Annotated in this window: 54 protein-coding genes and 1 pseudogene (2 of these 55 cut by a window edge); 31 read left to right on the forward strand and 24 right to left on the reverse strand. The window is 54.8% G+C overall.

Annotation, left to right across the window (positions count from 1 at the left end; translation table 11 throughout):
- On the reverse strand, positions 1 to 28 hold the 5' portion of the coding sequence (gene slyB / locus AC6I8T_RS09085) for an outer membrane lipoprotein SlyB (RefSeq protein ID WP_013508888.1). It extends 440 nt beyond the left edge of the window; only the first 28 of its 468 coding nucleotides appear in the window; it begins with the start codon at positions 26 to 28; its stop codon lies off the left edge, out of view.
- Positions 29 to 312: 284 nt separating this feature from the next.
- Between slyB and anmK the strand changes: the two genes are divergently transcribed.
- From anmK to pdxY, 5 genes are all read left to right on the forward strand, one after another.
- Positions 313 to 1,434, forward strand: coding sequence for an anhydro-N-acetylmuramic acid kinase (anmK, locus tag AC6I8T_RS09090; RefSeq protein ID WP_208725359.1), 1,122 nt, complete (start codon positions 313 to 315; stop codon positions 1,432 to 1,434).
- Between the two features lie 9 nt (positions 1,435 to 1,443).
- Positions 1,444 to 1,770, forward strand: coding sequence for an MliC family protein (locus tag AC6I8T_RS09095; protein ID WP_021185210.1), 327 nt, complete (start codon positions 1,444 to 1,446; stop codon positions 1,768 to 1,770).
- A 23-nt stretch (positions 1,771 to 1,793) separates the two neighbouring features.
- Positions 1,794 to 2,450: a pyridoxamine 5'-phosphate oxidase gene (gene pdxH, locus AC6I8T_RS09100; RefSeq protein WP_497833726.1), complete on the forward strand. Its 657-nt coding sequence runs from the start codon at positions 1,794 to 1,796 to the stop codon at positions 2,448 to 2,450.
- A 139-nt stretch (positions 2,451 to 2,589) separates the two neighbouring features.
- Positions 2,590 to 3,864 carry a tyrosine--tRNA ligase gene (gene tyrS / locus AC6I8T_RS09105; RefSeq protein ID WP_208725361.1) on the forward strand — a complete coding sequence of 425 codons (1,275 nt, stop codon included), beginning with the start codon at positions 2,590 to 2,592 and terminating at the stop codon, positions 3,862 to 3,864.
- Between the two features lie 53 nt (positions 3,865 to 3,917).
- Positions 3,918 to 4,781, forward strand: a complete 864-nt coding sequence (gene pdxY, locus AC6I8T_RS09110) for a pyridoxal kinase PdxY (RefSeq protein ID WP_200864673.1) — start codon at positions 3,918 to 3,920, stop codon at positions 4,779 to 4,781.
- A 37-nt stretch (positions 4,782 to 4,818) separates the two neighbouring features.
- Here the strand turns inward: pdxY and gstA are convergent, their stop codons facing one another.
- Both gstA and AC6I8T_RS09120 read right to left on the reverse strand, forming a co-directional pair.
- Complete coding sequence (gstA, locus tag AC6I8T_RS09115; RefSeq protein ID WP_208725530.1) at positions 4,819 to 5,424, reverse strand: glutathione transferase GstA; 606 nt, start codon at positions 5,422 to 5,424, stop codon at positions 4,819 to 4,821.
- Between the two features lie 71 nt (positions 5,425 to 5,495).
- A complete protein-coding gene (locus tag AC6I8T_RS09120; protein WP_208725531.1) occupies positions 5,496 to 6,404 on the reverse strand; it encodes a LysR family transcriptional regulator in 909 nt (302 codons plus the stop codon).
- A 91-nt stretch (positions 6,405 to 6,495) separates the two neighbouring features.
- On the opposite strand from AC6I8T_RS09120, the gene AC6I8T_RS09125 reads away from it, so the two are divergent.
- Together AC6I8T_RS09125 and AC6I8T_RS09130 are read left to right on the forward strand one after the other, a co-directional pair.
- A complete protein-coding gene (locus AC6I8T_RS09125) occupies positions 6,496 to 7,122 on the forward strand; it encodes a glutathione S-transferase family protein (protein ID WP_497833727.1) in 627 nt (208 codons plus the stop codon).
- A complete protein-coding gene (locus tag AC6I8T_RS09130) occupies positions 7,106 to 7,954 on the forward strand; it encodes a pyridoxamine 5'-phosphate oxidase family protein (RefSeq protein WP_497833728.1) in 849 nt (282 codons plus the stop codon). Before AC6I8T_RS09125 ends, AC6I8T_RS09130 begins: the two co-directional genes overlap by 17 nt.
- Before the next feature lie 58 nt (positions 7,955 to 8,012).
- On the opposite strand, the gene dtpA is transcribed toward AC6I8T_RS09130, so the two are convergent.
- The gene (gene dtpA / locus AC6I8T_RS09135; RefSeq protein WP_497833729.1) at positions 8,013 to 9,518 is read right to left on the reverse strand and encodes a dipeptide/tripeptide permease DtpA; all 1,506 of its coding nucleotides are present in this window, start codon (positions 9,516 to 9,518) and stop codon (positions 8,013 to 8,015) included.
- A gap of 673 nt (positions 9,519 to 10,191) precedes the next feature.
- On the opposite strand from dtpA, the gene betI reads away from it, so the two are divergent.
- The 4 genes from betI to AC6I8T_RS09155 all read left to right on the forward strand — a co-directional run bounded on the left by betI (position 10,192) and on the right by AC6I8T_RS09155 (position 14,785).
- Positions 10,192 to 10,797, forward strand: coding sequence for a transcriptional regulator BetI (betI, locus tag AC6I8T_RS09140; RefSeq protein ID WP_036626912.1), 606 nt, complete (start codon positions 10,192 to 10,194; stop codon positions 10,795 to 10,797).
- Between the two features lie 9 nt (positions 10,798 to 10,806).
- The gene (gene betB, locus AC6I8T_RS09145) at positions 10,807 to 12,273 is read left to right on the forward strand and encodes a betaine-aldehyde dehydrogenase (protein WP_208725365.1); all 1,467 of its coding nucleotides are present in this window, start codon (positions 10,807 to 10,809) and stop codon (positions 12,271 to 12,273) included.
- Positions 12,274 to 12,318: 45 nt separating this feature from the next.
- Entirely contained in the window at positions 12,319 to 13,962 is a 1,644-nt protein-coding gene (gene betA / locus AC6I8T_RS09150) for a choline dehydrogenase (protein ID WP_497833730.1), read from the forward strand.
- Between the two features lie 133 nt (positions 13,963 to 14,095).
- Positions 14,096 to 14,785, forward strand: coding sequence for a CTP synthase C-terminal region-related (seleno)protein (locus tag AC6I8T_RS09155; protein ID WP_497833731.1), 690 nt, complete (start codon positions 14,096 to 14,098; stop codon positions 14,783 to 14,785).
- A gap of 47 nt (positions 14,786 to 14,832) precedes the next feature.
- Here AC6I8T_RS09155 and AC6I8T_RS09160 read toward each other — a convergent pair whose 3' ends face one another.
- From AC6I8T_RS09160 to ydgT, 10 genes are all read right to left on the reverse strand, one after another.
- Positions 14,833 to 15,786: a zinc-dependent alcohol dehydrogenase family protein gene (locus AC6I8T_RS09160; RefSeq protein ID WP_208725367.1), complete on the reverse strand. Its 954-nt coding sequence runs from the start codon at positions 15,784 to 15,786 to the stop codon at positions 14,833 to 14,835.
- Between the two features lie 11 nt (positions 15,787 to 15,797).
- Positions 15,798 to 16,430 (reverse strand): endonuclease III, encoded by a 633-nt coding sequence (nth, locus tag AC6I8T_RS09165; RefSeq protein WP_021185196.1) that lies wholly within the window; start codon positions 16,428 to 16,430, stop codon positions 15,798 to 15,800.
- On the reverse strand, positions 16,427 to 17,128 hold the full coding sequence (locus tag AC6I8T_RS09170) for an electron transport complex subunit E (RefSeq protein WP_208725368.1): 702 nt from the start codon (positions 17,126 to 17,128) through the stop codon (positions 16,427 to 16,429). The genes nth and AC6I8T_RS09170 overlap by 4 nt, the downstream gene beginning before the upstream one ends.
- Entirely contained in the window at positions 17,125 to 17,754 is a 630-nt protein-coding gene (gene rsxG, locus AC6I8T_RS09175; RefSeq protein WP_021185194.1) for an electron transport complex subunit RsxG, read from the reverse strand. The genes AC6I8T_RS09170 and rsxG overlap by 4 nt, the downstream gene beginning before the upstream one ends.
- A 3-nt stretch (positions 17,755 to 17,757) precedes the next feature.
- Positions 17,758 to 18,816, reverse strand: a complete 1,059-nt coding sequence (rsxD, locus tag AC6I8T_RS09180) for an electron transport complex subunit RsxD (RefSeq protein WP_021185193.1) — start codon at positions 18,814 to 18,816, stop codon at positions 17,758 to 17,760.
- The gene (gene rsxC / locus AC6I8T_RS09185; protein ID WP_497833732.1) at positions 18,817 to 21,051 is read right to left on the reverse strand and encodes an electron transport complex subunit RsxC; all 2,235 of its coding nucleotides are present in this window, start codon (positions 21,049 to 21,051) and stop codon (positions 18,817 to 18,819) included. It abuts the gene before it with no gap.
- On the reverse strand, positions 21,044 to 21,622 hold the full coding sequence (gene rsxB, locus AC6I8T_RS09190) for an electron transport complex subunit RsxB (RefSeq protein ID WP_013508911.1): 579 nt from the start codon (positions 21,620 to 21,622) through the stop codon (positions 21,044 to 21,046). Before rsxB ends, rsxC begins: the two co-directional genes overlap by 8 nt.
- Positions 21,622 to 22,203, reverse strand: coding sequence for an electron transport complex subunit RsxA (gene rsxA, locus AC6I8T_RS09195; RefSeq protein ID WP_021185190.1), 582 nt, complete (start codon positions 22,201 to 22,203; stop codon positions 21,622 to 21,624). The genes rsxB and rsxA overlap by 1 nt, the downstream gene beginning before the upstream one ends.
- 123 nt (positions 22,204 to 22,326) lie before the next feature.
- Positions 22,327 to 22,770, reverse strand: coding sequence for a DUF2569 domain-containing protein (locus tag AC6I8T_RS09200; protein ID WP_021185189.1), 444 nt, complete (start codon positions 22,768 to 22,770; stop codon positions 22,327 to 22,329).
- A gap of 110 nt (positions 22,771 to 22,880) precedes the next feature.
- Positions 22,881 to 23,096, reverse strand: coding sequence for a transcription modulator YdgT (gene ydgT / locus AC6I8T_RS09205; protein ID WP_021185188.1), 216 nt, complete (start codon positions 23,094 to 23,096; stop codon positions 22,881 to 22,883).
- A 673-nt stretch (positions 23,097 to 23,769) separates the two neighbouring features.
- On the opposite strand from ydgT, the gene ytfQ reads away from it, so the two are divergent.
- The 5 genes from ytfQ (at position 23,770) to AC6I8T_RS09230 (ending at position 29,443) form a co-directional block, all read left to right on the forward strand.
- Positions 23,770 to 24,726 (forward strand): galactofuranose ABC transporter, galactofuranose-binding protein YtfQ, encoded by a 957-nt coding sequence (gene ytfQ / locus AC6I8T_RS09210; RefSeq protein ID WP_208725370.1) that lies wholly within the window; start codon positions 23,770 to 23,772, stop codon positions 24,724 to 24,726.
- A gap of 55 nt (positions 24,727 to 24,781) precedes the next feature.
- Positions 24,782 to 26,302 carry a sugar ABC transporter ATP-binding protein gene (locus AC6I8T_RS09215; protein WP_021185185.1) on the forward strand — a complete coding sequence of 507 codons (1,521 nt, stop codon included), beginning with the start codon at positions 24,782 to 24,784 and terminating at the stop codon, positions 26,300 to 26,302.
- Entirely contained in the window at positions 26,295 to 27,311 is a 1,017-nt protein-coding gene (gene ytfT, locus AC6I8T_RS09220) for a galactofuranose ABC transporter, ATP-binding protein YtfT (protein WP_021185184.1), read from the forward strand. The genes AC6I8T_RS09215 and ytfT overlap by 8 nt, the downstream gene beginning before the upstream one ends.
- Positions 27,308 to 28,294, forward strand: a complete 987-nt coding sequence (gene yjfF / locus AC6I8T_RS09225) for a galactofuranose ABC transporter, permease protein YjfF (RefSeq protein WP_021185183.1) — start codon at positions 27,308 to 27,310, stop codon at positions 28,292 to 28,294. Before ytfT ends, yjfF begins: the two co-directional genes overlap by 4 nt.
- Positions 28,295 to 28,513: 219 nt before the next feature.
- Positions 28,514 to 29,443 carry an Rpn family recombination-promoting nuclease/putative transposase gene (locus AC6I8T_RS09230; protein ID WP_208725371.1) on the forward strand — a complete coding sequence of 310 codons (930 nt, stop codon included), beginning with the start codon at positions 28,514 to 28,516 and terminating at the stop codon, positions 29,441 to 29,443.
- An 88-nt stretch (positions 29,444 to 29,531) separates the two neighbouring features.
- On the opposite strand, the gene araA is transcribed toward AC6I8T_RS09230, so the two are convergent.
- On the reverse strand, positions 29,532 to 31,034 hold the full coding sequence (araA, locus tag AC6I8T_RS09235; protein WP_497833733.1) for an L-arabinose isomerase: 1,503 nt from the start codon (positions 31,032 to 31,034) through the stop codon (positions 29,532 to 29,534).
- A gap of 12 nt (positions 31,035 to 31,046) precedes the next feature.
- Positions 31,047 to 32,732, reverse strand: coding sequence for a ribulokinase (locus AC6I8T_RS09240; protein ID WP_036626906.1), 1,686 nt, complete (start codon positions 32,730 to 32,732; stop codon positions 31,047 to 31,049).
- Between the two features lie 367 nt (positions 32,733 to 33,099).
- Between AC6I8T_RS09240 and AC6I8T_RS09245 the strand changes: the two genes are divergently transcribed.
- The 5 genes from AC6I8T_RS09245 to AC6I8T_RS09265 all read left to right on the forward strand — a co-directional run bounded on the left by AC6I8T_RS09245 (position 33,100) and on the right by AC6I8T_RS09265 (position 38,857).
- Positions 33,100 to 34,083: an arabinose ABC transporter substrate-binding protein gene (locus tag AC6I8T_RS09245; protein ID WP_013508922.1), complete on the forward strand. Its 984-nt coding sequence runs from the start codon at positions 33,100 to 33,102 to the stop codon at positions 34,081 to 34,083.
- 113 nt (positions 34,084 to 34,196) lie between these two features.
- Complete coding sequence (araG, locus tag AC6I8T_RS09250) at positions 34,197 to 35,717, forward strand: L-arabinose ABC transporter ATP-binding protein AraG (RefSeq protein WP_021185180.1); 1,521 nt, start codon at positions 34,197 to 34,199, stop codon at positions 35,715 to 35,717.
- 17 nt (positions 35,718 to 35,734) lie between these two features.
- Positions 35,735 to 36,721: an L-arabinose ABC transporter permease AraH gene (gene araH, locus AC6I8T_RS09255; RefSeq protein ID WP_021185179.1), complete on the forward strand. Its 987-nt coding sequence runs from the start codon at positions 35,735 to 35,737 to the stop codon at positions 36,719 to 36,721.
- A 100-nt stretch (positions 36,722 to 36,821) separates the two neighbouring features.
- Positions 36,822 to 37,739: an arabinose operon transcriptional regulator AraC gene (araC, locus tag AC6I8T_RS09260; RefSeq protein WP_013508925.1), complete on the forward strand. Its 918-nt coding sequence runs from the start codon at positions 36,822 to 36,824 to the stop codon at positions 37,737 to 37,739.
- Between the two features lie 77 nt (positions 37,740 to 37,816).
- Positions 37,817 to 38,857 carry an oxidoreductase gene (locus AC6I8T_RS09265; protein ID WP_021185178.1) on the forward strand — a complete coding sequence of 347 codons (1,041 nt, stop codon included), beginning with the start codon at positions 37,817 to 37,819 and terminating at the stop codon, positions 38,855 to 38,857.
- A 54-nt stretch (positions 38,858 to 38,911) separates the two neighbouring features.
- Here AC6I8T_RS09265 and add read toward each other — a convergent pair whose 3' ends face one another.
- The 3 genes from add to AC6I8T_RS09280 form a co-directional block, all read right to left on the reverse strand.
- Complete coding sequence (gene add / locus AC6I8T_RS09270) at positions 38,912 to 39,910, reverse strand: adenosine deaminase (RefSeq protein ID WP_208725372.1); 999 nt, start codon at positions 39,908 to 39,910, stop codon at positions 38,912 to 38,914.
- Between the two features lie 189 nt (positions 39,911 to 40,099).
- Positions 40,100 to 41,605 (reverse strand): hypothetical protein, encoded by a 1,506-nt coding sequence (locus AC6I8T_RS09275; protein ID WP_497833734.1) that lies wholly within the window; start codon positions 41,603 to 41,605, stop codon positions 40,100 to 40,102.
- A 51-nt stretch (positions 41,606 to 41,656) separates the two neighbouring features.
- Positions 41,657 to 42,037: a hypothetical protein gene (locus AC6I8T_RS09280; RefSeq protein WP_208725374.1), complete on the reverse strand. Its 381-nt coding sequence runs from the start codon at positions 42,035 to 42,037 to the stop codon at positions 41,657 to 41,659.
- Positions 42,038 to 42,617: 580 nt separating this feature from the next.
- Between AC6I8T_RS09280 and AC6I8T_RS09285 the strand changes: the two are divergent.
- From AC6I8T_RS09285 to AC6I8T_RS09295, 3 genes and pseudogenes are all read left to right on the forward strand, one after another.
- Positions 42,618 to 43,075 (forward strand): annotated as a pseudogene (locus AC6I8T_RS09285) (transposase); the annotation flags it as partial.
- A gap of 50 nt (positions 43,076 to 43,125) precedes the next feature.
- Entirely contained in the window at positions 43,126 to 43,266 is a 141-nt protein-coding gene (locus AC6I8T_RS09290) for a hypothetical protein (protein ID WP_244634033.1), read from the forward strand.
- Entirely contained in the window at positions 43,248 to 43,397 is a 150-nt protein-coding gene (locus AC6I8T_RS09295; RefSeq protein WP_497833735.1) for a hypothetical protein, read from the forward strand. Before AC6I8T_RS09290 ends, AC6I8T_RS09295 begins: the two co-directional genes overlap by 19 nt.
- Before the next feature lie 45 nt (positions 43,398 to 43,442).
- Here the strand turns inward: AC6I8T_RS09295 and AC6I8T_RS09300 are convergent, their stop codons facing one another.
- Positions 43,443 to 44,942, reverse strand: a complete 1,500-nt coding sequence (locus AC6I8T_RS09300) for a YdgA family protein (protein WP_021185173.1) — start codon at positions 44,940 to 44,942, stop codon at positions 43,443 to 43,445.
- Positions 44,943 to 45,070: 128 nt separating this feature from the next.
- Positions 45,071 to 46,246, reverse strand: a complete 1,176-nt coding sequence (manA, locus tag AC6I8T_RS09305; RefSeq protein WP_497834288.1) for a mannose-6-phosphate isomerase — start codon at positions 46,244 to 46,246, stop codon at positions 45,071 to 45,073.
- 198 nt (positions 46,247 to 46,444) lie between these two features.
- Here manA and fumC point away from each other — a divergent pair, with 198 nt between their 5' ends.
- Positions 46,445 to 47,842: a class II fumarate hydratase gene (fumC, locus tag AC6I8T_RS09310; protein WP_021185171.1), complete on the forward strand. Its 1,398-nt coding sequence runs from the start codon at positions 46,445 to 46,447 to the stop codon at positions 47,840 to 47,842.
- A gap of 57 nt (positions 47,843 to 47,899) precedes the next feature.
- On the opposite strand, the gene tus is transcribed toward fumC, so the two are convergent.
- Positions 47,900 to 48,829 carry a DNA replication terminus site-binding protein gene (gene tus, locus AC6I8T_RS09315; protein WP_208725376.1) on the reverse strand — a complete coding sequence of 310 codons (930 nt, stop codon included), beginning with the start codon at positions 48,827 to 48,829 and terminating at the stop codon, positions 47,900 to 47,902.
- A 212-nt stretch (positions 48,830 to 49,041) separates the two neighbouring features.
- Between tus and AC6I8T_RS09320 the strand changes: the two genes are divergently transcribed.
- From AC6I8T_RS09320 to AC6I8T_RS09330, 3 genes are all read left to right on the forward strand, one after another.
- Complete coding sequence (locus AC6I8T_RS09320) at positions 49,042 to 50,241, forward strand: MFS transporter (RefSeq protein WP_208725377.1); 1,200 nt, start codon at positions 49,042 to 49,044, stop codon at positions 50,239 to 50,241.
- 160 nt (positions 50,242 to 50,401) lie between these two features.
- A complete protein-coding gene (locus tag AC6I8T_RS09325; protein WP_021185167.1) occupies positions 50,402 to 50,887 on the forward strand; it encodes an RrF2 family transcriptional regulator in 486 nt (161 codons plus the stop codon).
- Positions 50,888 to 51,132: 245 nt separating this feature from the next.
- Positions 51,133 to 51,738, forward strand: a complete 606-nt coding sequence (locus AC6I8T_RS09330; protein WP_208725533.1) for a hypothetical protein — start codon at positions 51,133 to 51,135, stop codon at positions 51,736 to 51,738.
- Between the two features lie 79 nt (positions 51,739 to 51,817).
- On the opposite strand, the gene oqxB is transcribed toward AC6I8T_RS09330, so the two are convergent.
- Positions 51,818 to 54,970, reverse strand: a complete 3,153-nt coding sequence (gene oqxB / locus AC6I8T_RS09335) for a multidrug efflux RND transporter permease subunit OqxB (protein ID WP_497830589.1) — start codon at positions 54,968 to 54,970, stop codon at positions 51,818 to 51,820.
- 18 nt (positions 54,971 to 54,988) lie between these two features.
- Positions 54,989 to 56,143, reverse strand: a complete 1,155-nt coding sequence (locus AC6I8T_RS09340) for an efflux RND transporter periplasmic adaptor subunit (RefSeq protein WP_021185165.1) — start codon at positions 56,141 to 56,143, stop codon at positions 54,989 to 54,991.
- 297 nt (positions 56,144 to 56,440) lie between these two features.
- On the opposite strand from AC6I8T_RS09340, the gene AC6I8T_RS09345 reads away from it, so the two are divergent.
- The 3 genes from AC6I8T_RS09345 to AC6I8T_RS09355 all read left to right on the forward strand — a co-directional run.
- Positions 56,441 to 56,788 carry a helix-turn-helix domain-containing protein gene (locus tag AC6I8T_RS09345; protein ID WP_013508941.1) on the forward strand — a complete coding sequence of 116 codons (348 nt, stop codon included), beginning with the start codon at positions 56,441 to 56,443 and terminating at the stop codon, positions 56,786 to 56,788.
- Between the two features lie 86 nt (positions 56,789 to 56,874).
- A complete protein-coding gene (locus tag AC6I8T_RS09350; RefSeq protein ID WP_021185164.1) occupies positions 56,875 to 57,300 on the forward strand; it encodes a ribonuclease domain-containing protein in 426 nt (141 codons plus the stop codon).
- 2 nt (positions 57,301 to 57,302) lie between these two features.
- On the forward strand, positions 57,303 to 57,376 hold the beginning of the coding sequence (locus AC6I8T_RS09355) for a barstar family protein (RefSeq protein ID WP_036626964.1). 190 nt of this gene lie beyond the right edge of the window; the window shows 74 of its 264 coding nt (coding positions 1-74); it begins with the start codon at positions 57,303 to 57,305; the stop codon falls past the right edge of the window.

A 57,376-nucleotide genomic window follows, 5' to 3' on the forward strand; every position in this document is an offset into this window, starting at 1 on the left:
GGGAGACGACCAGAAAACGCTTAATCATCAGAAAGCTCCTTCATGCAAAAATGTGCCGTGTTCTCATCCTGTTCTGCACAGAGTATAAGACACAAAACTGGCAATTGACTCTTCGTCCGGATAATACGCGGTTGGAGGCGAAGCATAGACCATTGCATCTCAACAAAAATTCAATTGAACACGAAATATTTTAACCTGGAATGCGCTACGCAATGTGCTTAAAAAGCGGAATTTAATCATAGAATTAGCCTGCGTAATTTGCCAGGCTACTCAAAGATGAATCATTTGCTCGTAGGCGAGTAAGGAAAAGTTATGAAATCAGGACGCTATATCGGGGTGATGTCCGGTACCAGTCTTGACGGTGTCGATGTGGTGCTGGCGGCGATCGATGAACATATGGTGGCGCAGCAGGCGAGCTACTGTCATCCGATACCACAAGATTTGCGGCAGCAGGTGCTGGCGATCTGTCAGGGACAATCTCTGACCTTGTCGCAATTGGGGCAGCTCGATAACCGTCTGGGTAAGCTGTTCGCAGAAGCGGTATTAACCCTGATGCGCCAGCAGTCGCTGGAGGCCAGCGATATCATGGCAATAGGTTGCCACGGACAAACGGTGTGGCATGAGCCGTTAAGTGATGCGCCTAACACCTTACAGATTGGTGATAATAACCAAATTGTTGCTGCCACCGGCGTGACCGTGGTCGGGGATTTTCGCCGCCGCGATATGGCGTTGGGCGGGCAGGGTGCTCCGTTAGTACCGGCGTTTCACCAGGCTTTATTAATGGACAGCGTTGAGCGGCGCATGGTGTTGAACATCGGCGGGATTGCCAACCTCTCGTTGTTACTGCCAGGCCATGCGGTGCGCGGCTTTGATACCGGGCCGGGTAATATGTTGATTGATGCGTGGATTTGGCGTCACAAAGGCCAGCCCTACGACAAAGATGCCGCCTGGGCGCGCAGTGGGCAGGTGGTCCCGGCGCTACTTGATCAGATGCTGGCCGATCCCTGGTTCGCCTTACCGCCGCCAAAAAGCACCGGACGCGAATATTTCAACCTCGGATGGGTCGAGCAACAATTACAACGCTTCCCGGCACTGGCTGCGCAGGATGTACAGGCGACACTGACCGAACTCACCGCGCTGACCATTACGCAGCAGGTACAACTGAATGATGGCTGCGATCGCCTGTTAGTATGCGGTGGCGGCAGCCGTAACCCGCTGTTGATGGCCCGTCTGGCGGCAATGCTGCCCGGTACGGAGGTCAACACCACTGACCAGGCCGGTATCAGCGGCGATGATATGGAAGCGCTGGCCTTTGCCTGGCTGGCGTTCCGCACCTTGTCCGGCTTACCGGGCAATTTACCGGCGGTGACTGGCGCGCGCGAAATGAGCGTGCTGGGTGCCATCTATCCGGCCAATTCCCGGCAGACACGTTAAGGAGTCAGGATGAAAAAGGCGATTTTAGTGGGCGGCGTACTGCTGCTGAGCGGTTGTGGTTTAATGCATAAACCCGCCGAAGCACCGCAAAAGTTACATTACCGTTGCGGTACGTTGCCGCTAACCGTAACCCTGGATAACCCGCGTCAGCAGGTCAGTTTTATTCTTGATGGCAAAGCACTGACCTTGACCCAGACCGTTGCCGCTTCCGGTACGCGCTACAGTGACGGCACTTACGTCTTCTGGTCGAAAGGGAATGGCGCTTTTATCGAGCGTAACGATAAAATTGTGATTAATGACTGCGAATTGCAGAATGCGGATGGTTCCGCCCAGTAATCGTTAAAGAAAGAGTAAACAGCATGAGCGACAGTGACAGTTTGCAAAATATTGCCCACCTGCGTCGTGAATACACCCGTGGTGGTTTGCGGCGTAAAGACCTGCCAGAGGAACCTCTGGCGCTGTTTGAACAGTGGCTACAACAGGCGTGTGCCGCGCAACTGCCCGATCCCACCGCCATGACGGTGGCGACGGTAGACAGCAGCGGCCAGCCTTATCAGCGCATCGTGTTGCTTAAGCACTACGATGACAAAGGAATGGTGTTTTACACCAATCTCGGTAGCCGTAAGGCGTTACAGTTGGCGGACAATCCGCGCATCTCGCTGCACTTCCCGTGGCACTATCTTGAACGTCAGGTGATGGTGCTGGGCGAAGTCGAGAAACTGTCGGCACTGGAGGTGTTAAAGTATTTCCATAGCCGTCCGCGTGACAGCCAGATTGGTGCCTGGGTTTCGAAGCAGTCGAGCCGCATTTCCGCTCGTGGCGTGCTGGAAGGCAAGTTCCTTGAATTGAAGCAGAAGTTCCAGCAAGGTGAAGTGCCCCTGCCGAGTTTCTGGGGCGGATTCCGGGTAAAATTCCACACGATGGAGTTCTGGCAAGGGGGAGAACATCGGCTGCACGATCGCTTCCTCTATCAACGTCAGGACAATGGCTGGTCAATCGACCGTCTCGCCCCGTAAAACTGCGTTTTAACCCCTTTCAACGCTGGCGCAGTTGGCGTCAGCGCTTTATGCTATAGCCCTCATTTTTTTCACTTCCGCAAATCAGCGGAAAGCTGTGTACCAGCATAGGTGCAGTCTGATCAATTTGGAGTCAGTGATGACCAGCAGTAACCTGATACAACAATTGCAAGAGAGGGGCTTGATTGCCCAGGTAACGGACGAGGAAGCGTTAGCAGAGCGACTGGCGCAAGGGCCAATTGCACTCTATTGCGGCTTTGATCCCACCGCTGATAGCTTGCACTTGGGCCATCTGGTGCCGCTGCTCTGCCTGAAACGTTTTCAGGATGCCGGACATAAACCGGTCGCGCTGGTGGGTGGTGCCACCGGTCTGATTGGCGATCCCAGCTTTAAAGCAGCAGAACGTAAACTGAATACCACTGAAACCGTGGGCGAGTGGGTGGAGAAAATCCGCCATCAGGTCGCGCCATTCCTCAGTTTCGATTGTGGCGACAACAGCGCCATCGCCGCCAATAACTATGACTGGTTTGGTGGCATGAATGTGCTGACCTTCCTGCGTGATATCGGTAAACACTTCTCTGTGAACCAGATGATCAACAAAGAAGCGGTCAAACAGCGTCTTAACCGTGAAGATCAGGGTATCTCCTACACCGAATTCTCCTACAACCTGTTGCAGGGTTATGACTTTGCCGAGTTGAACAAGCGTTATGGCGTGGTGCTGCAAATTGGCGGTTCCGACCAGTGGGGCAACATCACCTCCGGTATCGATTTAACCCGTCGCCTGCACCAGCAGCAGACCTGGGGTCTGACCGTGCCGTTGATCACCAAGTCTGACGGTACCAAGTTCGGTAAAACCGAAGGTGGCGCGGTGTGGCTCGATGCGAAGAAAACCAGTCCGTATAAGTTCTACCAGTTCTGGATCAACACCGCAGATGCGGATGTGTATCGCTTCCTGAAATTCTTCACCTTCATGAGCATTGAAGAGATCAATGCGCTGGAAGAAGCCGACAAAAACAGCGGTACCGCACCTCGCGCGCAGTACGTGTTGGCAGAGCAGGTAACACGACTGGTGCATGGCGATGCGGGCCTGACTGCGGCCAAACGCATTACCGAGAGCCTGTTCTCTGGCAGCCTGAGCGATATGACCGAAGCGGATTTCGAGCAGCTGGCACAGGACGGTATGCCGACCATCAACCTGACCGCCGAAGATGACCTGCAACAGGCGCTGGTCAAAGCGGAGCTGGTGCCTTCACGCGGCCAGGCACGTACCATGATCGGTTCGAACGCGGTTTCTCTGAACGGTGAAAAACAATCTGACGCCGAATACCGTTTCAGCGACAGCGACAAACTGTTTGGGCGCTTCACGCTGCTGCGTCGCGGCAAAAAACACTACTGCCTGATTAACTGGCAGTAAGCAATTCAGGGCCGGTTTCCGGCCCTTTTTTTATGGCAAGGCAGTACAGGGCAATAATGAAAAATATTCTCGCAATCCAGTCTCATGTTGTTTACGGCCACGCTGGCAACAGCGCGGCAGAGTTTCCCATGCGTCGTATGGGTGCCAACGTCTGGCCGCTGAATACCGTGCAGTTCTCCAACCACACGCAGTATGGCCACTGGACCGGCACCGTGATGCCAGCCACCCATCTGACCGATATTGTGCAGGGCATCGCCGCTATCGATCGATTGAAGACCTGTGATGCGGTGCTGAGTGGCTATCTGGGTTCCGCCGAGCAGGGTGAGCAGATTCTGGAGATTGTGCGCCAGGTAAAAGCCGCTAACCCGAATGCCTGGTACTTCTGTGATCCGGTCATGGGGCACCCGGAAAAAGGCTGCATTGTTGCGCCGGGTGTGGCGGAGTTTCATTGCAAAATGGCGCTCCCGGCCAGCGATATTATTGCACCGAACCTGCTGGAGCTGGAGATGCTGAGCGGGCACAGCATTGCCAATGTTGAACAGGCGGTGGTTGCGGCTCGTGAGCTGATTGCTCAGGGACCAAAAGTGGTGCTGGTGAAACATCTGGCGCGTGCCGGACGTCGCAGCGACCGTTTTGAGATGTTGCTGGTCACTGCCGATGAATGCTGGCATATCGACCGCCCACTGGTCGATTTTGGCGTACGTCAGCCGGTCGGCGTCGGTGATCTCACCAGCGGGCTGCTGCTGGTCGATCTGCTGCACGGCAAGTCGCTGCGTGATGCGCTGGAGCACGTCACGGCAGCGGTGTATGAAGTTATGCTGAAAACCCATGAAATGGGCGAGTACGAACTGCAACTGGTGGCGGCACAGGATGCCATTGCGCAACCGACGCAGCATTTCGCGGCGGAAAAACTGTAACAGCCCGTCGCGGCGCGATAAATCGCGCCGCGACGCATCAGACCAGACCTTCCGCTTTCAGCGCCGCCTGTACCGCCGGGCGTTCTGCCACCCGATCAAACCAGCTATTCAGCGCCGTAAACCCACTCAAATCCAGTTGTAACGCATGCGCCCAGCGCGTCACCACAAACAGGTAGGCATCCGCCACGGTAAAACGCAGCCCCATCAGCCACTGTTTATCCTGTAACGCCTGATTTGCGATGGCGAATTTTTTGATTAGCTGTTCACGCACCAGCTCTTTGTATTCTGCGGGGGTGTCCTTTCGGAACAAGGGGCTGAAGCCTTTGTGCAATTCAGTACCGATAAAACTGAGCCACTCCAGTGTGTGATAACGGGTGAGACTCCCGGTCGGCGCCAACAGGTGGCGATCGGGTTTTTGATCGGCCAGATACTGCACAATCGCCGTACCCTCCGTCAGTAACGTGCCATCATCAAACTGTAAAGCCGGTACCTGTCCTTTCGGGTTTATCTGCCAGTAATCCTCTCCTCGCTCGGTACGTTTCAGTTGCAGGTCGACATTAACCTGTGTGAAGTCCAGCCCGCATTCGCGCATCACGATGTGTGGCGATAGCGAGCAGGCACCGGGCTTACAATAGAGTTTCATCATGGCCTCTCCTCGGTTTGTTGTGATCAAACCAGCATAATTCGGCGAAAAAGATTTGCCAGTGATACCGATCAGGAATCGTGGCTGATAGCGTAATTTTCTTCATGAAAGCAGGCGAGTGCGGGCAAACGCGTCAGTGCAAAATCCCAGAACTGACGGACTTTCGGCGTCATGTTCCTTACTCGTTGCGTCACCAACTGTACCGGCAAGGCGGCAGGTTCCCACTCCGGCAATAAACGGATCAATGTTCCCGCGTGCAGATCGTCCAGCACCTGATAGGAGAGTAGACGCCCAATCCCCTGGTGGCTGCGCAATGCCAGCAGCTGACTCTCCACTTCATTCACGCGCAGTCGAGGGGTAATACGCACCCGCACATCACGCGCAAATCGCCATTCTCGTGTCTGCCGTATCCCGGCAATCAGCGCATGTTCGCTCAGTGTGGAGGGATGCTGCGGAATACCTGCGCGTTGTAGATAATCCGGGCTGGCAATCAGCATACTGCGTACCTCGCCGACCCGACGTGCCACCATCGAGGAATCCTGAAGTTCACCGATGCGTAGCGCGATATCCAGCCCGTTATCGATCAAGTCCTGATAGCTGTCGCTGAGTACCAACTCCAGCTGAATTTCCGGATGAAGCGCCAGGAAGGCGTTCACCAACGGCATCACATGGCGGCGGCCAAACTGAACCGGGGCAGTGACGCGCAGCAGCCCCTGCAATCCGCTATGGTGGGCGCTCTCCATTGCGGCCTGATAATCGGTCAGCAACTGGCGTGCCTGCTCAAACAGTTGCCAACCGGCTTCGGTAGGAGCCAGTTGGCGCGTGGTGCGTTCAATTAAGGTGGTGCCGAAGCGCTGCTCCAGCGCCGCCAGAGTACGGGTGATGACCGGCGGCGAACGCTGCAAACGACGGGCGGCTGCCGCCAGGCTACCTTGTTGAATGACGGTGACAAACACCTGTAGCTCATCGAATCTGTCCATCATTATTCCTGATTTGGTAACAGTCTCTTGTCGTAACCCGATCTTCATTACGTAAATCACAAGAGTAAGCTAAGCAAAAAAGGAGATCATCATGAAACTGTACAGCACACCGTTATCTGGCCATGCGCACCGTGTCCGACTATTACTGAATATGCTGCAACTGGATTATCAATGTATTGAAGCGGCGGCGGCTTTGCGCCAGCAAGCTGAATTTCGCCAGTTGAATCCGTGGCAGCAAATTCCGGTGCTGGTGGATGACGAGGTCGTGATTTACGACAGTAACGCCATTCTGGTGTATCTGGTGCGCCGCTACGCACCGGACAGCCACTGGCTGCCGGATGAGCCGGTGGTTGCCGCCCAGGTGCAGTTGTGGCTGGGGAAAGCAGCGGGAGAGATTCGTTATGGCGTTGGATCAGCGCGTTTAATCAAACAATTTCACACCCCGGAAGACTACGCCTCGGCGTGCAGCGTGGCGGCGCGTTTTCTGCCACAGATGGAAGCGCATTTAAGCACGCAACGCTGGCTGGCAGGTGAGCTGCCGACCATCGCCGACCTGGCTTGTTACGCGTACGTGGCTTGTGCCCCCCAGGGCGGCATTTCATTACAGCCGTGGCCCGCCATTCGTCAGTGGCTGGCCCAGGTCGAGGCGCTATCCGGCTTTGAGTCGCTACCGCCATTACCCCTTCCCGAGGAAAGCGAAAATGTTTCATCCCGGTGAACAACGCGCCCAGCAACTGGCAGGTTTTAGCCAGGTACGGGCCGCAATTTACGATCAGATGCCGTTGCAGCACCAGATGTTTTTTGCGCAATTGCCCTATCTGCTACTGGCGCAACGCGATAGCCAGGGCTGGCCGCTGGCGCATTTATTGATGGCTGAACCCGGTTTCATCCAGCCGCTGGATGAGCACTACCTGGCGATCAGCACCCACGCGCTCCAGCGTGCAGCGCTATTACAACCGTTGGCGGAAGGCGATGCGCTGGCCATCCTCGGCATTGATTTCGCCACACGGCGCCGCAACCGCGCCAGTGGGGAAGTTGCGGCGATCGGGCCAGAACATCTGGTGATGCGAATTCACGAGAGCTTTGGCAACTGTCCGCAATATATCCATCAATATCCGTGGCATTTTCCGGCGGAGCAACAGGTCGAGATTGCACAAGCCACATCCTTAAGTGTTGAAGACCGGCAGCATCTCAGTCGCAGCCAAACGTTTTTTATCGCCAGCGGTTCTCCGTCCGGCAGTATGGATATTTCACATCGCGGTGGTCCTGCCGGTTTTCTGCGCTGGCATGACTCTGGGTTACTGTCGTTCGATGATTTTCCCGGTAACCGTTATATGAATACCCTGGGCAATTTGTTGCTGGATGCGCGCTGTGCGCTGTTGATCCCGGACTGGCAATTGGGTACCGCGCTGCACTTGCAGGGTGAGATGACCATCGATTGGGCCGCGAGCAACGCAGAAGGGAAGGTTATCCGGCGTTTGTGGTTTACGCCGCAGCAGGTGATGCGGTTAGGCGTGGGTGCCTGCTGGCAAGCAGACACCGCCGCATAAAAAAACCGCCATCCCAGGGGATGACGGCTTGATCGTTTTTCCGGACTGAACCGCAGAATCAGGAATTGGCGTTGGCGCGCTGCAATTCAGTCTGGGTATCGTCCTGTGTCATGCGGTTCAGCAGCGGGGCGGTGATCAGCATCAGGATAGCAATCACCCCGGTCGCGATACCAATCTGCTGGAACACATGGCTGTACACCGCCAGCGACGTGTGCGGATCGGTGACATCACTCGGCACGGCCATCAGGTTAGCCACTTTACCGGCGATCATCGCAGCACCTGCGGTGGTCAGGAACCAAGAACCCATGATAAAGCCCATCAGACGCTGTGGAACCAGCTGAGCCACCATCGCCAGGCCAAGGCCAGAAATCATCAGCTCGCCCACGCTCTGCAATGCATAGCTGAGAATCAGCCAGTTGACTGACACGATGCCCGCTTCGTTCGCGAATTTGGCACCAAATGGCAGCACCAGGAAGGCACCAGAACACAGCACCATACCGATGGCAAACTTGTGCGGCATTGGCAGTTTGTCGCCCATCTTGTTGTACACCGCTGCCAGAATCGGGCTGGCAAGCATGATCCAGAACGGGTTAAGCGCCTGGAACTGCTCCGGTTCGAAGGTGATGCCGAGAATGGCATGCTCAACGTTACGGATGGCGAAGAAGTTCAGCGAGGTCGGCATCTGCATGTACAGCACGAAGAACACGATGGCTTCAACCATCAGCAGGAAGGCGACGATCATTTTACGGCGTGCCGCGCCCTGCAAAGCAAAGGCTTCTTTGGCAAACACCATCACGATACCAATCGCAATCACACCCAGCGCCATGCGCGCGATGCTCTGATGATGCAGCAGCCAGGTCGCCAGGGCGATCAATGCCACCACGCCAACCAGCGTCATCAGCAATTTGTTGATCTGCAGCGGAGCGAAATCAGGTTTGGAACCGTAACCCTTCACCAGACGCTGACAGAACAGGAAGTTCAGCAGGGTGATCACCAGACCAACAACCGACAGCGAGAATGCCGCGCCCCAGCCATACTTCGCCGCCAGCCACGGTGTCAGCATCATGGAGAACAGCGAACCGATGTTGATCGACATGTAGAACATGGTGAATGCGCCGTCGATACGCGGGTCGTCTTTCTCGTAGCAGGTGGAGAGCAGGGAAGACGGGTTGGCTTTAAACAGGCCGCTACCCACCGCAATGGTGGCCATACCGACATACACCATGGTGGTGTCATGACCGGAGAAGGCGACAGAAGCATAACCCAGCGCCAGAACCATCACCCCGAGGACGATGACACGTTTGGTGCCCAGCACTTTATCACCCAGCCAGCCGCCAATGGCGACCAAACCGTAAACCAGCGCACTAAACGAGGTGAACAGGGTGATGGAATCTGCTTCCGACATCCCCAGCTGTTTCACCAGGTAAACCGCCATAATGGCTTGCAGGCCGTAGTAACCAAAACGTTCCCACAGTTCGATCGAGAAGATCAGGTAGAACGCTTTCGGTTGCTTGAACGCGTTGAGGCTGACTGCCTCATCAGTGTGTTTGTTTGCAGTTGACACGAGTACCTCAGTTTATACATAGCCTGTTTTTTGACAGGAATTAAGTCTGCGTCAGGTTGGGTAAATCCTGCGCAACATTGTTATTAGATAGGAAAAACGGCGCCTAATTTGGCTGAATCAGGCCAGCAGGGCAAGTACTTTTTACACGCTGAAATACCTGTGAAGGGTAGGGTTAAAGCAATAATAAAAAGTTGTTAATCAGTGTTAAATCCCGAGTGATGACATTATATCAGGATAATCGGTTGGTTTGCAGATCGTTAAGATCATTTTCATGATATAAACTGCGATTATTCTTAATTTCAGGAGATATGTCTGCTGTATGAAACATAAACAATAAATAAACCTGTTAATGGCGTATTGTTAAGCACGATAGGTTGATAATTAAACAAAAAAAACCAGTGCAAAGATTCCAGCGCGCTAATTAGTTGATCCTGCGCACAAAAATACGATTTATTTTCTCATGTAAAAAAAGAAAACGTTTGCGTAGCCCTTTTCAGGCAGATAAAAAACGCCATTCAAGCCGGTATCAGGCATAAGCAACAGCTTTAAGGGAGTAAAAGCAAATTCCGCTAATAGCAGCGGGAAAGGATGAGAAGGAGTTTTTTATTGATTGAACATTCAATATAAAATAACTACACTTTTTCACATTCCATATACACAACCGATGAACACCATGCCAAAAACAGGAATGAAAGCCATTCGGCAGGCGCAGTTGATTCAGGCGACCCTGACGGTGATTGACCGTGTGGGGCTGGCTGAGGCCAGCATCGCGCTGATAGCCAAACAAGCCGGGGTGTCGACCGGCATCGTCAGCCATTACTTTGGCGACAAAAACGGTCTGCTGGACGCCTGTATGCGGCAAATCCTCGCCGATCTTTATCTGGCGGTGGAGCGGCAGAGACGGCTGGCAGATGACACGCCGGAAGCGCAGATCCGCGCCATTATTGATGGCAATTTCGACCCGTCGCAGGTCGAAGGGCCGGTGCTCACTACCTGGCTGGTGTTCTGGACCAGCAGCCTGCATCACGACAACCTGCAACGTTTGCAGCGTATTAATGACAAACGCCTGTGGTCGAACATCACCGCGCAATATGCCCGCGTTTTGCCGCGTGAGCAGGCCCGCGCGGCCGGCAGCAGTCTGGCAGCGTTAATTGACGGACTGTGGCTACGGATGACATTAGCACCGCAGCCAATGGCACAGGGATTGGCGCAGGCGCGCCAACTCTGTTATCAGAATCTTGCCCTGTGGCTGGCCGCCGCCGGGCCTACCCCATCCTGAGGAGAACATATGGCTGAGATCACGCGCCGCGGCTTATATATCAATGGTCAGGAGTGTCCGGGCTACGGACCGCTGTTTACCAGCGTCAACCCGGCTAACGGCCAGGTGCTGGCGGAGATCACCGCCGCCAGTCAGGAAGATGTCGATCGTGCAGTTTCCTCTGCCTGTGAAGGACAGCGCATCTGGCGAAGCTATACCCCAGTGGAGCGCAGCCGCGTGTTGCTGAAAGCCGTGGCTTTATTGCGCGAACGTAATCAGGCGCTGGCGGAACTGGAAACGGCGGATACCGGTAAGCCAATCAGCGAAACTGCCGCGGTTGATATCGTCACCGGAGCGGATGTGCTGGAGTATTACGCCGGTCTGGCTCCGGCATTGCAGGGCGAGCAGATCCCACTGCGTGACACCGCCCTGGTGTACACCCGGCGCGAACCACTGGGCGTCTGTGCCGGGATTGGTGCATGGAACTACCCAATCCAAATCGCGTTGTGGAAAAGCGCCCCGGCCCTCGCAGCGGGCAATGCCATGGTGTTTAAACCCAGCGAAGTGACGCCGCTGAGCGCCCTGGCGCTGGCAAAAATCTACAGCGAAGCCGGATTGCCGGATGGGGTATTTAACGTGGTGCAGGGCGCGGGTGAGGTGGGTCAGGCGCTGAGTCAACATCCGCGCATCGACAAAGTCTCCTTCACCGGCGAAGTGAATACCGGTAAACGGGTGATGGCGGATGCCGCGCTCGCCAATCTGAAAGAAGTCACCATGGAACTGGGGGGCAAATCGCCGCTGATTGTGTTTGCCGATGCCGACCTGGAACGTGCCGTCGATGGCGCGCTAATGGCGAATTTCTACAGCAGCGGCCAGGTATGTACCAATGGCACCCGGGTGTTTGTCCATCACAGTATTCAGGTCCGGTTCGAGCAGCGTCTGCTGGAGAAAATGCAGGGCATCCGTATGGGCGATCCACTGGATGCCTCGGTGAACTTCGGCCCGCTGGTCAGCGAACAGCACTGCCGCAAAGTCGAAAGCTACCTGAAACTCGGCAAGGAGCAGGGTGCACGTCTGCTGGCGGGTGGTCATCGCATCATCGACGGCCCGTTGGCGCGGGGTTGTTATATCGAACCAACGGTGTTCAGCGATTGCCACGATGAGATGCGCATTGTGCGTGAGGAGATTTTTGGCCCGGTGATGAGCATCCTCAGGTTCGACAGCGAAGAAGAGGTGATTCGCCGGGCTAACGATACCGAGCTGGGGCTGGCCGCCGGGATTTTCACCCGCGACCTTAATCGCGCCCACCGTGTTACCCATCAACTCGAAGCAGGGATCTGTTGGGTCAACAGTTGGGGCGAATCACCCGCACCGATGCCGGTGGGAGGATATAAGCAATCCGGGCTGGGGCGTGAAAACGGCATCGTAACGTTGCAAAACTATACGCGCACCAAATCTGTGTTGATTGAGCTGGGCGACTACCCGAGCGCATTTTGAGTTTTCATCCCCGGCGGCGTGCCGCCGGGGCGAACAGGAGGTTGAATGCAGAAATTTGATTACATCATTATTGGTGCAGGCTCCGCAGGCAATGTGCTGGCCACCCGTTTAACTGAGGATGCTGACGTATCGGTACTGTTACTGGAAGCGGGCGGTCGCGATCACCGCTGGGACTTCCGTACCCAAATGCCAGCCGCTTTGGCTTATCCATTGCAGGGTAAGCGTTATAACTGGGCGTATGAAACCGACCCGGAACCGCAGATGAATCAGCGCCGTATGGAGTGCGGGCGGGGTAAGGGGCTGGGCGGTTCATCGTTGATCAACGGCATGTGTTATATCCGTGGCAACGCGCTGGATTACGATAACTGGGCGAAGAAAACCGGGCTGGCGAACTGGGCCTATCGCAACTGTCTGCCCTATTTTCGCAAGGCAGAAAAACGTGATGCCGGTGCCAACGATTATCATGGCGCAGAAGGCTATCTCAGCGTGACCACGGCGAAAACCGGCAACAACCCGCTGTATCGCGCTTTTGTTGATGCCGCCAGACAGGCCGGACACGCAGAAACCGATGACCTCAACGGTTATCGTCAGGAGGGGTTTGGGCCGATGGATCGTACTGTGACGCCACAGGGCCGCCGTTCCAGTACCGCACGCGGCTACCTCGATGTGGCGAAGGCGCGCCCAAATCTCAGCATCATCACCCATGCACAGACCGACCGGATTATCTTTGACGGCAAAACCGCTACCGGTGTGCGCTGGCTGGTCAAAGGTAAGCCGCAGCAGGCGCAGGCACGACGTGAGGTATTGTTATGTGCCGGGGCCATCGGTTCGCCACAAATTCTGCAACGTTCCGGGGTTGGCCCCGAGGAGTGGCTGCGTGAACTGGAGATCGAGGTGGTGCACGCGTTGCCCGGCGTTGGCCGCAATTTGCAGGATCATCTGGAGATTTACATGCAATATCGCTGCAAGCAGCCGGTGAGTCTCTATCCGGCATTGCAGTGGTGGAACCAACCGGCGATTGGTGCGGAATGGCTGCTGAAAGGGACGGGCGTGGGGGCCAGCAACCAGTTTGAGGCGGGCGGGTTTATCTGTAGTGATGACCAGCCAGACTGGCCGGATCTGCAATACCATTTCCTGCCGGTGGCGATTAATTACAACGGCAGCAGCCCGGTGAAGGAGCACGGTTTTCAGGCGCATGTCGGTCCGATGCGGTCCCTGAGCCGTGGGCGGGTGAAACTGACATCGCAAGATCCTTATGCTGCCCCCTCGATCTTTTTCAATTACATGTCACAGGAACGTGACTGGCAGGAGTTTCGCGCCGCCGTGCGCCTGACGCGCGAAATCATGCGGCAACCGGCGCTGGCCGACTATTGCGGAGCCGAAATTCAGCCCGGCCCGGCGGTGCAGAGTGACGAGCAAATTGACGCCTTTATCCGTTCACACGCCGAGACGGCCTATCATCCCTGTGGCAGCTGTGCTATGGGCTATGGCGAGATGGATGTGGTGGACAGCGTCGGGCGAGTGCACGGTGTGCAGCAACTGCGCGTTGTGGATGCCTCGATTATGCCGCAAATTACCACCGGCAATCTGAATGCGCCGACAGTGATGATCGCCGAGAAGATTGCCGATGCGATCCGTGGCCGAGCGCCGCTGACCGCTTCTACAGCGGATTATTACGTACAGGGTTAACATCCCGTAGCGACACGATTTATTGCGCGGTTCTTTCTGGCAATGTGCACGGAATCGCGCGAAAAATCGCGCCGCTACATGACAGCCAAACCTCTTTGCTGTAACCTCCTTTTTTCCCCGAAAGGACGTTCCCATGACGCAGTCAGTTCGTGTCGCCCTTGTAGGCGATTACCGTGCCAGTGCCGTCGCGCACCAGGCCATTCCTCCCGCAGTTCAGCTTGCCGCTCAACATCTTAGCCTCAACGTTACCGCCGACTGGATTGCTACCCCCGAAATCCATATCCCCGCTTTTGCCGACTATGATGCCATCTGGGTCGTGCCAGGCAGCCCCTATCAAAACGATGCCGGGGTGTTCGCCACCATTCAATGGGCGCGTGAACACGGCAAACCGTTTCTCGGTTCCTGCGGTGGTTTTCAATACGCGGTGATTGAGTATGCGCGCAACGTGCTGGGCTGGGACGATGCCGCCCATGCAGAAACGGATAAAGAGGGGCGCTGGGTAATTGCACCGCTGAGCTGTTCGCTGGTGGAACAGCGGGGCGAAGTGACCTTTAAACCCGGCTCACGTATCGCGATAGCGTATGACGCACTGCAAAGTGATGAGGGTTATCACTGCAACTTTGGGGTCAATCCTGATTTCAGCAAGGCACTGGAGACGCGCAACCTGCACATCACCTCGTGGGATCTGGCAGGGGATGTGCGTGGTATAGAACTGACCGATCATCCGTTCTTTATTGCGACGCTGTTCCAGTCGGAGCGTGCTGCGCTGCAAAACCGTTTATCACCGCTGGTGGTGGCGTGGTTGCAGGCCGCCACGCGATAAATCTTGCGTCCATCGTAGCGGCGCGATTTATCGCGCGCTGTTGCCGGTTATGAAAGTTGCAGCAACGGTTTCTGGCTGCGGCCGGACTGGTGATAAAAGTGAATTGCCTCGCGCCACTGATCAAACGGGTACACGGCAACTTCGCCGCAGTCGCTGCTCCGCAACAGCGGCCAGAGTTCAGCAAACAGCTGCTGCCATGCCGCAGGCGTCAGCGCATCCAGATAATGACGGACATGAAACCAGTGCAGGGCGGGGCGCGCGGCGTTAACGCGCACTGGCTGACCGGTCAGCACGCCATAGGCGATAAATTGCGCATCAGTGGGTAGCGCTTGCCAGATGAGCTGGCTCACCGCGCCACCAGTGGCATCAAACACCAAATCGGCCCCGGCGGCGCGCTGGCGGATGTCTGCATGTTGATCCTGCTGCAACGCACCGATAGCAAGACGCTCTAACCGTTCCGCATGTCGGGGCGCACGATAGATAGCGGTTACGCTCTGCGCCCCCCACCGCAACGCCCATTGCGCCAGCAGCAGCGCACAGTCCGAGCCGCCAGCGGTGAGCAGCAGGTGTTTATTGCCGGGTGACCAGTTTTTCAACATCAACAGTGCCGCCAGCGGATTGATATACGCGCGGGCCGCCAGCGTGCTGTCGATATCGTCCGGCACCGGAATGGCGAGAGCGGCATCACAATCGACATAGCGTTGCCAGGTTCCCGTGCCGCGCAAAGGCAGTACCCGTTGACCCAGTAAGTGGCTGAAATCAGCCGGAGCGGCAACCACCGTACCCACGCCTTCATAACCCGCGACCCGTGGCGGGGTGACACGGTGACGATAGGCACCGGTAATCGGAATCAAATCAGAGGCATTGACCGGCGCGAACCGCATCTGCACGCGCAGTTGCGCAGGGGCCAGCGGTGCAAGCGGAGTGCGTTCGAAGGTCAGAACGTCAGAAGGGTTGCCAAACTGCCGGAAAATTAATGCTGCATTCTCAGCAGTGGTCATGGCATCCCTCGTTATTCGGTTTTGGCGTCAAACTCGCACAGGTCTTCAATTAAGCAGGAGCCGCAGCGAGGTTTGCGCGCCACGCAAGTATAGCGACCGTGCAGAATCAGCCAGTGGTGGCAATCAACCTTAAAGGCTTTCGGTACCACCTTCAGCAGCTTCTCTTCCACTTCTTCGACATTTTTACCGGGGGCAAAACGGGTGCGATTGCTGACGCGAAAGATATGGGTATCGACGGCAATGGTCGGCCAGCCAAAAGCGGTGTTCAGCACCACATTAGCGGTTTTGCGGCCTACACCGGGCAGGGCTTCCAGCGCGGCACGATCTTCCGGCACCTCGCCGCCATGCTGCTCCAGCAGGATTCGGCAGGTTTTGATGACGTTTTCCGCTTTGCTGTTAAACAGGCCGATGGTTTTGATGTACTCCTTCACACCCTCGACCCCGAGCGCCAGGATGCTGGCCGGGGTGTTGGCCACCGGATAAAGCTTTGCCGTGGCTTTATTGACGCTGACATCGGTGGCCTGCGCCGAGAGCAGTACCGCAATCAATAATTCAAACGGCGAGCTAAAGTTCAGCTCGGTGGTAGGGTGGGGATTCTCATCGCGCAGACGCGTGAGAATTTGTACGCGTTTATCCTGATTCACACCGCTTTCCCTGTCTGGCCCTGCGGCTCTGCGGCGGGCGTCTCGGCACGATTGGCCGCACGTTGTTTCATCTTCTGGTCAATAAGGTATTTTGCCGCCAGCAGCATACCAAGGCCAATAAACGCTCCCGGCGGCAGCATCGCCAGCAGCATCGGAGAATCAAAATGCACCACTTCAATACGCAGCACTTTCGCCCACGGGCCGAGTAACTGGTCTGCGCCGTTAAACAGGGTGCCGCTACCGATAATTTCACGAATCGAACCGAGGGTGACCATCGCGCAGGTCGCTCCCATGCCGATGGCAAAGCCATCCAGCGCGGAAAGCGGGATACTGCTTTTTGACGCGACGGCTTCTGCACGACCTACCACGATGCAGTTGGTCACAATCAACGGGATAAAAATGCCGAGTGACTGATATAAACCGTGGGCATAGGCATTGATCAGCATCTGCACGCAGCTCACCACTGAGGCAATGATCATCACATAAATCGGGATACGAATATCCGCTGGCACCCAACGGCGAGAGGCGGAAATTGCGCTGTTGGTGATGGTCAGTACCAGGGTGGTCGCCAGACCAAGGCCGAGGGCGTTGGTGGCGGTGGAGGTCACCGCCAGTAGCGGGCAGAGTCCGAGCAACTGCACCAGCGCGGAGTTGTTTTTCCACAGGCCGCCGATCAGTAAGTTTTTCGCTTCACTCATTTTGCCTCTCCACATTCGGGCAGCGATGACAGTTTCGCTGGCAGGGTTTCAATCAGTAACGCGGCGCGTTTGGTGGCATTGACCACCGCGCGTGGGGTGATGGTCGCACCGGTAAACTGGTCAAATTCACCGCCATCTTTCTTCACTGCAAAATTTTTGTCATCGGCACCGTGCACCACTTTGCCGTTGAAACTGTTGATCCAGTCAGAGACGCGCAGCTCGATTTTATCACCAAGGCCGGGGGTTTCATGATGTTCGATGACACGCACGCCCAGCACTTTACCGTGGAAATCCGCGCCCACCAGCATTTCAATCGCTCCAGAATAGCCGTCTGGTGCGGTAGTCTCAAGCGCCACCGCCACCGGTGTATCGCCTTTGCGCGCCAGATAAAGATGGTGCGGTTTACCGTTGCCGAGGGCCGGATCGGTGACCAGATAACATTCCTGTTGAATGTGGTTGTCGTACAAATCGGTCGGCACCACCTGATCCAGCAGGTTTTTCTGTTGCAGCGCGGTCTGATGATCAACCGTTGGCTTGGTAACAAAGTTAACGATTGCCGTCACGCCGGTGGTGATCACCGCGAAAATTGCCAGCGTCAGCGCATTTTTACGAATAGTCTCGAACATCGGTTAATCCTTGCGATGGCCGTACACGCGCGGCTGGGTGTAGTAATCAATCAACGGCACACAGATGTTAGCCAGCAATACGGCAAAGGCCACGCCATCCGGGTAGCCGCCATAACTGCGAATCAACCACACCAGCAGGCCAATCAACGCGCCATAAATCAGGCGACCGCGATTGGTGGTAGAAGCGGTCACCGGATCGGTGGCGATAAAAAATGCGCCCAGCATGGTTGCGCCAGAAAACAGGTGGATCAGCGGCGAGTTGAGCGACTCCGGTGAAAACAGCCAGCCGAGGGTGGCACAGAATGCCAGCGACAGCAGAAAGCTCACCGGGATATGCCAGCGGATGGCGTTTTTCGCCAGCAACAGCATGCCGCCCAGCAGATAACCGACGTTCACCCACTGCCAGCCAAGACCGGCCAGCACGCCATGATAAATCGGCGCGGCCAGCAGTTGCTCCGCGCTGTGACCGGCGCGCAGCCCGGTTTTAAACGTATCAAGCGGGGTCGCCTGGCTCACGCCATCCACGCCAAGTTGCAGCTGCTGCATGGTTTCGCCCGCCAGCGTGTGATGGGTAAAGATCATGCTGAGGGAATCAAGCAGGCCGGGTTTGATCGACTGCAACGCGTCCGGCGGCATCCAACTGGTCATCTGCACCGGGAAGGAGATCAGCAGCACCACATAACCGACCATCGCAGGGTTAAAGGGGTTCTGTCCCAGACCACCATACAGTTGTTTGGCGATCACAATGGCAAACACCGTGCCAATCACCACCAGCCACCAGGGGGCCAGCGGCGGCAGGCTGATGCCCAGTAGCAGTGCAGTCAGCAGGGCGGAGTTATCGGCCAGCGTGGGGACCACCGGGGTTTTGCGCAGACGCAGAATCACGCCTTCCGTTGCCCATGCGGTGGCAATCGCGAGTATCACCTGAATCAGAAAGCCAATACCAAAAAAATACCATTGCGCTGCCATGCCCGGCAGCGCCGCCAGTACCACCAGCAGCATAATATTGCCGGTGCTGCGGCGGTTGTGGGTATAAGGGGAACTTGCGATACGAAAAGCCATTTAATCCTCAGACGTCGAAGGCTGCTGCTGCGCGGCTTTGCGCGCTTTGGCACGGGCGACCGCGGCGGCAATCGCTGCTTTACGCGGGTCGGCGGAGTCAGGAGACGCAGCGGCCTCCGGTTCATTTATATCGGCAGCGGCCGGTTGCGCGGCAGCCGCTTTTTTCGCTTTGGCACGGGCAATGGCGGCTTCGACTGCCGCTTTGCGCGGATCAACCGTTTCAACCGGTGCGCTTTCGGCCGGTTGGGCGGCAGCCGCTTTCTTCGCTTTAGCGCGGGCAATGGCGGCTTCGACAGCGGCTTTACGCGGGTCAACTGTTTCAGCCGGTGCGCTTTCGACCGGTTCGGCAGCAGCCGCTTTCTTCGCTTTAGCGCGGGCAATGGCGGCTTCGACTGCCGCTTTGCGCGGATCAACTGTTTCAGCCGGTGCGCTTTCGGCCGGTTCGGCGGCAGCCGCTTTCTTCGCTTTAGCGCGGGCAATGGCGGCTTCGACTGCCGCTTTGCGCGGATCAACCGTTTCAGCCGGTGCGCTTTCGACCGGTTCGACCGTTGCCGCTTTCTTCGCTTTGGCACGGGCAATGGCGGCTTCGACCGCCGCTTTGCGCGGGTCACCGGCCTGACGGCTCAGTGCCTGGGTTTCAGCCTGGGTTTCTGCCTGACGTGCCAGCGCCTGAGCATGGCGGGCTTCACTTTCAGCCGCTTCCTGTTCCGGGGTTTTGGTCTGACGCGCTTTCACCCGAGCTACCGCGGCATCCAGTTCACCCTGGTCGCTACGGGCCACGCGCTGTTTCGCCTGTTCATGACGTGCTTCGCGCGCCAGTTTTTCTCGCTCCAGCCGCGCCTGACGTGCCTCAAAGCGTGCTTTGGCTTCGGCAGTACGTTTTGCTTCCAGGTCGATAGCACGCAGTTCGGCTTTCTCCTGGCGATAGTATTGCACCAACGGGATGTTGCTCGGGCAGACATAAGCGCAGGCACCGCATTCGATGCAGTCATCAATATGATGGGCGCGCGCTTTATCGTGGTCGGCGCCCTGGCTGTACCAGTAGAGTTGTTGCGGCAACAGATTGGCCGGACAGGCATCAGCACAGGCGCTGCAACGGATACAGGATTGCTCTTCCGGGTTGCTTCCCATCTCGCTGGCGGAGGGAGCCAGAATACAGTTGGTAATTTTTACCACCGGCACGTCCAGCGAAGGCAGGGTGAAGCCCATCAGTGGGCCGCCCATTATCACCATCTGGCGTGATGCCGGGGTAAAACCGGCATGGTGCAGCAGATGACTCACCGGGGTACCGAGACGGCCCCAGACGTTACGCGGCTGACTAATGGCTTCGCCGGTCAGCGTCACCACGCGCTCGGTGATTGGTTCGCCATCGACAATGGCACGCTTCACCGCCCAGGCAGTGCCGACGTTTTGCATCAGCACGCCGATATCGGTAGAACGCCCGCCATGTGGCACTTCCAGACCTGTCAGAATTTTGGTCAGCTGCTTGGCCCCACCGGAGGGGTATTTCGTGGGGATCACCCGCAGTTGCAGATCGCGTTCGCCAGCCAGCGCCTGTTTTAGCGCGGCAATCGCTTCCGGTTTGTTATCTTCGACGCCGATCAACACGCGTTCCGCCTGTAACACCCAGGCAAGAATACGGCAGCCTTCCAGCACTTCTGCGGCGCAATCCTGCATCAGGCGGTCATCGGCGGTGATATAAGGTTCACATTCGGCGGCATTGATAATCAGGGTTTTGACGCCGCGCAGGCCACCGCGCAATTTGGTGGCTGTGGGGAAGCCCGCGCCACCCAGCCCGGCGATCCCGGCATCATGGATGCGTTTAACCACGTCTTCACGCGTCAGGGCACGGTAATCAGGTTGCGGATCGAGCGCCGTCCAGCGGTCCTCACCGTCGGCGACAAGGAAAATGCACAGCTCAGACAACCCGGACGGGTGGGCGGTCATATGCGGCGCAATCGCTTCAATGGTGCCGGATGTGGGAGCGTGCACCGGCAGCATTCGGCCATTACCGAATGTCAGCGGCTGGCCGCGCAGCACATGTTCACCAGGTGCGACACAAATCTCGCCTTCATGACCAATATGTTGCTTCAGCGGGATGATAAAACGTTCCGGCAGCGGGAGTTGGCTGAGCGGTGTACCGTTCGACTGTGTTTTCATTTCCGGCGGATGAATGCCGCCCTGAAAATCCCACAGTTTCTCTTTGCGGAACAGGGTGTTGAGCAAATTAAGCATGGCTTTCTACCGGGATCACCCGTACAGGAATAGTTTCAAGATCCCACTTCCAGTTGGCCGTGGTGGTGGCAACCGGACGCATCTCGATGCAATCGGTCGGACAAGGCGCAACGCACAGATCGCAACCGGTGCAGACATCGCTCAGCACGGTGTGCATAGCGCGGGTGGCGCCGACAATCGCGTCGACCGGGCAGGCCTGGATACATTTGGTACAACCGATGCAGTTGGCTTCGTCGATCCACGCCACGGTGCGTACCGGTGCCAACACCTCTTCACCGCCATCCAGCGGTTGCGGCTCGACGTTCAGCAACGCCGCCAGTTTCAGCATGGTCTGCTCGCCACCGGGGGCGCATTTGTTGATCGCCTCACCATTGTTGCCGACGGCATCGGCATAGGGACGGCAACCCGGATAGCCGCACTGACCGCATTGGCTTTGCGGCAGAATGGCATCAATCTGTTCAACAATCGGGTCTTCTTCAACTTCAAAACGGCGCGCAGCGTAGCCGAGCAGGCCACCAAAAACCAGGCTCAGGGCGCTTAATACGGCAATAGCAATCCAAATCGCGGTCATCAGAATTTCACCAGACCACTAAAGCCCATAAACGCCAGCGCCATCAGGCCAGCGGTGATCAGGGCGATTGAATTGCCTTTAAATGGGGTCGGGACATTAGCCAGCACCAGGCGTTCGCGGATCCCGGCAAACAGCACCATCACCAGTGAGAAACCGAGCGAGGCACTAAAGCCATACAATGCAGCTTGCAGAAAGGTATGGTTAAGGTTGACGCTCAGCAGCGGCACGCCCAGCACCGCACAGTTGGTGGTGATCAGCGGCAGAAAGATGCCGAGCAGGCGATAGAGCGACGGGCTGGTTTTACGCACCACCATTTCGGTGAACTGCACCACGACGGCAATCACCAGGATATAGGCCATGGTACGCAGATAGACTAAGTCCAGCGGCACCAGGATCAAATGGTTGACCAGCCAGGCGCAAATAGACGCCAGCGTAATCACGAAGGTAGTGGCAAGTCCCATGCCAATGGCCGTTTCCAGTTTTTTTGACACACCCATGAACGGGCAAAGTCCGAGGAACTTTACCAGAACGAAGTTGTTCACCAGCACGGTGCCAATAAAGAGCAGTAAATAATCGGTCATTATGAAACCTGGGAAGCCGAAAGGCGTCTATTATCCGGAATTGAGAGCTGTATCTCAACCCGAGCCGCGTTTGCAGCCCGGTTGAGAGCACTCAGAATTAAATTCCTGACGATTCTTGCGCCATTACGGCTGGATAAACGTCTGTTTTACGCGTTGGGAGCGTTTGAAATAGGGAACAAAAACCGCCGCTGCCAGCAATGACAGCAGTAACGTCTGGATTGCTTTGCTGTCAGAAACCGGGGTAAAAGCAAAGGTTTTCATCGCCAGCAACACTGTCATCAGCAGCCAGAGAATGTAATGGCGTGGCAGACGGCGTGATCGTTTACAGAAAATCCAGCATACCCAAATGCTATATACCCAGACCAGGCCTGCGGTCAGCAATGAAATCGACCATTGCGTCAGCAGCAGCCCTCCGTGCGAAAACAACGTGGTGCGCAGTTCAGGATTAAACAGCGGGCTGAGATACATGGCGACCACCAGGGCGCTGGTGAGCATGGTCATAATCAGCCAGGCGAGCGGCAGCAGCAGCCAGCCAGCAATGCGCGGGGGATTTACCTGTTCGGTCATCGAATAAGTCCAGTTACCAGGATAAGGTGTGGCAGAGCGTATCATGTCCAAACGGGGCACGCCCGACCTGGACAACGCAATATTATCGAGAAGCAGGAAGCCGGGGTGAGTTAAACCACGTAACGCCAGACTGATTTCGGCACACAACCGAGATCGAATAAACGACCACCAGAAGCGAGTTCAGCACGACGATGATCGGCAGCGCGATACATATTGATGATCTCATTATCATCTGTCAGTGAATAATTGAGATGGTCGTAGAGTTTTTCCAGACTCTCAAGATTATTCACTTTACGGAATTTCAGCAGGTAATCGAGCGCAGTCATGATTGCCATTAATAAATAAAGAACAGGGAAGCGCCAAGTATAGGGAGCACGCAGCGAGAGTCCATATGTCAACCGTAAAAAAATTCAAAAATCAGATAAAGTGAGCTAATTCGCTCATCAAAAGACACTTTTTCACCCTTTATTCCTTTTATTATGCATCAGCATGATGAAACTAAGCCAAATCTCTGCCGGTTATTCAGGCAGTGGTGAGAAAAATTCACACCCCAGCTCATCAAATGAGCCAGCGTTATTTTCCCGGTTTTATAGCGCTATTTTCCCTCACGCGGCGATCAAAGTTCCCGGTTTATTCCCAACTGGCCTGAAATTTTTTGTACAGGCTATGAAACCTTACATTGCAATGTGTGCGTCCAGTCACAAATCGATCAATTCCTTTCATGAAAGCCTCATAACCATTCTTTACGCGGTGCCTGTAATCGTTTCCAGCGTTATGCGACATAAGCGATTCTCTTTATTACATTTATTTAACGACAGAGGCGAGAAATATCAGGTGTTTTGTCCATAACTGTGATGGGCGTTTTGTCAGCAAACTTATCGTAACCCCTTTAATTCATTCTGTTTTGTGAGGCATGTCGCTCTCAGGGAGCGGCTTTTGCGCCAGGCTTAAACCGCGTTTGTACCCCCTACAGCACACTCCCTTCAGAGGAATGAAATTATGTGGAAACGTTTACTCTTGTCCGCCATGGTGAGCGCGGCGATCAGCGCACCGGTCCTGGCGGCTGATATGACAGTTGGATTCTCGCAGGTTGGCTCGGAATCCGGCTGGCGTTCTGCGGAAACTAACGTGGCAAAAACCGAAGCGCAGAAGCGGGGCATCACGCTGAAAATTGCGGATGGTCAGCAGAAACAGGAGAACCAGATCAAGGCAGTGCGTTCATTCATCGCCCAGGGCGTGGATGCCATCTTTATCGCCCCGGTGGTGCAGACTGGCTGGGAACCGGTGCTGGAAGAAGCTAAAGACGCCAAGATCCCAGTGTTCCTGCTCGACCGCGCGATCGTCGTGAATGACAAATCACTGTATGAGTCGGTGGTGACAGCGGATAACGTGCTGGAAGGCAAGTTGATTGGTGACTGGTTGGTGAAAACCCTCGCGGGCAAGCAGTGTAACGTCGTGGAATTGCAGGGCACCGTGGGTGCCAGCGTGGCGATTGACCGTAAGAAAGGGTTTGCCGAAGCCATTGCCGGACACCCCAACATCAAAATTATCCGTTCTCAATCCGGCGACTTTACCCGCAGTAAGGGTAAAGAGGTGATGGAGAGCTTTATCAAAGCGGAGAACAATGGCAAGAACATCTGCATGGTTTTCGCGCACAATGACGACATGGTGATTGGTGCGATTCAGGCCATTAAAGAAGCGGGCCTGAAACCGGGCAAAGATATCCTGACTGGCTCGATTGACGGTGTACCGGATATCTACAAAGCGATGCTGGCAGGCGAAGCCAATGCCAACGTCGAGCTGACACCGAATATGGCCGGTCCGGCGTTTGATGCGTTGGAAAAACTGAAAAAAGATGGCACGCAGCCGCCAAAAATCATCCGCACCCAGTCGAAACTCTTCCTGCCAGCGGATGCACAGACGGAACTCGATAAGAAAAAGAACATGGGTTACTGATCCCCGCACCGCCCTCCGGGGCGGTTTTTCATGACGTAAGGCGAGGCAGGTCCGTATGACTACACCACAAGAAGAGGCACTGCTGACCATCAGCGGCGTCAGCAAAGGTTTCCCCGGCGTGAAAGCGTTGGATAACGTGTCGTTCAGTATCCGCAAAGGCGAAATCATGGCGCTGCTGGGAGAGAACGGGGCAGGTAAATCCACGCTGATAAAAGTGCTGACCGGCGTGTACAGCCGTGATGCCGGGGTGATCACCCTGAATGGCAAAGCGATTACACCGCATAACACCGGCGATGCCCAATTAATGGGTATCGGCACCGTTTACCAGGAAGTAAACCTGCTGCCCAATATGTCGGTGGCGGATAATTTATATATCGGTCGCGAGCCGCGACGTTTTGGCATCATCGATCGCAAACGTATGGTGCGCGATGCCGATGCGCTGATGCGCAAATACGGCTTTGCCCTCGATGTGACGCGTCAGCTCGGCCATTATTCGGTGGCGATGCAGCAGATTATCGCCATTTGTCGCGCGGTGGATCTGTCGGCACAGGTGTTGATCCTCGATGAACCCACCGCCAGCCTCGACGCCAGTGAGGTCGAGATGTTGTTTACCCTGATGGCGCAGTTAAAAGCCAAAGGGATGAGCCTGATTTTTGTCACTCACTTCCTCGATCAGGTGTATCGCATCACTGACCGCATTACGGTGCTGCGCAATGGTCAGTTTATCGCCACTCGCGACACCGCATCGCTGCCGCGTATCGAGCTAATCAAGCTGATGCTGGGGCGTGAGTTGCTGGAGACGGCGCTACAACGTCAGGGCAGTACCCTGCGCAGCAATCAGCCGGTGGTGGCGTTTGAAGATTACGGTAAGAAGGGCACCATCGAGCCGTTCAGTTTGCAGGTGCGTCCGGGTGAAGTGGTGGGTCTGGCCGGGCTGTTGGGCTCGGGACGCACCGAAACCGCCGAAGTGTTGTTTGGCATCCGCCGAGCCGATCGCGGCACCGCCACCATTAAGGGTAAGGTGCAACAGATTCGTACGCCGGCTAAAGCCTCGAAGCTGGGGATGGGGTTTTGCCCGGAGGACCGTAAAACCGATGGCATTATCGGTAAGGCGTCGGTGCGGGAAAACATTATCCTCGCGTTGCAGGCGCAGCGTGGCTGGCTGCGTCCGATCAAAAAACGCGAACAACAGGCGATTGCTGAGCGTTTTATTAAAAGTCTTGGCATTCGTACACCGCATGCCGATCAACCGGTTGAGTTATTGTCGGGCGGCAATCAGCAGAAAGTACTGCTGTCGCGTTGGCTGGTGACCAAACCGCAATTTCTCATTCTTGACGAACCCACGCGGGGTATCGATGTCGGTGCTCACGCGGAGATTATTCGTCTGATTGAATCCCTGTGCGCCGACGGACTGGCGCTGCTGGTTATCTCCTCTGAACTCGAAGAACTGGTGGGGTACGCCGATCGCGTGTTGATTATGCGCGATTTGAAGCAGGTGGCGGAGATCCCCCTTGAGCAGCTGTCGGTAGCGTCGATTGTCAACGCTATCGCCCACGGAGGAGAACAACATGCTTGAATCCGATATGACGTCTGAAAAAACCAATCGGCGTAAGCTGAAACTGCCGCCCGGTATGCCGCAAATTGCCGCGCTGGTGCTGGTGCTGCTGGTGGACAGCCTGGTAGCAAATAACTTCTTTGCCGTGCATTTACAGGATGGCCGCCTGTTTGGTAGCCCGATCGATATTCTCAACCGTGCCGCACCGGTAGCGCTGCTGGCGGTGGGGATGACGCTGGTGATTGCCACCGGGGGAATTGATTTGTCAGTAGGGGCGGTGATGGCGATTGCCGGGGCTACGGCGGCGACGCTCACCGTGGCCGGGCATAGTCTGCCGTTTATCATTCTCGCGACACTGGGCACCGGGCTGGCATGTGGTTTGTGGAACGGCGTGCTGGTGGCGTTGCTGCGAATTCAACCGTTCGTCGCCACCTTGATTTTGATGGTAGCCGGACGCGGTGTGGCGCAGCTCATCACCCAGGGGCAAATCGTGACTTTTGATAACGATAACCTGTCGTGGTTTGGTAGCGGCTCGTTGTGGCTGTTGCCGGTGCCGGTGTGGATTACGTTAGTGGTGGCGCTGGCGGTGTGGCTGGTAACACGCAAGACGGCGCTGGGGCTGTTTATTGAAGCGGTCGGGATTAACCTGCGTGCGGCGCGCAATGCAGGCGTTACCGGCTGGCTGGTCGTGATGTCAACCTACGCCATCAGTGGCGTATGTGCCGCAGTAGCCGGGTTAATTGTTGCCGCCGATATCCGCGGAGCGGATGCCAATAACGCCGGATTGTGGCTGGAGCTGGATGCGATCCTGGCGGTGGTAATTGGCGGTGCATCACTGATGGGCGGGCGTTTTAATCTGGTGCTGTCGCTGATTGGTGCGCTGATTATTCAGTCGATGAATACCGGGATTCTGCTGTCTGGTTTCCCACCCGAACTGAACCAGGTGGTGAAGGCGATAGTAGTGATGTGCGTGTTGCTGATTCAGTCACCGCGCTTTCTTGCCATGCTGAAACGGAGGCGTCCATCATGATTAAACGTCATCTGCCTTTGATGATTACTTTGCTGGTGTTTGTCGCCGGATATCTGTTCTGCCTCAGCCAGTTCCCCGGCTTTGCCTCCACCAGGGTAATTTGTAATATCCTCACCGATAACGCCTTTCTTGGCATTATCGCCGTGGGAATGACGTTTGTGATCCTGTCGGGAGGGATTGATTTATCGGTCGGGGCGGTGATTGCTTTTACCGGCGTGTTCCTTGCCCGCTTGATTGGGGATTACCATGTGGACCCGTTGCTGGCCTTTGCGCTGATTCTGGCGTTAGGGGCAGCCTTTGGCGCCATGATGGGCTGGTTAATTGATGGGTTAAAAATCCCGGCGTTTATTATTACCCTCGCCGGGATGTTTTTCCTGCGTGGGTGTAGCTACCTGGTATCGGAAAACTCGATCCCGATTGACCATCCGTTGTATGCCACGCTGTCGAGTATGGCGTGGAAAATTCCCGGCGGTGGGCGGTTAAGCTTGCTGGCGGTGATTATGCTGGTGGTAGTGGTCGGTGGCATTTTGCTGGCGCACCGCACGCGTTTTGGTAATCAGGTGTATGCCATTGGCGGCAACCTCACGTCGGCGCAGTTGATGGGGATCTCCACGCGCGCCACCACCATTAAGATTTATATGTTGTCGACCACGCTGGCAACGCTGGCAGGGATTGTGTTTTCCATCTATACCTCAGCGGGTTATGCGTTGGCCGGACTGGGTGTAGAGCTGGATGCCATTGCCTCGGTGGTGATTGGCGGCACGCTGCTCTCCGGTGGCGTAGGAACGGTGCTCGGTACGCTGTTTGGCGTATTAATTCAGGGGCTGATTCAGACGTGGATTAATTTCGACGGCACCCTGAGCTCCTGGTGGACCAAAATCGCCATCGGCATTTTGTTGTTCGCGTTTATCGCGCTGCAACGTTTGCTGACGGTGATGTGGGATCGCCAGCAGAATGCGCCGGTTAAACGGCTAACGTCCTGATGGCGTTGGTGTAGCGGCGCGATTTATCGCGCGCTTTTGACCCTCGTGGTTAAAAAAACGCGATAAATCGCGCCGCTACCGATGTGTACAATATGATTTATTCCTGAATCCATTCTGAATTCCTTATATCCCTCTGACATTTATCATCCTTATCTTTCAGTGAGATAGCTCCCATGCTAACGTCCGGCCACGTTGTTCATCCTGGCAGGGACGACCTTAATGACCGCAACTCCCACCCCACACGATGCGCTATTCAAACGATTTCTCAGCCATCAAAGCATTGCCAGACAGTTCCTGGAAATTCACTTGCCGCCACGCATACTTCAGCGCTGTGACCTCGGCACATTGCAATTGATTCCAACCACGTTTATAGAACGGGATCTGAGTGCACTCTATTCAGACGTACTCATGTCAATGAAGATGGAGGGGGGAGAGGGATATATTTATGCCTTGATTGAGCACCAAAGCTCTCCCGACAAGTTTATGACCCTCAGGATGATGCGCTATACCATCGCGGCTATGCAGCGTCATATTGATGAGGGGCATACTGAGCTGCCGATCGTGGTGCCGATACTGTTCTATCACGGTAAAACCAGTCCCTATCCTTATACGATGGACTGGCTATCCTCCTTTCGTGACCGGGAGCTGGCGACGCAGATATTTTGCCAACCGTTTCCGCTGGTTGATGTCACGGTGCTCCCGGATGAGCAAATCATGACACACCGCGGTGTGGCCAGGCTGGAAATGGCCCATAAGATCGTACGCATGCACGACCTGCTGGAAAATATCGACTTAATGGCAACCCTGCTGGCGGTGGATTACAATGATGACCTGTCAATCGACGTTATCTTCTACCTGCTTCGGCATGGCGATACGGATGATCGGGAAAAGGTGATTGAGATACTGATGCAGGGCAAACCGCAACTAAAGGAACAGATTATGACTATTGAACAACAGTGGCGGCTGGAGTCACGTCTGGAAGGACGACAGGAAGGACGACAGGAAGGACGGCAGGAAGGACGAGTGGAAGGACTTCAGGAAGGTCGGCTGGAGATGGCGCGAAACATGCTTGCCGAAAAATTAGACTTTAAAACCATCAGCAAGGTAACCGGTTTAAGCGCTGGTGAGTTGCAAGACCTGTGTTCCTGAAGGTTTTTTTTGCGGCGTGACCGTTTGGTCATAACTGCAAATAAAAGGGTCGCGATAAATCGCGACCCGATGGCTAACCTGATAACGATCAACGCATTAAGCGGTAATACGCCTCATTCCAGCGCAGCGCATCTTTGAACGCCGGTAAACGCGTTTCCTCATCAATGACCAGCACCTCAATACCGTTCAGTTCGCCGTAGAGATAGAGGTCGTCGAGGTCCAGCGCCTGGCTGAACACCGTGTGATGCGCGCCACCGGCCAGAATCCAGGCCTCAGAGGCGGTTGCCAGTGACGGCTGTGCGCGCCACAAGGCACGCGCGACCGGCAGTTTTGGCAACGGTTTTGGTTGCTCAATGGCATCCACGACGTTCACCAGCAGACGGAAGCGGTCACCCAAATCGATCACGCTGGCATTCACCGCGCGTCCAGCCGGAGTAGAGAAAATCAGGCGTGCTGGATCGGCTTTGCCGCCAATACCGAGGAATTGCACATCAATCAACGGTTTCTCTTCTTTGGCGATCGACGGACACACTTCCAGCATATGCGAGCCCAGCACCAGGTCATTGCCGGGTGAGAAGTGGTAGGTGTAATCCTCCATAAATGAGGTCCCGCCGGCACGATTACCCGCCTGCACCTTCAGAATGTGCAGTAACGCCGCCGTTTTCCAGTCACCTTCACCGGCAAACCCGTAGCCCTGGCCCATCAGACGTTGTACCGCCAGGCCGGGAAGCTGCTTCATACCGTGCAGCGTCTGGAAATTGGTGGTAAAGGCTTTGCAACCTTCGGCATCAAGGAAGCGTTTCAACCCCAGTTCGATACGTGCTGCATCCAGAACGTTCTGACGTTTTTCACCGTTTACTGCCGCAACTTCGCTGAAGCGATAGTGACTTTCGTATTCATCGATCAACGCATTGACGTCGCCATCACTGACGCTGTTCACCACCTCGACCAAATCGCCCACGCCCCAGCCATTCACCGCATAGCCAAATTGAATTTGCGCGGCCACTTTGTCACCCTCGGTGACGGCCACTTCACGCATATTGTCGCCGAAGCGGGCAACTTTAAGCTGCTGACTGGCCTGACGCGCCTGAGCGGCACGGATCCAGCGACCAATGCGTTGCTGGCTCTCTTTATCCTGCCAGTGGCCGGTGACCACGCTGTGCTGGAGGCCCATACGCGCGCCGATAAAACCAAACTCGCGACCGCCGTGTGCGGTCTGGTTCAGGTTCATAAAATCCATATCCATGCTGTCCCACGGGATCTCAGCATTGAACTGGGTATGGAATTGCAGCAACGGCTTATTCAGGATGCTCAGGCCGCCAATCCACATTTTGGCGGGTGAGAAGGTGTGCAGCCAGGTAATGATGCCGATACATTCATTGGCATGGTTGGCTTCGCGGCACAGGGCCAGCGCTTCATCCGGCGACTTCACCAGCGGCTTCAGCACCAGTTGTAGCGGCAGGGTGCCTGCCTGATTGAGGCCATCCATCACCTGACGGGCGTGATGCTCCACCTGGCGTAACGTCTCCGCCCCGTAGAGGTGCTGCGTACCAATGACAAACCACACCTGTTGTGTGTTGTGCTGTTCCATAAAACCACTCCTTCACTTAGCGGAAACGGTGCGTGCGGCATACTGCGGTTCAGCGGCCTGGCACCAATGTTGATAGCGTTGATAAAGTTGCTGATAGCGCGCCACGCGCTGGCTGTCTGGTTGCAGCGTGACGTCAATCGGGCTGGCCATCACCTGCTGAGCAGCCGGAACATCGGCATAGACTTGCGCAGCAACGGCGGCAAAAATGGCGGCCCCGAGGGCGCAACATTCATCGGAGGCGACAATATCCAGCGGTCGGTTCATCACATCGCAACAGGCTTGCATAATGGCTGGCGATTTGCGCGCGATGCCGCCGAGGGTCAGCACGTTCTCCACCGGGATTTGCTGTTGCTCGAAGCACTCCATAATGGCGCGTGCGCCGAAGGCGGTGGCGGCGATCAGCCCGCCGAACAATGCCGGGGCATCGGTGCCAAGATTGAGGTCGGTAATCACCCCTTTCAGACGCTGGTTGGCATCCGGGGTGCGGCGTCCGTTAAACCAGTCCAGCACGACCGGCAGATGGTCGAGTTGCGGATCGGCAGCCCAGGCTTCCGTCAATTGACGGATCAGATCTTTTTGCAGGCTTTCCAGTTGGGGACGCAACTCAGGATGTTGTTGCGCCGCCTGTTGTAGCGGCCAGCCAAGCAGGCGGCTGAACCAGGCATAGATATCGCCGAAAGCGGATTGTCCCGCTTCACAGCCGATGGCACCCGGCACCACGCTGCCATCCACCTGGCCGCAGATGCCTTTAATCGCGCGATCACCCACTTTTTCACTGTCGGCAATCAGAATGTCGCAGGTCGAGGTGCCAATCACCTTCACCAGGGTATAAGGTTGCGCACCGGCACCGACCGCCCCCATATGACAGTCAAAAGCACCGCCGGACAGCACCACCTGCCGGGACAGACCAAGACGTTGCGACCATTCGGCGCTTAACGTGCCGACCGGGATATCTGCCGTCCAGGTGTCGGTAAATAAGGGATAGTCGAGCTGTTCGGTTAACAGGGGATCAAGCGCATTGAGGAAATCAGCGGGCGGCAGGCCTTGCCAGTCCGGGTGCCAGAGGGATTTATGTCCGGCGGCGCAGCGACCACGGCGCAGTTGCTGCGGCGCGGTAGTGCCACTCAGCAACGCCGGAACCCAGTCGCACAGCTCGACCCAGGAGACGGCGGCATCACGTACCGCAGCATCTTCACGCGATACATGCAAAATTTTGGCCCAGAACCACTCCGACGAATAAATGCCGCCGATATAACGGGTGTAATCGGTGAAACGACCGCTGTGGCACAGCTGATTAATCTCTTCGGCTTCTTCTATAGCGGTGTGATCTTTCCACAACACAAACATCGCATTGGGGTTGTCGGCAAACTCTGGACGTAACGCCAGTACCTTGCCCTCACGATCGATCGGTGCCGGGGTCGAACCGGTGCTGTCCACGCCAATGCCGACGACGGCTGCGCGCTGTTCAGGGCTGAGAGCCTGCACCACCGTGACCAGCGCCTGCTCCAGCGCATCAATATAATCCTGAGGATGATGGCGAAAGCGGTTGGCATGCGCATCGCAAAACAATCCTTTGGCCCAGCGCGGATAGTTGACTACCGCTTTTTCCAGTTCTTTGCCACTGTGGCAGTCCACGGCCAGGGCTCGGACAGAATCGCTGCCAAAATCCAGCCCGATGGTGATAGCGCCAGCGCCCATTGAAATTCTCCTGTGTCAGTTATCTGTGGTTATCCTGGAATGGGTGGGCTGGAGCGGTTAGTCATCCCCGGCTGAGAATATGCACTTTTCTGCCATCAGCAGCCATTTCGTGATCCACTGCAAAAGTTAATGACCGGTTAATTTTGCTGAATATATGGATGATTTTGTCGTCGTTCCGGGATGTGATACCGCTCTACATTTTCTGCTGCTTTTCCCGCTACAACTAGCCCAGCGTTTGCACAGCCTTTGTACAAACCTTGCTCTAACGCGCTGATTTTTCGCTGTACCCGCAAGAGAAATCAGAGTGGTAGCGCTTACACCGATTCGTTTATTGCACGCTAAAAACATCATTGTGCCGGAGAGCATCATGCATAAATTCACTAAAGCGCTGGCGGCAGTTGGTCTTGCCGCGGTTATGTCACATTCCGCTATCGCCGAGACGATGAAGCTCGGTTTTCTTGTTAAACAACCGGAGGAACCCTGGTTCCAGACAGAGTGGCGCTTCGCCGATAAAGCCGGCAAAGATCTCGGCTTTGAGGTGATCAAAATTGCGGTACCGGATGGCGAAAAAACCCTGAATGCCATCGATAGCCTGGCCGCCAGTGGCGCGAAAGGTTTCGTCATCTGTACCCCGGATCCGAAACTGGGTTCGGCCATCATGGCGAAAGCCCGCAGTTACGACCTGAAGGTGATTGCGGTTGACGATCAGTTCGTCAACGCCAAAGGCAAACCGATGGACACCGTGCCACTGGTGATGATGGCCGCGACCAAAATCGGCGAGCGTCAGGGCCAGGAACTGTATAAAGAGATGCAGAAACGCGGCTGGGATGTGAAAGAAACCGGCGTAATGGCGATCACCGCTAACGAGTTGGATACCGCCCGCCGCCGTACCTCTGGCTCGATGGACGCGCTGAAAGCAGCAGGTTTCCCGGCTGCGCAGATCTACCAGGTGCCGACCAAATCCAATGATATCCCGGGCGCATTTGACGCCGGTAACTCCCTGCTGGTGCAGCACCCGAAAGTGAAACACTGGCTGATCATCGGCATGAATGACAACACCGTCTTAGGCGGCGTGCGCGCCACTGAAGGTCAGGGCTTTAAAGCACCCGACGTGATCGGTATTGGTATCAACGGGGTGGATGCTGTCAGTGAACTGTCGAAAGGGGAGCCAACCGGCTTCTATGGTTCGCTGCTGCCCAGCCCGGACGTACACGGCTATAAAAGTAGCCAGATGCTGTATGACTGGGTAACCAAAGGGAAAGAACCGGCGAAGTTTACTGAAGTGACCGATGTGGTGCTGATCACCCGCGATAACTTCAAAACTGAGCTGGCGAAAAAAGGGCTGATGTAAGTCGCCAAACCACAAGTGCGCTTATCCCCAGGCGCTTGATGGCCTGAGTTACCTGGGATAAGCGCGCTGCTTATGCAGTTGCGCACGAAGTATGAAGGCATAGAGGAGTCTCCATGAACACTGATCCTGCTTTTCTGTCGTTTCATGGCATCAGCAAAACTTTCCCTGGCGTTAAAGCGTTACAGGACATCTCGTTCAGCTGCCATGCCGGTGAAGTGCATGCGCTGATGGGCGAAAACGGCGCGGGTAAATCCACGCTGTTGAAAATTCTTAGCGGCAGCTACCAGCCGACTGCCGGCGAAATCCACATCAAAGGCCAGCCGGTGCGGTTCAATCACACCACCGAAGCGCTGGACGCGGGCGTGGCGATTATCTACCAGGAACTGCATCTGGTACCGGAAATGAGCGTGGCAGAGAATATTTACCTCGGTCAGATCCCGCATCGTCATGGTCTGGTGAACCGTAAGCTGCTGCGTTATGAAGCGGGCTTACAACTGCAAAATCTCGGCATGGATATCGATCCGGACATGCCGTTGAAGTACCTGTCGCTCGGACAGTGGCAGATGGTGGAAATTGCCAAAGCGCTGGCGCGCAATGCGCGCATTATCGCGTTTGATGAACCTACCAGCTCGCTGTCGGCACGCGAGATTGAGCATCTGTTCCGCGTCATCCGTCAGTTGCGTGAGCAGGGCCGGGTGGTGCTGTACGTATCGCATCGTATGGAGGAGATTTTTGCCCTGAGCGATGCCATCACGGTGTTTAAAGATGGCCGCTACGTACGCACCTTCACCGATATGAACAACACCCACCATGAAGACCTGGTTCAGGCGATGGTGGGCCGCAATCTGGGGGATATCTATGGTTACGCACCGCGTGATTTGGGCCCCGTGCGTTTGCAGTTGGACCAGGTGGAGGCGCAAGGTGTGCGTATGCCCATTTCGCTAGAGGTCCGGGCCGGTGAAATCGTCGGGTTGTTCGGTCTGGTCGGGGCCGGACGCAGTGAACTGATGAAGGGATTGTTTGGGGCAACCCGTCTGCGCGGCGGCAGCGTGTCGCTGGACGGTAAAAAACTCAATATCCGTCAACCGATTGATGCGATCCGTGCCGGAATTATGCTTTGCCCGGAAGACCGCAAAGCCGAAGGTATCATCCCGGTGCACTCGGTGCGTGACAACATCAACATCAGCGCGCGCCGCCATAATCTCACCGCCGGTTGTCTGATCAAACCCGGTTGGGAAGCGAAGAACGCTGACAGCCATATCCGCTCGCTCAATATCAAAACCCCGCATGCGCAACAGCTGATTATGAACCTGTCCGGCGGCAACCAGCAGAAGGCGATTCTGGGCCGCTGGCTGTCGGAGGAAATGAACGTGATCCTGCTGGATGAGCCGACACGCGGTATTGATGTCGGGGCCAAGCACGAGATTTATAACCTGATTTATCAACTGGCAAACAAAGGTATTGCCGTGTTGTTTGCTTCCAGCGATTTGCCTGAAGTGATGGGCCTTGCCGACCGTATCGTGGTGATGCGCGAAGGTGAAATTGCCGGTGAACTGCCACACGACCGTGCCACGGAGCAGCTGACGCTGGGCCTGGCGATGCCGAAAACGACTCAAGCGGCCGCCGTGGCCTGATGTAAAGGAGAGCAATTATGGCTTCATCAACCACTTCTAATACGCCACCCGCGCAGCGCAGCGGCCTGCAACTGGGGCGTATCTGGGATAACTTCGGCATGCTGGTGGTGTTCGCGCTACTGTTTATTGCCTGTACTATTTTTGTCCCCAACTTCGGCTCTTTTATCAATATGAAAGGGCTGGGGCTGGCAATGTCGATGTCCGGTATGGTGGCGTGCGGCATGCTGTTCTGCCTCGCCTCCGGGGATTTTGACCTGTCTGTGGCTTCGGTTATCGCTTGTGCTGGCGTAGTGACCGCGGTGGTGATTAACCTGACCGAAAGTTTATGGATTGGTGTGGCGGCAGGGTTGTTGCTGGGCATGGCAACCGGGTTTGTTAACGGTTTCGTGATTGCGCGGCTAAAAATCAATGCGTTGATCACCACGCTGGCGACGATGCAGATTGTGCGCGGTCTGGCCTATATCTTCTCAGACGGTAAAGCGGTAGGGATTGAAGATGAACGTTTCTTTACCCTCGGCTACGCCAACTGGTTCGGTTTGCCAGCACCCATCTGGCTGACTATCGCTACCATGATCATCTTCGGTTTCCTGCTGAATAAAACCACCTTTGGCCGCAACACGCTGGCGATTGGCGGTAACGAGGAAGCAGCGCGTCTTGCCGGTGTGCCGGTGGTGCGTACCCGCATCATCATCTTTATCCTCTCCGGGCTGGTGTCAGCGGCGGCGGGGATCATTCTGGCTTCACGTATGACCAGCGGCCAGCCGATGACCTCGCTGGGATACGAGTTGATTGTCATCTCTGCCTGCGTGTTGGGTGGGGTGTCGCTGAAAGGTGGCATTGGCAAGATTTCCTACGTGGTTGCCGGGGTACTGATCCTTGGTACGGTTGAGAATGCGATGAATCTCTTGAATATTTCGCCCTTCTCACAGTATGTGGTGCGCGGTTTGATATTGTTAGCAGCGGTGATTTTTGACCGCTACAAACAGAAAAATAAAGCCGCCTGAGTGCAGCCATTCAGTAGCGGCGCGATTTATCGCGCGCCTCGGCAACCGCACGATAAATCGTGCCGCTACGGTAATCAATCACGCGAAAAGTGAGGGCATTATGTACCACCGTGAACCCCCTGTGGCACAACAAAACCCATTATTGCCGGGTTACCCTTTTAATGCCTGGCTGGTGGCCGGACTGACACCGATTACCGCCGATGGCCCGCTCGATTTTTTTATCGACCGGCCACTCGGTATGAAAGGCTATATCCTCAACCTGACCATCAAGGGGGAAGGTCGGGTATTTGATGGTGAGCAGTCATTCGACTGTCTGCCGGGTGATATGCTGCTGTTTCAACCGAAAACCCCGCATTACTATGGCCGTGCGCCGGACAGCCCATGCTGGTTCCATCGCTGGGTCTATTTCCGCCCGCGTGCCTACTGGACCGACTGGCTGCAATGGCAGGATGAAACCCAGGGGGTGGGGCGCTTGCGTCTGCCGGAAGCGCAGCGTGCGGAGTTTGATCGCCTGTTCGCCAGTATCGAACAAACCCATAACTCCGGACGACGTTTCGCCGAGGAGCTGGCAATGAACCTGCTGGAACGTCTGCTGCTGCGTGCGGTGGAGGAAGATCCGCGCAGCCATCAGCAAATCCGCGATCCGCGTGTGATTGAAGCCTGCCAGTACGTGACCAACCATCTCGCCAGTGAAGTGAAGATTGAGGAAGTGGCGCGTCATGTCTGTCTGTCACCCTCCCGTCTTGCCCATTTGTTCCGCGAGCAGATGGGGATCAATCTGCTGCGCTGGCGTGAGGATCAGCGCGTGATCCGTGCGAAATTATTGTTGCAGACCACCCAGGAACCGATCGCCTCGGTGGGGCGTGAAGTCGGCTATGATGACCAACTCTATTTCTCGCGTGTGTTCCGCAAACGCGTCGGGGTCAGTCCGAGTGATTTTCGTCGTCGCAGCCAGGATGCACACGATGCGCTGGTGGCTCAGGAGAGCTGGCAACCGGCACGGAGTGCGATATCCTGAGTTTTCGGCTGATTCCCGCTTGTCCGTACGCGCTGATTCGTCTTAAATCAGTCAGGTAACGAACAAGAGGAATGAGAATGAGCGATAAACTTCGTGTCGGCCTGATAGGCTACGGATTTGCCAGCAAAACCTTCCATGCACCGTTGATCGCCGGGACCCCGGATGTTGAACTGGCGGCGATCTCCAGCAGCGATGCAGCCAAAGTGCACGCTGACTGGCCATCGGTGCAGGTGGTGAGCGATCCCCAGACGCTGCTGGACGATCCGACATTGCATCTGATTGTAATTCCTACCCCAAACGATACCCACTTCCCTCTGGCGAAAGCGGCGCTGAACGCCGGTAAACATGTGGTGGTCGATAAACCTTTTACGGTCACCCTGTCACAGGCGCGCGAACTGGATGCGCTGGCGAAGGCCAAAGGGTTGCTGCTGTCGGTGTTCCATAATCGCCGCTGGGACAGTGACTTCCTGACGCTGAAATCGCTGCTGGCGGATGGCACGCTGGGCGAGATCCGTTATCTGGAATCGCACTTTGATCGCTTCCGCCCGGAAGTCCGCCAGCGCTGGCGCGAGATGAAAGGGCCGGGCAGCGGCATCTGGTTCGATCTCGGACCGCATGTACTTGACCAGGCGTTGCAGCTGTTTGGTACGCCAGTGGCAATCAATGTGGATATGGCGGAGTTGCGCACTGGCGCGCAAACCACCGACTATTTCCACGCCACGCTGACCTATCCACAACGCCGCGTGGTGCTGCATGCCAGCATGCTGGTGGCGGCGGAGTCAGCGCGTTTTATTGTGCACGGCACCCGTGGTAGCTACGTTAAATATGGCCTCGACCCGCAGGAAGATCGCCTGAAGGCGGGTGAACGCCCGCCCAAAGAGGAGTGGGGCTACGATATGCGTGATGGCGTGCTAACGCTGGCTGAAGGCGATGTGATGGTGGAAAAAGCACTGCTGACGCTGCCAGGTAACTATCCGGCCTATTATGCGGCAGTGCGTGACGCCATTGCCGGTACCGGCGCGAATCCGGTAACGGCAGAGGAAGCTATCCAGGTGATGGAGTTAATCGAGCTGGGTCTGCAATCGGCGGAAAAACGCCAGACATTGTCATTGAAGTAATTTTCGTAATGATCGTAACGGCGCGATTTATCGCGCCGTTACGGCATGTCAACGTTATCCTGCCACGCGTGCGCGCAACGCGGCTTTTTCGGCGTCACTGAGAAACGCAATGGTCACGCCATTTTCCTGCGCCTGACGCATCTCAGCCGCAGTCAGTCCTGCCTGTGGTGCCGCTACCTGATACTCATGCGCCAGCTCAATGCCCTGCACGGCCGGGTCGTCGGTGTTGATGGTGGCGAGAATACCGTGGTTGAGGAACGCCTTCAGTGGATGGCTGGCAAATGAGGCGACGGTACTGGTCTGAATATTTGACGTCAGGCAGGATTCGATACCAATTTTCTGCTCGGCAAGGAAATCCATCAACGCACGATCTTCGATCGCTTTTACACCGTGGCCGATACGCTCAGCTCCCAACTCGCGAATGGCCTGCCAGATGCTTTCCGGGCCAGCGGCTTCACCGGCATGCACCGTAATACGGAAGCCGGCATCGCGAGCGCGATTGAAGTGGCTGAGGAATTCGCTACCCGGGAAACCGAGTTCGTCACCGGCCAGATCGACGGCAGTAATGCCATCGCGATGTGCCAGCAAACCCTCCAGTTCGCGCAGACAGGCTTCCTCACCAAAGGTGCGGCTCATAATGCCGATTAAACGAACATCGACACCGTACTGCTGAACACCCGCCCGCACGCCATCAATGACCGCTTCCACCACACCGGCAATCGGCAACTGGTGGGTCATCGCCATATAACCCGGCGAGAAGCGCAGTTCCGCGTAATGGATACCGGCACGCGCCGCATCCTCGACGTTTTCCAGCGCAATGCGACGGCAGGCATCGAGATCGCCCAACACCTTAACGCCCCAGTCGAGTTTTTGCAGAAAGCTCACCAGGTCCGGTTCGTTAGCGGTGACCTGCACATGCGGGCGCAGCATCTCAAGGGTGGTAGCGGGCAGGGCAAGATTAAACTGGCGACCTAAATCGAGGATGGTTTGGGCACGGATGTTGCCATCGAGGTGGCGGTGGATGTCGGTCAGAGGGATTTTTGCATCAATCATGTCGCACTCGCTAAGTTATCGTAAAGTGCAGAGCATTATAAAAATATCTTGCGCAACAACGCCAGCGATTTGCGCAAATGGTGCAGTGGATGCTGGATAAAGCAGCATTTGCGGGTGGCTGACGGGCTTTTTGCGCTGATTAAATGATAAAGGGCATCGTGCCGATGTTGTGTTTAGAGGGGGTTCTTTTCAACTAGTTTTAATGGCCGAATGCCAAATTGAAGCAACAAAACCTTTCAGGTTTTTGTATGCATCATCAGTGCTTATTTTTCCTTCGAGAGGATGTTCTCCAACCACATCAGAGATGAACAATCCTGGAGTAATAGTGACACTTTTTTGGTTATCTATCGCCTCAGATACCGCACGGAAAATATGGCCGGTTTCGACATCGACGCTACTATGATGTTTATTATTCTCTAACCACTCTTGTGTTTCTTCAAGTGGTGAGTTAACAGTGATATTGGTTGATAACAACTCCTCTATAAAAGTGCCGTCAGGAATTTTCATATCTTCCATTTTTAAGTTGATTGCTTCATTTTCGTATATGCTGATGTTTATGGGGGTGTAATCCCCTATCTTTGCCTTTCCTGATAAGCGGCCACCAGCGCCACACATCACAATATACGTAAATCCTGCTTCAATAAATGCTTTTGTGGCATCGTATGATAAATCACCATTAGGCATTCTGAGTCCGGAAAAAATATATCTCTCGTTGTTTTCTTGGTTTTCGACGATGGCAGTGTCGAAGATAAAACCAGAAACTTTATGCTGAGTGGTGTTCATTTTATCATAACCAACTCCTTCAGGTTGATTTTCATCGATCTGATAAATTTCCCTTCCTAAAAACTCCATTATTTGCCAGCGAGCCCCAATGAATAAAACTTTCTTATCTGCATCAGGTAATGTATTTAGAACGGAGGATAATTGCATCATGGCATTCTCTTTTTGCATTTTTATACTTCCTGATATATTTATTTTGCTTATATCAATGTCGGCGTAGTGAAGTTGTAGTAGTTGATGTTTTATTCTGGCTTCACTGTTCATATTAGATAGCACAAGGACATTTTTCCCGGTTGTGGTATTAGTGACGTAATAGGATTTGGTTGAAGTATTACTCGAGATTTCTTTTATGCTATCAAAACCGCGACCCTGATAATGATGGCTGAGTGCTGAATAATTACCGCCACAAAAGAACTCACAACCGTAAGATCTTGCCGTATTAACGACGAGGCTGGATAATCTATTATCCAGATATTTTTTAACATTGATACTATGCATCTGCGTCCTGTCAGGTAGATTTAGAGTGATCTCATCACTGATTTTTTTAATGTCAAGTTTATGTTGTTTTATGGAGTGTATGAATGTGATGTCAGTAACTTTGTTTTTCTCAAATTGAAATCTATGGTTTGAATTTTGAAGTATGTCAGGTGCCTTATCGTTTTTTGATAATTTTATTATATTACCCGTTTGAGAAGAGGTGTTGCGTTTAAGGAATTTGTATTTATCAAAGAAACTATGTAGCTCCAGCTTTAATCTTTCAGTGTTCAATAAGTGTTCACTCTGCGGCTGATGTTTATTCTCTGATTTTGCATAGGCCTTTATTATTAACTTTCTTCCATTGAACTCTCTGGTTTTTACACGGTTTTCATTTTGGTCGAAATTGTTGATGTGAATGTTGTGATTTTCTATTTTCATTTGGATTTCCCTGGTTATGAGGAGTAACCATTCTATGGATTGATAAATTCCCTACTCGGCACTCAATGTGTTTTCCATATGGCTAATTAATGTGCTGAAATAGTTCAAAATTATGGGGAGGGTGCAGTCATTTTCTGTGATACGAACCCAAAGCTGTAATATGTCACCATTACAGGTGAACACAGGATTATATTCACCTGGCTTAGGCTGGTTTCTTTCTAAAATTTCATGATGGTCATAATGGAAATGTTCAAGTGTTGCAATTGCCATCATGATGATGCTGTTGTCATCGACAGGGTAGCAATAAATATCGAATTTTTCATCTACGCTAATGATCGGTAACTCATCTTTGTTCACCTCATCATAAAGGTCCAGATATTTTAGCCAATCATGTAGCCCTTGCTCTATTGCTCTAATCACACTTTTCTCCATCTTCAACTTTCATTGCAGAGAGGATTTATTGTTATCTCAATTCACGGAGCGGCATATTTCATGCGTGTGAATGTGGCTGTTATTAAGGTAAGAAATAGGAGTGATGATTCTAACTTCTGTAGACAAAAGATAAAATATTAATTGAAAACTCAGGGTTTCCGAAAAGAATACATGAAGTAATCATCATAAGAAGATGATTTCATGGGCTTAGGCATAGTTTCGATAAGACTTTGGTGTAGTATTTTTCGCGTATTTTGTTAATGCAAGGTAATGGTGGCTTTATTAAGCTTGGTACATTATGAAATTGATAACTAACTATCCTTTTCATTTCAAGAAAATATCACAATTCTCTGAGTGTAATAATAATGGATTGTTAAATTTTGTATTTTCAAAACAAAGGATGAGGTGGGAATATTTAGGTTGGCAACAATTATGTAACTTTATGATTTCTTTTGCATAAATCACGATAATAAAAAAAGGTTTATCATAAAGATAAACCTTTCAGACTGCTGACAAAGTCTTGGTCGTAAAGCCGGGACTTTGATCTAATAAGGTCAGTGCAATTAACGGACTGACTGCCATGCTCAGAGAACCCACCCCTCAGCAGTATCAATTTGAAATGGTCACCCTTGAAGAACTGGTACCCGAAGACCATCTGGTGCGTAAAATCGACGCCGCCATTGACTTTGAATTTATCCGCGACGCCGTGGCACACCTCTACTGCGCCGACAATGGCCGACCGGCCATCGACCCCGTTCGCCTTTAAGATAATGCTGTTGGGCTATCTCTTCGGCGTCCCTTGTGAGCGCCGTGGTCAGGGAAATCCAGATGAACGTTGCTTACCGCTGGTTCCTGAAAATGGGGCTGACGGAGAAAGTCCCGGACGCCTTCACCCTCAGCCAGAACCGCATCCGGCGCTACAACGACAGCACGCACCTGAAAGCCGATGCGAACCCGCGCAAAGCCATTAATGAGCAGCGTCCGGATGGCGTCAGTGAATATCTGGCTGAGCTGAATGCAGCAGTGGAGGCCGCCAGAAAGCGCGCCAGCATCCCGGTATCACGGCGATTCTGGCACACAACGCCACGGTGACGCTGGGCTGCTATTTTGGTGCGCTGCATAGCGGGCGCACGCTGACGGAGGGGGCGGTGGGCAGCTACTACAGCCAGCAACTGGCGTTGGTTGGTTTAATGATGATCCACAGCGCGAGTTGTACGATCCGGCGCTGACCTTTGTCAGCAGTGGTGCGCGGGAAGTGGGACGCCACGCCGGCCAGCGTTTGTTGCAGCGTCTGGCACAGCCGTCAGCCGAGGTGCAGACGTTGATTGTTCCGCCACAGCTACTTCCCGGACAGGCATAATTCGTATTGGCGCGATTTATCGCGCCGCTACAAGGTGTTAAACACTTACTCCGGCATACCTTCGCTGGTTTGGCTACCCAGCATATAACGCGACAGGAACTGCTCCAGCGACAGCTTGTCACCATTCATGGTCACCTGACCGTTGGCGTATTGCAGGCTGGTGGTGATGTTGTCATCCTGCTGCTGCGTCAGGCGGAACATCTGTCCCATCGCCGCCAGACCTTTTACCTGCTGATCGGCCATCTTTTGCGCATCATCGCTTTGATAACCTTCCGCCAGACCGACATGACGCATCACTTCGGTCGCCATCGGCATATTGATCACCAGCTTGCCATCAAGGGTTTTCAGCACGCGATCGACTGCGGCTCCCAGAGTTTGCGCTTCACCGGTCACACTCGCCGGATCGTTGAAACCGACATTCAGGTTAAAGGTACTTTCGCCTTTGTCGTTTTTCCAACTGAGCGGCGCAATGCTGAGCGTTGGTGAACCTTTCAACAGGGTTGGCAGGTTGTTCATCAGAATGGTATGCACACCCTCCTGATAGCGGATGGGATCATCCATCAGGCCCGGCTGGTTCAGCAGGTTTTGAATTTGCGTGTTGTAGGTATCGGAGAAGGCTTTGACTGCCTGGGCATCAAACTGCGCCAGTTTCATCGTGACTTTCGCCTCACCAAACGGCTGTTTTTGCAGGCTGATATTACCGACCTGGTAATCAATCTGGCCGCCAATTTTGCCGTCTTTGTTATCGAATGATGAGGTGCCGTTCATTTTTTCCAGCGTCAGACCTTCCTGGCCGTTGACGCTGGCGGTCAGCTTGTCCAGGGTGATCTGTTGATCGCCGACGCGCACCCCTTCCGGACTGAGATGGGTATCACCGCTCACCTTCAGACCGTTGAGCGTAAACAGCACCGGCTGGTTGACTTCATTCTTGCTGGCAAACGCAATGCTGGAGAAATCTCCCTGTACACCCACGTTGTTGCCTTGCTGATCGGCGCTGACGTTCAGGGTGCCGCCGTTGGTCGCCAGGCGCACACCGTTGTTCACATCCTGATAGTCGGCTGGCAGCAGGGTCAGCGCGGTATCGGTCGCGCCGCTGTAGCCAATGCGGGTATCGGCGTTGACCAGCGATTTGCCGTTGGTCAACTCAAACAATTTCTTCACCGCTTCGGTGTTTTCCAGCTCGCTATGTACCGAGGCCATGCTGGGGATCAGCACGCCGTGCTTCAGCTGAGAAAAAGGGAAGGGGCCGTGATCGATGACGGTGTCCAGCACAATGCTCTGACCCGGCTTCAGCAGCGGGTTGTCTTCGGTTTGCGAGCTGGCTTGCAGCACCAGTTTGGCCTTGCTGCTAAACAGGCCGCGCTGGTAATCCTGATAGCTGAGCGTCAGGCGGCTGTTGGGCGCATACGCATTGATTTGCGTATTGGCGTTTTGCACCATCTGATCAATATGGCTTTCCAGTTGCTTGCCGGTGAACCAGGCGGCGCCGGTCCAGATTACCCCGAGGGCTACAATCACACCTACGGCAACCTTGGTCTTTTTCATCGCTGAGTCGTCCTTATCCTTGCGTCCGCAGGCACCTGGTGTGTGCGGCGGGTGAAGAAAAACGCCCGCAGGCGTTTTAAATTAATAGTTTGAAAATGATAGCAGTTAACCGGACGGTCGTCAGCCGCTTATGGGAGGGTATTGAAGACGCGTGCCAGGCGACCATGACCTGCGGCCGTCACCGGTGACTCGCTGGCGGCAATAAAGCAGGACTCACCCGGTTGCAGCACCAGCTGCTGACCTGATTTCTCGATCACCGCCTGGCCTTCAATGCAGAACAACAACGCGGCGCTTTGTTGTGCCAACGCTTGTGGTTGGTCATGCAGGGTGTGAATGGCGAAGGCAAAATCGTCCACCGGAATCGGGAAGTTCAGCGTGTCGCCCTGTTGCTGTGGTTGTGTCAGCAAAGTCGCGGCGGGTTTGGCGTGGAATTTCAGGTTCGCCAGCAGTTCCGGGATATCAATAAACTTCGGCGTCAGACCGGCGCGCAGCACATTATCCGAGTTGGCCATCACCTCCAGCGCCACCCCCTTCAGATAGGCATGCGGGGTTTCCGCAAACAAAAACATCGCTTCACCCGGTTGCAGGGTAATGACGTTCAACAGCAACGGTGAGAACAGGCCGTTGTCGTCGGGATAATCTGTCGCAATGCTTTTCATTGTCTGCCAGGGTTCGCCTTCGTGGGCGTTCAACGCTGCTTTTAACACGCCGAGCGCCCGTGATTTCGCCTCATCGGTCAGCGACAGCAGGGTGGTAAACAGGGTGACCAGATTGGCTTCATCGGCATGCTCAAGGAAGTGGGCGATCTGCGGATGTGCGCCCGCAACCGGCTCGAACAGCGAAACAATTTCATGCAGCTCACGAAAGCCATTCATCGCCTGAAAAGGGGTCAGCGCGTATACCAGCTCCGGCTTGTGGTTAGCATCCTTGTAGTTGCGCTCGGCAGCGCTCAGAGGGATCCCGGCCGCATTCTCGCGCGCGAAGCCTACTTCAGCGGCGCTTTTGCTTGGATGGACCTGGATCGATAGCGCCTGATCGGCACACAGCACTTTAAACAGAAACGGCAGCTCACCAAAACGTTGCGCGACAGCGTCACCCAGCATGGCGGTTTTATCACCCTCAATCACATCACGCAGTGACCGCGTCTCTCCATTGATCTCGACGGTGGAAGGGCTTTTGGGATGTGCCCCCATCCAGAGTTCAGCCATCGGTAATCCTTGCGGGTTAGCGATGCCATACAGTTCGGTCAGTGCGGTTGTGCTGCCCCATGCGTAATTTTGCAGCGAATTGTTCAATTTTTGCATCATTCATCCCCGATAACGATAAGGCTATAAGCATTTTAAGGCATAAACAGCCATTGAAAATACATCAATAAGTGCAATAAATGCGAATGACTCTCATAATGTAAAATTCTGAAAAGTGACAATCTTGCCCGCTCAGTCGATCGCGCATGACGTGACGCTGAGCCTAAACCTCAATATCTGAGTTAAGGAGACGTAGTCATGGCAGCCCATCGCATTGAAAAAGACTCAATGGGACCGATTGAAGTACCGGCAGATAAGTTGTGGGGCGCGCAAACGCAGCGTTCACTGGAACATTTCCGTATCTCGACAGAAAAAATGCCGGTTGCGTTGGTGCATGCGTTGGCGCTGACTAAACGTGCGGCGGCCCAGGTGAACCGCGATCTTGGTCTGTTACCGGCCGAACGTGCTGATGCGATTATGAAAGCGGCTGACGAAGTGCTGGCCGATAAGCACAGCGATGAGTTCCCGCTGGCAATCTGGCAGACCGGTTCCGGCACGCAGACCAACATGAACATGAATGAAGTGCTGGCAAACCGTGCCAGCGAGATTCTGGGTGGTGAGCGCGGCATGGCGCGTCTGGTCCATCCGAATGATGACGTGAATAAAAGCCAAAGCTCCAACGATGTGTTCCCTACCGCGATGCACGTTGCGGCGGTGATCGCCGTACGCGAACAATTGATTCCGCAATTGCAGGTGCTGAAAAAAACGCTGAACGACAAAGCTGAAGCGTTTAAAGACATCGTCAAAATTGGCCGTACCCACTTGCAGGATGCGACACCGCTCACCCTGGGCCAGGAGATCTCCGGCTGGGTGGCGATGCTCGAACATAACCTCAAACATATCGAACACAGCATCCCGCATCTGGCCGAACTGGCGTTGGGCGGCACAGCGGTAGGCACCGGTCTGAACACCCACCCGGAGTATGCGGTACGGGTAGCTAAAGCGCTGGCGGAATTGACCAATCAGCCGTTTGTAACGGCACCGAATAAATTCGAAGCGCTGGCAACGGTTGATGCGCTGGTGCATGCGCACGGCGCGCTGAAAGGTCTGGCGGCGTCATTGATGAAAATCGCCAACGATGTGCGCTGGCTGGCATCCGGTCCACGTTGCGGCATTGGCGAGCTCTCCATCCCGGAAAATGAGCCGGGTAGTTCGATCATGCCGGGCAAAGTGAACCCGACGCAGTGCGAAGCGCTGACGATGCTGAGCTGCCAGGTGCTGGGTAATGATGTGGCGGTCAACGTGGGGGGCGCATCCGGTAACTTCGAGCTGAACGTGTTCCGTCCGATGGTGATCCATAACTTCCTGCAATCGATTCGTCTGTTGGCTGATGGCATGGACAGTTTCAACCACCATTGTGCCGTCGGCATCGAACCGAACCGCGACCGTATCGAACAACTGCTGAACGAGTCGCTGATGTTGGTCACTGCGCTCAATACCCATATCGGCTATGACAAAGCGGCGGAAATCGCCAAAAAAGCCCATAAAGAAGGGCTTACCCTGAAAGGTTCGGCGCTGAAGCTGGGCTATCTGACCGAAGAACAATTCGATGCCTGGGTACGCCCGGAAGAGATGGTTGGCAGCATGAAGGCGTAAGCAAAATCCGTAGCGGCGCGATTTATCGCGCGATAAGTCTTGCCGCTGCGGCCATCATCACGCCAGTCGATCGCACCACAGATGCAGGCGCGGAATAATCAGATGCAAGGGCTCAGCCTGTGGCTTATAACGATGCGCCACATTGTCAGCATCATAATCCAGTAACTCACCCAGCACCGGCACCTGGCTGCGGTCGCGGCATAGCACCAGCAGTGGAGAAGGGCAGGCCAGTTGGGTTTGCTTCTTTTCATCGGCACGCCAGACACGGGCCACCGGTTGAACTTTGACCGGACGTTTGATTTTCAGGCGGGCCGTGATCGGCAAATCGCGGACCGTTTCCAGTTCCTGCTGCACTTTCTCGGCCCACTGCTCACGGGTCCACGGGGCCTGAGCACGATTGGCTTTCAGGCTGCGCTCCAGCAACTCAATGATTTCATCGCGTTTAACGTTTTTAATGATGTTCTTATTCGCCCAACCGAAACGCAGGCTATCCGGGGAATCCAGCAGGGTGACATTGCGGTAGGCATTCAGGGTGATCAACCCGCGTAAATGTTGGTGAACAAACTCAAAGCGCGCTTCGCTGGGCAGGCCGGACTCAACGGTGATCAACTGCTCCAGCCGCTGTTTCAGCGTATTAATTTCCGCCACCTGCCGGGTAATGATGTCGCTGGCGTGCTCATCCGCTTCAATGCAGATTGCGCCGGGCAGTCGTACCGCGGCTTTGGTGCTGAGTTTTTCTGACTGGTGCTGCATAAACAGCCGACAATAATGGGTGAGGGCCATCTCACGGGCGGCGCTCCCCAGATGCTGGGTGACTTTGATGCGAGATATCTCGTCGTGTTCATGGCCTTTTTCGATATCCGGCAAACCAAAAACCCGCGCGATCAATAAAGGTTGCTGCTCCACTTGTTGACGCAATGCGCCCAGATGCTGCTCCAGCGCGTTTACGCAGGCATGCAGATCGGCGATCAAATCGTAACGAGCCATAGGATGTCTCCATAGTTACAACATACCAAATGTGGCAGGGGATCGGCGCGATAGCAAGCACGGTTTATAATTACAACATACTTTTAGTTTGTTTTTTTACAGCAGGTTTGCCAGCCTCGTTGTAAGGATTGCGATAACCAGCGGGCATAAGCATTTTTCGTGATCGATGAACGTGTTATAACAAATGCTTCGCCTGCTATCGGAATATTCATGTGGAGCATTACGCAAAGCCCGGCGTTCCCGCCATTATCACTCTCGGGCTGGTTCAGATCCTCTCCTGGGGTGGTTCATTTTACCTGATGGCGGTAATGGCCAATCCCATCGTCGCAGAAACTGGCTGGTCGCAGCAGTGGGTTTACGGTGCGTTATCGCTCGGCATTCTGGTTTCAGGATTACTGGCCCCGCTGAGCGGCAGGCTTATCGCGCGCGCGCGTGGGCGCGCATTGCTGGCCGGAAGCGGCGCAGTAATGGCGATTGGGCTGGTGGTGATGGGGTTGAGTCACAGTTTGCTGTTATTCCTGTTTGCCTGGGTCATTATCGGTATTGGCATGGCTATGGGGTTGTACGATGCCTTGTTTGCCACGCTCGGAACCCTGTATGGCGGGCAAGCGCGCGGGGCGATCACCGGCATCACACTGATTTCCGGTTTTTGCACCACGCTGGTGTGGCCGGGTACGGCGTTGCTCATTCACTGGCTGGAGTGGCGTGGCGCCTGTTTTGCCATTGCGCTGCTGTTATGCGTAGCGGTGCTCCCCGCGTATTTCTATGCTTTGCCGCCGCCGACGGCAAAGAAGAAAGAGACAACGCCCGTCAGGGCTGCCACGACTGGCGATTTGGCTCCCGGTCTGTTCTGGTTGCTATGCAGCATCTTCACGCTGGCTTCGGTGATTATGACCGCCATCTCGGTGCAGTTGATCACGCTGTTGCAGGCCAGCGGCCATTCTCTGACGGCGGCACTGGCGATCAGCGCCATTCTTGGTCCCTGTCAGGTAGGTTCGCGTATCGTCGATATCGCGTTTAAACGAGGTCATCCTATCTGGACCACGTTTTTCTCGGTGGGTCTGGTTGCCGTGGGTTTGCTGTTGCTGGCCTGTTTTCCGCAGTTTGCGTTGCTGAGTATGGTGCTGTACGGTGCCGGAAATGGTTTGCGTGCCATTGTCCGGGGAACTTTACCGCTGGTGATGGTCAAACCAGAAGCCTATGCGGTAGTGGTGGGGCGCATGGCACGTCCGGCGCTGATTGGTCAGGCATTGACACCACTACTGGGCGGTTATGTTTTTCAACAGTTGGGGGCGAACGCCACGCTGTGGATGCTTTGCCTGTTGGCATTGATTAACGTGCTGTTGGTGATGGTGCTGAAGCAAAAATTGCCGCAGCCCAACCCGCAGTCAGAAAGGGGAGTGATAAACTAAGCAGCCTGTGCGCTTGTGTCTGAGGAAATGATGAATACGTGCCTTGATCACAGTCGCTCGCTTCTAAAAAGCAACAGTGTTTGTTATATTTATTGCTCAATGATTACTCACTGCCGCGGCATGAAAACAACAAGATAGACCGCAACTCAGGATTAAAGAAATGCTTGATTACCGCTTCCCGACAGCTTTGCAGATGGTTTTGAGCGTAGCGATGGCGGAGCAATTGGGTAAACGCTCGACCAGTGCCATTCTGGCTTATGGCCTGGAGGCGAACCCCAGTTTCATTCGGAAACTTATGGTTCCGCTCACACGCGATGGCATCATTGTCTCGACGCTTGGCCGTACCGGTTCGATACATCTGGGCCGTCCCGCCAGCGAGATCACCTTGCGCGATATCTATACCTCGGTGATTGAAGACAAAAAACTTTGGGCCTCGCGTCCGGATGTCGCGCCGCGTTGTCTGGTGAGCGCCAACCTGTGCTGGTACTTCAAATCGATTGCTGATGAAGCCGAACAAGCCTCCCTGAAGGTGCTGGAAAAACGCACCGTGGCGGATGCGCTGGCTGAACTGAAAAAACGTGACACCAGCAACTGCGAACCCCTGCCAGACTTCGAAATCGAAGACTTCTGCAAGAAATCCCGCTGACATTTCCTGGAGCGCGTTGCTGCGCTCCCAACTCCGTAGCGGCGCGATTTATCGCGCGCCTTTGACCTTGATGCCATAGTGAAAATCGCGCGACAAATCGCGCCGCTACGAAAGCCGGTGGTGCATTTGTTTGAGTCACCTCTCATTTTCTGCCTTACTATCCCTGCCTGCCTGCCTGCACTTCTCGACGCTTTAGATCAAGGTATAAAAGGGTAACTATTTTATTAATTCAAAAGGATTTCGAAATGAAATGCAGGCATGCTAAAGATTCTGACTTGGATAAGGTTTGTGACCTCCTCGCAAAAGAATTCTGTCATGACCCGATATATAAAGTTTTATTTTCTGGTCGAGATGATCGTGTCAATATTCTGCGGGACTATTTTCGTATTTACGTAAATATAGAAATTTATCGTAAAGGTACATTGCTTTCTGAAAATGATACGGACGTTTTAGTTTATATTCGGCCAGAATTCATTGCGGAGATCGTAGAAACTCATGCTCAAGCCGATGAGGAATTGCGTAAAGTATGTGGTTCAAGTTACAAGGCGGCTTCTGAACTTATAAATGGACTCGACCGTTTGCATCCCCTGAACCCACCCCATTATTTTATATCATTACAAGCTGTGCAACGTTCAGCCCGTGGAGGTGAAGTGGTGGAGAGTTTATTCAGGACGCTGCATGATATAATAGATAAAGATAAATTGCCATGTTACGCGGAATGTACAAGATTCAGTACCAGAACGCTAATCAGGAGATGGGGATATCGTGATGCTGATTTTCCACTTCATATTAGAGGGTTTCCTGACCTCTATCCTGTTTGGCGTGACCCGAAACAACTTTCCATGAAATAGAATGATTGGATAAAAGCCAGTCAGGCTTTACTGACTGGCATTAGAATTTGGTGAACGGATTTTTACATCAATCCTAACATCACACCGTCTGCACTTCACCTTCCGGCTGTTTCCGTGTCACCAGTTTACGTAGCGTCACATAAAACACCGGCGTCAGGAACAGGCCGAACAAAGTCACGCCCAGCATGCCGGAGAACACGGTAATCCCGGTAACGCCACGCACTTCGGCACCGGCACCTTCTCCGAGAATCAACGGGATGGTCCCGGCGATAAAGGCGATGGAGGTCATGACGATGGGGCGCAGACGCAGACGACAAGCTTCCAGCGCGGCCTCGACAATCCCTTTACCCTGCATCTCCAGTTCGCGGGCAAACTCGACAATAAGAATCGCGTTTTTACACGCCAGCCCCATCAGAACCACCAGCCCCACCTGCACAAACACGTTGTTATCACCGCCGGTCAGCCACACGCCAACCAACGCCGACAGCATGGTGACCGGCACAATCAGGATCACCGCCAGCGGTAACGTCCAGCTTTCGTACAATGCCGCCAGTACCAGGAAGGCCAGCAATACCGACACCGGGAACACAATAAACGCAGCATTACCCTGGGTGGATTGCTGATAACTGAGATCGGTCCACTCAATGTTCATTCCATTCGGCAACACCTGATTGGCGAGTGCTTCCACTTTGGTCATGGCCTGCGCCGATGACAGCACGCGAGGGTCAGCGTCACCAATCAAATCCGCCGCCGGGTAGCCGTTATAACGGATCACCGGATCAGGGCCGTAGGTGGTGGTGATATTCACCATGCTGCCGATTGGCACCATCTCGCCGCGATCGTTACGGGTGCGCAGGTTAGCAATATCCTGCACGCTGTCGCGGAAATCGCCATCTGCTTGCGCCATCACACGCCAGGTACGACCAAACTTATTGAAGTCATTGACATAGGAGGAGCCGAGATACACCTGAAGGGTGCTGAACAAATCGGTCAGCGACACGCCCTGTGCTTTGGCTTTATCACGATCAACCTGCACATCCAACTGCGGAACGTTGGCTTGATAGGAGGAGATCGGGAACATCATGCCAGGCGTCTGCATCACCGCACCGGAGAGGGTGTTGATCGCCGTTTGCAGCTCGCCATAACCCAGGCCAGCACGATCCTGCACGTAAAGGGAATAACCTGAACCCTGGCCGAGGCCCAAAATCGGCGGTGGCATGATGGAGAAACCAAAGCCCGCCTGAATTTTACTGATTTTGGCATTCAGCTCAGCGTTGATTTCCGCCGCACTGCGTTTACGCTGGTCAAACGGCTTGAGGCCAAAGAACACCGTCCCGGTATTGGGGGTATTGGTAAACTGCAAGGCGTTCAGGCCGGGGAAGGCGACCGCATAATCCACGCCTTCGGTATTCATACCGATCTCGCTCATCTTACGGATCACTTCATCGGTACGCGCCAGTGACGAGCCTTCCGGCATCTTCACGCCACCAATCAGGTACAGCTTATCCTGGGTTGGGATAAAGCCACCCGGTACGCTGTGGAACATCCAGCCCGCGCCTGCCAGCAGCAGCACATAGACGCCAAACACCGCACCGCGCCGCCGCAGGGTTTTACTGACCATCGATTGATAACCGTCAGCGCTGCGCTGGAAAAAGCGGTTGAACGGACGGAACAACCAGCCCAGCAACCGGTCAATCAGGCGCGACGGCATATCTTTCGGCGCATGATGATCCTTCAGCAGTTTCGCCGCCAGAGCCGGAGAAAGCGTAAGCGAGTTAATCGCCGAAATCACCGTCGAAATGGCGATGGTAACCGCGAACTGTTTATAGAACTGACCGGTAACGCCGGACAGGAACGCCATCGGCACAAACACCGCACACAACACCAGCGCGATAGCGATAATCGGGCCGGAGACTTCACGCATCGCCTGATGCGCTGCCGCGGTGGGCGATAATCCTTGCTCGATATTACGTTCGACGTTCTCTACCACCACAATGGCGTCATCCACCACGATACCGATGGCGAGCACCAGACCAAACAGGCTCAGGGTGTTAAGTGAGAAGCCGAGCAAATACAAGACGCTGAAGGTCCCCACCACTGAAACCGGCACCGCCAGCAACGGAATGATCGACGCACGCCAGGTTTGCAGGAACAGAATCACCACCAGTACCACCAGCACAATCGCTTCCATCAGCGTCTGTACCACGGCCTTGATCGAATCCCGCACGAACACCGTCGGGTCATAGGGCGCGGCCCACTGCACATCGTCCGGGAAGCGGGTCGCCAGTTCAGCCATTTTGGCGCGCACCGCGTTGGAGAGATCGATGGCGTTAGCCCCCGGTGCCTGGAAGATACCGATACCGACCGCATCTTTATTATTAAGCTGTGAACGCAGCGCATAGCTGCCAGAACCCATCTCAATTCGAGCGACATCACGCAGACGTACCAACGAACCATCATCGGCGGTTTTCAGGATGATATTGCCGAACTGCTGCTCGCTCTCCAGTCGTCCCTGGGTGTTGATCGACAGCAGGAAATCGCTCTCTTTCTTCAACGGTTCTGCGCCGAGCTGCCCGGCAGAAACCTGCACGTTTTGCTCCTGCATCGCCGTCACCACATCCGAGGCGGTCAGGCCACGCGCCGCCACTTTATTAGGATCAAGCCAGACGCGCATCGCATACTCACCGGCCCCGAAGATCTGAATCTGTCCCACGCCCGGCAGGCGGGCCAGTTCGTCTTTGACCTTCAGGGTGGCGTAGTTACGCAGATAGAGCGAGTCGTACTTACCCTGCGGCGAAAACAGGTGCACCACCAGCGTCAGGGTCGGCGACTGCTTCTGTGTGGTCAGGCCCAGTTGACGCACGGCCTCTGGCAGGCGCGCTTCCGCCTGTGCCACACGGTTCTGCACCTGAACCTGCGCCTGGTCAGGGTCAGTACCCGGACGGAAGGTGACGGTGGTCACCAGCACACCATCGGAACCGGCCACTGATTTCATATACATCATGTTTTCCACCCCGTTGATCGCCTCTTCCAGTGGCGTCGCCACCGAGTCGGCAATCACTTTGGGGTTGGCGCCGGGGTATTCTGCGCGCACCTGCACGCTGGGGGGCACCACATCGGGATATTCACTGATCGGCAGCAACGGAATGGCGATCAGCCCGGTAACAAATATCAAAATCGACAGCACAGCCGCGAAAATTGGCCGGTCGATAAAAAAGCGGGAGAAATCCATAACAGGCAGTCTCGATAATTATTGGGCGGCGCGCATCGCGACCGTTTGCGCAGTGACCGGCATGCCGGGCATAAACACTTTCTGCAAACCGTTAACGATGACCTTGTCTCCGGGTTTCAGTCCGTTCTGCACCACGCGCAGGCCATTTGCCAACTCGCCTGGCTGGATGTCACGGCGCTGGGCCTTACCGCTGGCATCGACCACGTAGACATACTTACGGTCCTGATCGGTCAGCACCGCTTTATCGTCAATCAGCAACGCGGTGAAATCGGCGCTACCGGGCAGACGTACGCGGGCAAACAGACCTGGCGTGAACTGACGCTGCTGGTTATCCAGCGTGGCGCGCATGCGGATGGTGCCGGTGCTGGCGGTCAACTGGTTATCGAGAAAATCGACTTTGCCCGGATGCGGATAGCCTTGCTCGCCGGTCAGGCCGATTTCCACTGGCAGCGCACCCCGGTTTTGTCCCTCACGGGCCATCGCCTGATAACGCAGATAGGTAGCTTCATCGACGTCGAAATAGACGTAGACGCGATCCTGCGACACCAGCGTGGTGAGGACGCTGGCGCTGTCACCGGCGGTCACCAGGTTACCGATAGTGATCATGGCGCGGCTGGCGCGACCATCAATCGGCGCGGTAACGCGGGTGAAATCGAGATTAAGCTGCGCCATATCCACCGCCGCCTGGGCCGACAGCACGGTAGCCTGTGCCTGGCTGGCCGCTGAGCGGCGCTGTTCTGCCTCTTCACGCGATACCGCCAGCGTGCCAATCAGTTTTTCGGTACGAGCCGACTCACTGCGTGCCAGCGCCGCCTGACTGCGGGCCTGCGCCAGTTCGGCCTGCGCCTGCTCCAGCGCCGCGCGATAGGTGCGATCATCAATGGTGAACAGCACCTGGCCTTTTTTCACTTCATCGCCTTCGCGATAATTCACCTGATCGATATAGCCGGATACGCGCGGTCGCAGCTGCACGCTTTGCACCGCTTCGATACGACCATTAAAACTGTCCCACTGGCTGACTTTCTGCTGTACCACCTGCGCCACACTCACTTCAGGCGGTGGCGGTGGGGCGTTTTTCGCCACACCGCTATCACAGCCGGCCAGCAGGCTTCCCAGCAGCACCATTCCTGACAGGCTTACGCCCAGACGAACCCCATATGTCTGCAGATGCATTGTAGTTATTCCGCGTTAGTCAAAAAATTGAAAGGTCATGTACAAAAAATTTTGCAACTTTGACGGTTGCATTAAAACGGGATGAGTGTAGGCTTGTGCAAACTGCTTCTGCAAGAATATCTGATACACTTTAAGTGCGGTTTTGATCGCAACGGATCATGCAGGGTAATACCCCTACGCGAAGTGCGGCATTTAATGCAATAATAAAACTTGCACTAAATGGCATAGTCAGTCACCCTTAAAGTGTAACTGCAACAGATACTGATACTGATCGCCACGGCGACGGGAGAAAATGGGATGATGAGCGACGCATTTATTCACGATCTGATCGACTGGATTGATAACAACATTGAAGCACGCCTGGATCTGGACACCGTAGCAGGGCGTGCCGGTTACTCGAAATGGCACCTGCAACGCATGTTCAAAGAGCACACCGGTTATCCGCTGGGTGAGTACATTCGTGCCAAGAAACTGAAAAAATCGGCAGACCGGCTGACCACCACTAACGAGCCGATTCTGAACGTGGCGATTTCGCTGGGCTTTGACTCGCAGCAGTCATTCAACCGCAGCTTCAAACGTCAGTATGGTGTGGCACCGGGTGCATGGCGTCGTCATGCCGGGCACCAGCCGAGCGTTATGCAGTAAACTCCGCCAGGGCCAGCATCGCTGGCCCGCGTTTTTCCCGCCTGAAAAGCTGCTATTATCGGCCTCCTGAAACTCAGGAAGTCACTATGTCAAAGAAACTCTGGATTGGATTAATTATCGCGCTGGTCGCCTCATGGGCCGGACTAAAACCGCATTTCTCCGCTGCACCCAAAACCAATATTGCGCAATTGACCGATGCCGAAACCGTCGCGCGCTGGCTGCAACAACATCATAAATTACCGGATCTCTACCTCACTAAAGGTGAAGCACGGCGCCAGGGCTGGAACCCCGGCAAAGGCAACCTGTGCGACGTGTTGCCCGGCAGGGCGATTGGCGGCGACCGTTTTGCTAACCGTGAGCAGCGGCTGCCACAACAGGCGGGACGCCAATGGTATGAAGCCGACGTCAATTACGATTGCGGCCACCGCGATGCCGATCGTCTGCTTTACTCTTCAGATGGCCTGATTTTTCTCACTACCGATCACTATCGCAGCTTTAAGCCGGTGCCCTGATGATGCTGAACCTGACCTTTGATTTCCGGCAACTGCCCGACCGCGAGGCGTTTTATGCTGCGCTGGTGCGGCAGAG

Source organism: Pantoea sp. X-Soil-OKNW-556, assembly GCF_059730695.1.

Excerpts from the sequence above, each read along its gene's own strand:
- anmK (WP_208725359.1), top strand. The coding sequence starts at position 313 with ATGAAATCAGGACGCTATATCGGGGTGATGTCCGGTACCAGTCTTGAC.
- AC6I8T_RS09095 (WP_021185210.1), top strand. The coding sequence starts at position 1,444 with ATGAAAAAGGCGATTTTAGTGGGCGGCGTACTGCTGCTGAGCGGTTGT.
- pdxH (WP_497833726.1), top strand. The coding sequence starts at position 1,794 with ATGAGCGACAGTGACAGTTTGCAAAATATTGCCCACCTGCGTCGTGAA.
- tyrS (WP_208725361.1), top strand. The coding sequence starts at position 2,590 with ATGACCAGCAGTAACCTGATACAACAATTGCAAGAGAGGGGCTTGATT.
- gstA (WP_208725530.1), bottom strand. The coding sequence starts at position 5,424 with ATGAAACTCTATTGTAAGCCCGGTGCCTGCTCGCTATCGCCACACATC.
- AC6I8T_RS09120 (WP_208725531.1), bottom strand. The coding sequence starts at position 6,404 with ATGGACAGATTCGATGAGCTACAGGTGTTTGTCACCGTCATTCAACAA.
- AC6I8T_RS09125 (WP_497833727.1), top strand. The coding sequence starts at position 6,496 with ATGAAACTGTACAGCACACCGTTATCTGGCCATGCGCACCGTGTCCGA.
- AC6I8T_RS09130 (WP_497833728.1), top strand. The coding sequence starts at position 7,106 with ATGTTTCATCCCGGTGAACAACGCGCCCAGCAACTGGCAGGTTTTAGC.
- betI (WP_036626912.1), top strand. The coding sequence starts at position 10,192 with ATGCCAAAAACAGGAATGAAAGCCATTCGGCAGGCGCAGTTGATTCAG.
- betB (WP_208725365.1), top strand. The coding sequence starts at position 10,807 with ATGGCTGAGATCACGCGCCGCGGCTTATATATCAATGGTCAGGAGTGT.
- betA (WP_497833730.1), top strand. The coding sequence starts at position 12,319 with ATGCAGAAATTTGATTACATCATTATTGGTGCAGGCTCCGCAGGCAAT.
- AC6I8T_RS09155 (WP_497833731.1), top strand. The coding sequence starts at position 14,096 with ATGACGCAGTCAGTTCGTGTCGCCCTTGTAGGCGATTACCGTGCCAGT.
- AC6I8T_RS09160 (WP_208725367.1), bottom strand. The coding sequence starts at position 15,786 with ATGACCACTGCTGAGAATGCAGCATTAATTTTCCGGCAGTTTGGCAAC.
- AC6I8T_RS09170 (WP_208725368.1), bottom strand. The coding sequence starts at position 17,128 with ATGAGTGAAGCGAAAAACTTACTGATCGGCGGCCTGTGGAAAAACAAC.
- rsxG (WP_021185194.1), bottom strand. The coding sequence starts at position 17,754 with ATGTTCGAGACTATTCGTAAAAATGCGCTGACGCTGGCAATTTTCGCG.
- rsxD (WP_021185193.1), bottom strand. The coding sequence starts at position 18,816 with ATGGCTTTTCGTATCGCAAGTTCCCCTTATACCCACAACCGCCGCAGC.
- rsxC (WP_497833732.1), bottom strand. The coding sequence starts at position 21,051 with ATGCTTAATTTGCTCAACACCCTGTTCCGCAAAGAGAAACTGTGGGAT.
- rsxB (WP_013508911.1), bottom strand. The coding sequence starts at position 21,622 with ATGACCGCGATTTGGATTGCTATTGCCGTATTAAGCGCCCTGAGCCTG.
- rsxA (WP_021185190.1), bottom strand. The coding sequence starts at position 22,203 with ATGACCGATTATTTACTGCTCTTTATTGGCACCGTGCTGGTGAACAAC.
- AC6I8T_RS09200 (WP_021185189.1), bottom strand. The coding sequence starts at position 22,770 with ATGACCGAACAGGTAAATCCCCCGCGCATTGCTGGCTGGCTGCTGCTG.
- ydgT (WP_021185188.1), bottom strand. The coding sequence starts at position 23,096 with ATGACTGCGCTCGATTACCTGCTGAAATTCCGTAAAGTGAATAATCTT.
- ytfQ (WP_208725370.1), top strand. The coding sequence starts at position 23,770 with ATGTGGAAACGTTTACTCTTGTCCGCCATGGTGAGCGCGGCGATCAGC.
- AC6I8T_RS09215 (WP_021185185.1), top strand. The coding sequence starts at position 24,782 with ATGACTACACCACAAGAAGAGGCACTGCTGACCATCAGCGGCGTCAGC.
- ytfT (WP_021185184.1), top strand. The coding sequence starts at position 26,295 with ATGCTTGAATCCGATATGACGTCTGAAAAAACCAATCGGCGTAAGCTG.
- yjfF (WP_021185183.1), top strand. The coding sequence starts at position 27,308 with ATGATTAAACGTCATCTGCCTTTGATGATTACTTTGCTGGTGTTTGTC.
- AC6I8T_RS09230 (WP_208725371.1), top strand. The coding sequence starts at position 28,514 with ATGACCGCAACTCCCACCCCACACGATGCGCTATTCAAACGATTTCTC.
- araA (WP_497833733.1), bottom strand. The coding sequence starts at position 31,034 with ATGGAACAGCACAACACACAACAGGTGTGGTTTGTCATTGGTACGCAG.
- AC6I8T_RS09240 (WP_036626906.1), bottom strand. The coding sequence starts at position 32,732 with ATGGGCGCTGGCGCTATCACCATCGGGCTGGATTTTGGCAGCGATTCT.
- AC6I8T_RS09245 (WP_013508922.1), top strand. The coding sequence starts at position 33,100 with ATGCATAAATTCACTAAAGCGCTGGCGGCAGTTGGTCTTGCCGCGGTT.
- araG (WP_021185180.1), top strand. The coding sequence starts at position 34,197 with ATGAACACTGATCCTGCTTTTCTGTCGTTTCATGGCATCAGCAAAACT.
- araH (WP_021185179.1), top strand. The coding sequence starts at position 35,735 with ATGGCTTCATCAACCACTTCTAATACGCCACCCGCGCAGCGCAGCGGC.
- araC (WP_013508925.1), top strand. The coding sequence starts at position 36,822 with ATGTACCACCGTGAACCCCCTGTGGCACAACAAAACCCATTATTGCCG.
- AC6I8T_RS09265 (WP_021185178.1), top strand. The coding sequence starts at position 37,817 with ATGAGCGATAAACTTCGTGTCGGCCTGATAGGCTACGGATTTGCCAGC.
- add (WP_208725372.1), bottom strand. The coding sequence starts at position 39,910 with ATGATTGATGCAAAAATCCCTCTGACCGACATCCACCGCCACCTCGAT.
- AC6I8T_RS09275 (WP_497833734.1), bottom strand. The coding sequence starts at position 41,605 with ATGAAAATAGAAAATCACAACATTCACATCAACAATTTCGACCAAAAT.
- AC6I8T_RS09280 (WP_208725374.1), bottom strand. The coding sequence starts at position 42,037 with ATGGAGAAAAGTGTGATTAGAGCAATAGAGCAAGGGCTACATGATTGG.
- AC6I8T_RS09300 (WP_021185173.1), bottom strand. The coding sequence starts at position 44,942 with ATGAAAAAGACCAAGGTTGCCGTAGGTGTGATTGTAGCCCTCGGGGTA.
- manA (WP_497834288.1), bottom strand. The coding sequence starts at position 46,246 with ATGCAAAAATTGAACAATTCGCTGCAAAATTACGCATGGGGCAGCACA.
- fumC (WP_021185171.1), top strand. The coding sequence starts at position 46,445 with ATGGCAGCCCATCGCATTGAAAAAGACTCAATGGGACCGATTGAAGTA.
- tus (WP_208725376.1), bottom strand. The coding sequence starts at position 48,829 with ATGGCTCGTTACGATTTGATCGCCGATCTGCATGCCTGCGTAAACGCG.
- AC6I8T_RS09325 (WP_021185167.1), top strand. The coding sequence starts at position 50,402 with ATGCTTGATTACCGCTTCCCGACAGCTTTGCAGATGGTTTTGAGCGTA.
- AC6I8T_RS09330 (WP_208725533.1), top strand. The coding sequence starts at position 51,133 with ATGAAATGCAGGCATGCTAAAGATTCTGACTTGGATAAGGTTTGTGAC.
- oqxB (WP_497830589.1), bottom strand. The coding sequence starts at position 54,970 with ATGGATTTCTCCCGCTTTTTTATCGACCGGCCAATTTTCGCGGCTGTG.
- AC6I8T_RS09340 (WP_021185165.1), bottom strand. The coding sequence starts at position 56,143 with ATGCATCTGCAGACATATGGGGTTCGTCTGGGCGTAAGCCTGTCAGGA.
- AC6I8T_RS09345 (WP_013508941.1), top strand. The coding sequence starts at position 56,441 with ATGATGAGCGACGCATTTATTCACGATCTGATCGACTGGATTGATAAC.
- AC6I8T_RS09350 (WP_021185164.1), top strand. The coding sequence starts at position 56,875 with ATGTCAAAGAAACTCTGGATTGGATTAATTATCGCGCTGGTCGCCTCA.